Annotated in this window: 47 protein-coding genes and 4 pseudogenes (1 of these 51 only partly in view); 42 read left to right on the forward strand and 9 right to left on the reverse strand. The window is 49.6% G+C overall.

Features of this window, described 5'->3' with window-relative positions:
• The first annotated feature begins 288 nt into the window (after window positions 1-288).
• Window positions 289-642, forward strand: a complete 354-nt coding sequence (locus tag K8B83_RS07855) for an ArsR/SmtB family transcription factor (protein ID WP_011788489.1) — start codon at window positions 289-291, stop codon at window positions 640-642.
• 40 nt (window positions 643-682) lie between these two features.
• Here the strand turns inward: K8B83_RS07855 and K8B83_RS07860 are convergent, their stop codons facing one another.
• Window positions 683-1,051, reverse strand: coding sequence for an NAD(P)/FAD-dependent oxidoreductase (locus K8B83_RS07860; protein ID WP_223420022.1), 369 nt, complete (start codon window positions 1,049-1,051; stop codon window positions 683-685).
• A complete protein-coding gene (locus tag K8B83_RS07865) occupies window positions 963-1,661 on the reverse strand; it encodes an FAD-dependent oxidoreductase (protein ID WP_223419517.1) in 699 nt (232 codons plus the stop codon). The genes K8B83_RS07860 and K8B83_RS07865 overlap by 89 nt, the downstream gene beginning before the upstream one ends.
• A 345-nt stretch (window positions 1,662-2,006) precedes the next feature.
• Between K8B83_RS07865 and K8B83_RS07870 the strand changes: the two genes are divergently transcribed.
• From K8B83_RS07870 to K8B83_RS07910, 10 genes and pseudogenes are all read left to right on the forward strand, one after another.
• On the forward strand, window positions 2,007-3,035 hold the full coding sequence (locus K8B83_RS07870; RefSeq protein ID WP_011788490.1) for a cation diffusion facilitator family transporter: 1,029 nt from the start codon (window positions 2,007-2,009) through the stop codon (window positions 3,033-3,035).
• Between the two features lie 44 nt (window positions 3,036-3,079).
• Window positions 3,080-3,358 (forward strand): ArsR/SmtB family transcription factor, encoded by a 279-nt coding sequence (locus tag K8B83_RS07875; RefSeq protein WP_011788491.1) that lies wholly within the window; start codon window positions 3,080-3,082, stop codon window positions 3,356-3,358.
• A 596-nt stretch (window positions 3,359-3,954) separates the two neighbouring features.
• Window positions 3,955-6,609 carry a heavy metal translocating P-type ATPase gene (locus K8B83_RS07880; RefSeq protein WP_011788492.1) on the forward strand — a complete coding sequence of 885 codons (2,655 nt, stop codon included), beginning with the start codon at window positions 3,955-3,957 and terminating at the stop codon, window positions 6,607-6,609.
• 361 nt (window positions 6,610-6,970) lie between these two features.
• Window positions 6,971-8,281, forward strand: a complete 1,311-nt coding sequence (locus K8B83_RS07885) for an efflux RND transporter periplasmic adaptor subunit (protein WP_011788493.1) — start codon at window positions 6,971-6,973, stop codon at window positions 8,279-8,281.
• The gene (locus K8B83_RS07890; RefSeq protein ID WP_011788494.1) at window positions 8,278-11,469 is read left to right on the forward strand and encodes an efflux RND transporter permease subunit; all 3,192 of its coding nucleotides are present in this window, start codon (window positions 8,278-8,280) and stop codon (window positions 11,467-11,469) included. Before K8B83_RS07885 ends, K8B83_RS07890 begins: the two co-directional genes overlap by 4 nt.
• A 1-nt stretch (window position 11,470) precedes the next feature.
• A complete protein-coding gene (locus tag K8B83_RS07895; protein WP_011788495.1) occupies window positions 11,471-12,964 on the forward strand; it encodes an efflux transporter outer membrane subunit in 1,494 nt (497 codons plus the stop codon).
• Between the two features lie 213 nt (window positions 12,965-13,177).
• Window positions 13,178-13,270, forward strand: a pseudogene (locus K8B83_RS21715) (hypothetical protein); the annotation flags it as partial.
• A 16-nt stretch (window positions 13,271-13,286) separates the two neighbouring features.
• Window positions 13,287-13,787, forward strand: a pseudogene (locus K8B83_RS21720) (efflux RND transporter permease subunit).
• Window positions 13,778-14,161: pseudogene (locus tag K8B83_RS21725) on the forward strand (efflux RND transporter permease subunit). The pseudogenes K8B83_RS21720 and K8B83_RS21725 overlap by 10 nt, the downstream one beginning before the upstream one ends.
• Before the next feature lie 97 nt (window positions 14,162-14,258).
• The gene (locus K8B83_RS07910; RefSeq protein ID WP_015066565.1) at window positions 14,259-14,450 is read left to right on the forward strand and encodes a heavy-metal-associated domain-containing protein; all 192 of its coding nucleotides are present in this window, start codon (window positions 14,259-14,261) and stop codon (window positions 14,448-14,450) included.
• 78 nt (window positions 14,451-14,528) lie between these two features.
• Here K8B83_RS07910 and K8B83_RS07915 read toward each other — a convergent pair.
• Window positions 14,529-15,031: pseudogene (locus tag K8B83_RS07915) on the reverse strand (IS4 family transposase); the annotation flags it as partial.
• A 119-nt stretch (window positions 15,032-15,150) separates the two neighbouring features.
• On the opposite strand from K8B83_RS07915, the gene K8B83_RS21730 reads away from it, so the two are divergent.
• The 10 genes from K8B83_RS21730 (at window position 15,151) to K8B83_RS07960 (ending at window position 31,753) form a co-directional block, all read left to right on the forward strand.
• Window positions 15,151-15,423: a hypothetical protein gene (locus K8B83_RS21730; RefSeq protein ID WP_071979591.1), complete on the forward strand. Its 273-nt coding sequence runs from the start codon at window positions 15,151-15,153 to the stop codon at window positions 15,421-15,423.
• Window positions 15,420-15,674, forward strand: a complete 255-nt coding sequence (tnpB, locus tag K8B83_RS07920) for an IS66 family insertion sequence element accessory protein TnpB (protein WP_011788498.1) — start codon at window positions 15,420-15,422, stop codon at window positions 15,672-15,674. The genes K8B83_RS21730 and tnpB overlap by 4 nt, the downstream gene beginning before the upstream one ends.
• Before the next feature lie 210 nt (window positions 15,675-15,884).
• Window positions 15,885-16,577: a DsbC family protein gene (locus tag K8B83_RS07925; RefSeq protein WP_223419519.1), complete on the forward strand. Its 693-nt coding sequence runs from the start codon at window positions 15,885-15,887 to the stop codon at window positions 16,575-16,577.
• Complete coding sequence (gene traC, locus K8B83_RS07930; protein WP_223419521.1) at window positions 16,577-18,976, forward strand: type IV secretion system protein TraC; 2,400 nt, start codon at window positions 16,577-16,579, stop codon at window positions 18,974-18,976. The genes K8B83_RS07925 and traC overlap by 1 nt, the downstream gene beginning before the upstream one ends.
• The gene (locus K8B83_RS07935) at window positions 18,969-19,316 is read left to right on the forward strand and encodes a plasmid-related protein (protein ID WP_223419522.1); all 348 of its coding nucleotides are present in this window, start codon (window positions 18,969-18,971) and stop codon (window positions 19,314-19,316) included. The genes traC and K8B83_RS07935 overlap by 8 nt, the downstream gene beginning before the upstream one ends.
• Entirely contained in the window at window positions 19,300-19,812 is a 513-nt protein-coding gene (locus K8B83_RS07940) for a S26 family signal peptidase (protein WP_223419524.1), read from the forward strand. Before K8B83_RS07935 ends, K8B83_RS07940 begins: the two co-directional genes overlap by 17 nt.
• A gap of 7 nt (window positions 19,813-19,819) precedes the next feature.
• Window positions 19,820-20,947, forward strand: coding sequence for a TrbC family F-type conjugative pilus assembly protein (locus tag K8B83_RS07945; protein ID WP_449618986.1), 1,128 nt, complete (start codon window positions 19,820-19,822; stop codon window positions 20,945-20,947).
• A 31-nt stretch (window positions 20,948-20,978) separates the two neighbouring features.
• Window positions 20,979-21,959: a TraU family protein gene (locus K8B83_RS07950; RefSeq protein ID WP_449618987.1), complete on the forward strand. Its 981-nt coding sequence runs from the start codon at window positions 20,979-20,981 to the stop codon at window positions 21,957-21,959.
• A 2-nt stretch (window positions 21,960-21,961) separates the two neighbouring features.
• Entirely contained in the window at window positions 21,962-25,654 is a 3,693-nt protein-coding gene (gene traN, locus K8B83_RS07955) for a conjugal transfer protein TraN (RefSeq protein WP_223419527.1), read from the forward strand.
• Between the two features lie 324 nt (window positions 25,655-25,978).
• A complete protein-coding gene (locus K8B83_RS07960; RefSeq protein WP_223419529.1) occupies window positions 25,979-31,753 on the forward strand; it encodes an ATP-binding protein in 5,775 nt (1,924 codons plus the stop codon).
• A 115-nt stretch (window positions 31,754-31,868) separates the two neighbouring features.
• On the opposite strand, the gene K8B83_RS07965 is transcribed toward K8B83_RS07960, so the two are convergent.
• A complete protein-coding gene (locus K8B83_RS07965; protein WP_000035786.1) occupies window positions 31,869-32,471 on the reverse strand; it encodes a hypothetical protein in 603 nt (200 codons plus the stop codon).
• Between the two features lie 369 nt (window positions 32,472-32,840).
• Here K8B83_RS07965 and K8B83_RS07970 point away from each other — a divergent pair, with 369 nt between their 5' ends.
• From K8B83_RS07970 to K8B83_RS08040, 15 genes are all read left to right on the forward strand, one after another.
• Entirely contained in the window at window positions 32,841-33,167 is a 327-nt protein-coding gene (locus tag K8B83_RS07970) for a hypothetical protein (protein WP_000455722.1), read from the forward strand.
• Between the two features lie 15 nt (window positions 33,168-33,182).
• Window positions 33,183-33,620 carry a single-stranded DNA-binding protein gene (locus K8B83_RS07975; protein WP_125891660.1) on the forward strand — a complete coding sequence of 146 codons (438 nt, stop codon included), beginning with the start codon at window positions 33,183-33,185 and terminating at the stop codon, window positions 33,618-33,620.
• Between the two features lie 60 nt (window positions 33,621-33,680).
• Complete coding sequence (gene bet / locus K8B83_RS07980; RefSeq protein WP_000414661.1) at window positions 33,681-34,499, forward strand: phage recombination protein Bet; 819 nt, start codon at window positions 33,681-33,683, stop codon at window positions 34,497-34,499.
• Between the two features lie 82 nt (window positions 34,500-34,581).
• Window positions 34,582-34,725, forward strand: coding sequence for a hypothetical protein (locus tag K8B83_RS07985; RefSeq protein WP_168476625.1), 144 nt, complete (start codon window positions 34,582-34,584; stop codon window positions 34,723-34,725).
• Window positions 34,726-34,785: 60 nt separating this feature from the next.
• Window positions 34,786-35,802 carry a YqaJ viral recombinase family nuclease gene (locus K8B83_RS07990; RefSeq protein ID WP_146508471.1) on the forward strand — a complete coding sequence of 339 codons (1,017 nt, stop codon included), beginning with the start codon at window positions 34,786-34,788 and terminating at the stop codon, window positions 35,800-35,802.
• A 209-nt stretch (window positions 35,803-36,011) separates the two neighbouring features.
• Window positions 36,012-36,971 (forward strand): AAA family ATPase, encoded by a 960-nt coding sequence (locus K8B83_RS07995; RefSeq protein WP_000139693.1) that lies wholly within the window; start codon window positions 36,012-36,014, stop codon window positions 36,969-36,971.
• 2 nt (window positions 36,972-36,973) lie between these two features.
• Window positions 36,974-37,738, forward strand: a complete 765-nt coding sequence (locus K8B83_RS08000) for a hypothetical protein (protein ID WP_449618988.1) — start codon at window positions 36,974-36,976, stop codon at window positions 37,736-37,738.
• Window positions 37,739-37,836: 98 nt separating this feature from the next.
• On the forward strand, window positions 37,837-38,790 hold the full coding sequence (locus K8B83_RS08005) for a DUF3150 domain-containing protein (protein WP_000027442.1): 954 nt from the start codon (window positions 37,837-37,839) through the stop codon (window positions 38,788-38,790).
• 61 nt (window positions 38,791-38,851) lie between these two features.
• The gene (locus K8B83_RS08010; protein ID WP_001192020.1) at window positions 38,852-39,292 is read left to right on the forward strand and encodes a hypothetical protein; all 441 of its coding nucleotides are present in this window, start codon (window positions 38,852-38,854) and stop codon (window positions 39,290-39,292) included.
• Between the two features lie 69 nt (window positions 39,293-39,361).
• A complete protein-coding gene (locus tag K8B83_RS08015) occupies window positions 39,362-41,017 on the forward strand; it encodes a VWA domain-containing protein (RefSeq protein ID WP_032482361.1) in 1,656 nt (551 codons plus the stop codon).
• 81 nt (window positions 41,018-41,098) lie between these two features.
• On the forward strand, window positions 41,099-41,596 hold the full coding sequence (radC, locus tag K8B83_RS08020) for a RadC family protein (protein WP_000791199.1): 498 nt from the start codon (window positions 41,099-41,101) through the stop codon (window positions 41,594-41,596).
• On the forward strand, window positions 41,596-41,937 hold the full coding sequence (locus K8B83_RS08025) for a hypothetical protein (protein ID WP_001014427.1): 342 nt from the start codon (window positions 41,596-41,598) through the stop codon (window positions 41,935-41,937). The genes radC and K8B83_RS08025 overlap by 1 nt, the downstream gene beginning before the upstream one ends.
• A gap of 91 nt (window positions 41,938-42,028) precedes the next feature.
• Window positions 42,029-43,102 (forward strand): DUF7146 domain-containing protein, encoded by a 1,074-nt coding sequence (locus tag K8B83_RS08030; RefSeq protein WP_223419533.1) that lies wholly within the window; start codon window positions 42,029-42,031, stop codon window positions 43,100-43,102.
• An 89-nt stretch (window positions 43,103-43,191) separates the two neighbouring features.
• A complete protein-coding gene (locus K8B83_RS08035; protein WP_223419534.1) occupies window positions 43,192-43,899 on the forward strand; it encodes a hypothetical protein in 708 nt (235 codons plus the stop codon).
• Between the two features lie 373 nt (window positions 43,900-44,272).
• Window positions 44,273-44,683: a DUF3703 domain-containing protein gene (locus K8B83_RS08040; RefSeq protein WP_008985542.1), complete on the forward strand. Its 411-nt coding sequence runs from the start codon at window positions 44,273-44,275 to the stop codon at window positions 44,681-44,683.
• A 65-nt stretch (window positions 44,684-44,748) separates the two neighbouring features.
• On the opposite strand, the gene K8B83_RS08045 is transcribed toward K8B83_RS08040, so the two are convergent.
• The 5 genes from K8B83_RS08045 to K8B83_RS08065 form a co-directional block, all read right to left on the reverse strand.
• Entirely contained in the window at window positions 44,749-47,871 is a 3,123-nt protein-coding gene (locus K8B83_RS08045) for an efflux RND transporter permease subunit (protein ID WP_008985543.1), read from the reverse strand.
• Between the two features lie 9 nt (window positions 47,872-47,880).
• Entirely contained in the window at window positions 47,881-48,900 is a 1,020-nt protein-coding gene (locus tag K8B83_RS08050; RefSeq protein ID WP_223419536.1) for an efflux RND transporter periplasmic adaptor subunit, read from the reverse strand.
• A 78-nt stretch (window positions 48,901-48,978) separates the two neighbouring features.
• A complete protein-coding gene (locus K8B83_RS08055; RefSeq protein WP_223419538.1) occupies window positions 48,979-50,223 on the reverse strand; it encodes a TolC family protein in 1,245 nt (414 codons plus the stop codon).
• 51 nt (window positions 50,224-50,274) lie between these two features.
• A complete protein-coding gene (locus K8B83_RS08060; RefSeq protein ID WP_223419540.1) occupies window positions 50,275-50,640 on the reverse strand; it encodes a cobalt transporter in 366 nt (121 codons plus the stop codon).
• A 53-nt stretch (window positions 50,641-50,693) separates the two neighbouring features.
• Window positions 50,694-51,599 (reverse strand): cation transporter, encoded by a 906-nt coding sequence (locus K8B83_RS08065; RefSeq protein WP_011918388.1) that lies wholly within the window; start codon window positions 51,597-51,599, stop codon window positions 50,694-50,696.
• 73 nt (window positions 51,600-51,672) lie between these two features.
• Here K8B83_RS08065 and cadR point away from each other — a divergent pair, with 73 nt between their 5' ends.
• The 6 genes from cadR to K8B83_RS08095 form a co-directional block, all read left to right on the forward strand.
• Complete coding sequence (gene cadR, locus K8B83_RS08070) at window positions 51,673-52,086, forward strand: Cd(II)/Pb(II)-responsive transcriptional regulator (RefSeq protein ID WP_008224336.1); 414 nt, start codon at window positions 51,673-51,675, stop codon at window positions 52,084-52,086.
• A 31-nt stretch (window positions 52,087-52,117) separates the two neighbouring features.
• The gene (locus K8B83_RS08075) at window positions 52,118-53,026 is read left to right on the forward strand and encodes a cation diffusion facilitator family transporter (RefSeq protein WP_126824463.1); all 909 of its coding nucleotides are present in this window, start codon (window positions 52,118-52,120) and stop codon (window positions 53,024-53,026) included.
• The gene (locus K8B83_RS08080) at window positions 53,001-53,354 is read left to right on the forward strand and encodes a YnfA family protein (protein ID WP_211172941.1); all 354 of its coding nucleotides are present in this window, start codon (window positions 53,001-53,003) and stop codon (window positions 53,352-53,354) included. The genes K8B83_RS08075 and K8B83_RS08080 overlap by 26 nt, the downstream gene beginning before the upstream one ends.
• A gap of 437 nt (window positions 53,355-53,791) precedes the next feature.
• Window positions 53,792-54,736: a thioredoxin family protein gene (locus K8B83_RS08085; protein ID WP_001260106.1), complete on the forward strand. Its 945-nt coding sequence runs from the start codon at window positions 53,792-53,794 to the stop codon at window positions 54,734-54,736.
• A gap of 2 nt (window positions 54,737-54,738) precedes the next feature.
• Window positions 54,739-56,127 (forward strand): conjugal transfer protein TraH, encoded by a 1,389-nt coding sequence (locus K8B83_RS08090; protein ID WP_029628494.1) that lies wholly within the window; start codon window positions 54,739-54,741, stop codon window positions 56,125-56,127.
• 3 nt (window positions 56,128-56,130) lie between these two features.
• Window positions 56,131-57,671, forward strand: partial view of a conjugal transfer protein TraG N-terminal domain-containing protein gene (locus tag K8B83_RS08095; protein ID WP_223419541.1) — the 5' portion only. It continues 2,029 nt past the right edge of the window; only the first 1,541 of its 3,570 coding nucleotides appear in the window; its start codon is at window positions 56,131-56,133; the stop codon falls past the right edge of the window.

Below are 57,671 nucleotides of genomic sequence, written 5' to 3' on the forward strand. Positions count from 1 at the left end.
CAGGCTGATCGCTGCTACGGTGGCACGACCAGCACTTGTTAATGGCATGCTCAAGGTGTCTTCTCAAAATTGAAATTAGACATACAGGGTACTTGAGGGTTACTATGTTGTAAGGTTAAGCCCTATTTTGAGCGCTGCTGGTTTGGACGATTTCGCTGCGCATAGACGCGGCGCGCCTTGGCTCGCAGGCTGTCTCCTGATCTTTGTCGGCGAGTGCGATCAAATTATCGCAGCCTCGTTAATTCTGAACGGCATGAGTAGCTGTTCGAGAGTTGGAATTTTTGAGAAATGACTTTACGCAAACAAGTTAACGCGCCCCGCGGTGCAAGCGACGATCTGGCTTCTTTGTCACAGAATGACGTTACGATCCTGGCCGAGACCTTCCGCCTACTGGGCGACCCGTCTCGGTTGAGAATAATGCTGTGCTGCATGAAGGGTTCCTCCTCGGTTGGGGACATCGCGGAATCCCTCGAGCTTTCGCAGTCGCTGGTCAGTCACCACCTGCGGCTGCTGCGTGGAGCCCGCCTTGTGAAGGGGGTGCGCCAGGCCAAGCAAATTTTCTATGAGGTGGACGACAAGCATGTGAACCAAGTGCTGCTGGACATGTCCACTCACATCGTCGAAGAGCACAACGACGATTAGCCGCGGGCGAAGCGCTCGTTGCGATGCGGATTGCGATCTATTACAAGCTGGGGCCGTATGACCGCCCGCGGCTACACTCAATGAGATGAATGCGGGTCCAATTCTGATCAATCAGAAGTTCAGCGCGCTTATCGACCGCAAGTGAGGCCTTATTGAATGCCATCGCGATGACCGCCTCAGCCACAAGTTCGCTGATCTGCGGGCCGACTACATGTACGCCGAGGATTTCGTCTGTCGTAGGATTTGCGATCACCTTGACGAGACCCGCTGTCTCGCTCAATGCACGCGCGCGACCGTTAGCCATGAACGGAAATGTACAGCTACGATATGCTGCGCCCGCGTATTTGAGCTGCTGCTCGGTGCGGCCTACCCAGGCGATTTCCGGGCTGGTGTAGATGACGTTGGGGATCGTGTTGAAATCGACATGACCGCGATGGCCTGCAATGCGCTCGACCACAGCGACACCTTCTGCGCTCGACCACAGCGACACCTTCTTCCTCTGCCATGTGCGCTAGCATCAGGCCGCGCACCACATCGGCGATGGCCCAGATACTGGGCACGCTGGTGCGCCATTCGCCGTTCACCACGACGGCTCCGCGCCCATCCAGTTCAAGGCCGACGGCGGCCCGAGTCATAAACGCCAGACCGTTTAAGAACTGCACCTTGTTTTTTCGGAACAGATAGAGTTTGCCTTCGTTGCTCGACTTCACGACCTGATTCTTGCGCTCCAGCATCACAGCCACGTCCATGCGTAGCTCGCCCGTGGACATGATGCCGAGCGCGCCGAAGTGGTGCTTGGCTTGGTCTAAGTTTTTGGACGACTGCAGCAGCGCCTTTGACGGGATGCACCCGATGTTGTTGCATGTACCGTCTTGGGTAGGCTTGCCTTCCTTGGTTTTCCAGGCATCGACGCAGGCGACATTCATGCCTAACTGCTCGGCGCGAATCGCTGCGATGTCGCCACCAGGCCCGGCGCCAATGACGATGACGATGACGATGACGTCGAAGTTCGTGTCCATGATTGAAATCTCCTAGATGTTTTCAGGCGCTTTCCTGCGTGGTGCTCGCGCTGCGGTTTTGGCCAGCCAGCGCCCCGTCCGATCTGGCTCACGACCATCCGAACCTTCCGGCGGGTCATCCTCTATCTGCGTCAGCACTTGGATCTGGGCCAACATCATCACGACCTGATTGTGGACGACCTGCACAGGGTGTGGCCAAGAGGATAGGCGTACTAAATAGCCGCATCGCCGCCACTCATCTTTCGCAGTCCTTAGTATGGTTTGCTAAAAATACATTGCATAAACATATGTTCATGTATTATATTTTACGTACAGTCAACCACCTAATTTCTGCGCGAGGCCCTGATGTCCCAATCGCACGATGAACATGGTCACGACCATGACCACACTCCAAAAGTGACCGGCGCTAACGAACGCAAGGTCTTGCTGTCCTTCTTCCTGATCTTCGGCTTCATGATCGTGGAGGCTGTCGGCGGCGTGCTGTCGGGCTCGCTGGCCCTTCTGGCCGATGCGGGCCACATGCTGACCGATGCAGCAGCGCTGGCTCTGGCATACGCGGCATTCCGGTTCGGGCGCCGACCAGCTGACAGCAAGCGCACCTTTGGCTACCTTCGGTTCGAGGTCATCGCCGGCTTCCTGAACGCTGTGACGCTCTTTGTGATCGTGGCATGGATCGCCTATGAAGCATGGGAGCGACTGCAAGCTCCGCCCGCCATCCTTGCCGGCCCGATGATGATCGTCGCCGTGCTTGGATTGTTGGTAAACGTTCTGGTGTTGTGGATCATGACCCGCGGAGAGACCGATCACGTCAACGTGAAGGGGGCCATCCTGCACGTGATGGGCGACCTGCTGGGCTCGGTCGGTGCCATCGTCGCTGCAGTGGTCATCTATCTCATTGGTTGGACGCCAATTGACCCCATCCTGTCGGTGCTGGTGGCAGCCCTGATCCTGCGCAGCGCCTGGAAGCTCCTGGCGAAATCGATCCACATTTTGCTCGAAGGTGCGCCCGAGGACGCTTCTCCGGAGCAGGTGGAACAAGGCCTGATGGGCGCGGTGCCTGGCTTGGCGGCCGTCAGTCATGTGCATGTATGGCAGCTTACCTCTGGTCGCACGATGGCCACGCTGCACGTTCGCCCTAGTGTGGCTGAGGAAGCGCGCACCGTGGTCAAGTGCGTAGAGGTGGTGCTTCGAGAGCAATTTGGCATCGAGCACGTGACGGTCGGGATCGAATGGAACTCTCCTGGTGAAAAGAACCTTTGCAGCTTGCAGCCGACAGGTGGGCCGCAAGGGCACACCCCACATGAGCATGACACTAGCCACAGCCATGAAAAGGGTCATAAGCACGACCATTCCGTCCCGGGTCATCAACACTGATGCTGCAGCCAGCGTAGTGCTGGCAGCTCAGGGACAAGAAATCCATGACTTCTCGAAAACACGCCAATGGCGACAATGCTCAGAATTGCGCCACCAATGCTCAGCGTTCGGCCCCAGAGCTCTTGGCGCTCTCTCATAGTGACGTCGCTGTTCTCGCTGAGACTTTTCTCCTGTTAGGAGATCAATCGCGCCTGAAGATCCTGCTACAGTGCATGCGCGGATCAGTCGCGGTGGGCGACATCGCAGAAACGCTCGATCTATCCCAATTCTTGGTCAGTCATCATCTGCGGCTCCTGCGTGGAGCTCGACTTGTGCGTGGATAACGTCAGGCGAAACATATCTTCTACGGCATCGCGGATGAGCACATCAGTCAAGTGTTTCAGGACATGGTCTGTCACTTCTCTGAGGAATGATTGCGAATTGCGTCGAACGCAAAGATGCCTACTTTTTGCTGGGCATTTTCGCGATTGCGCAAGAGAGGTGCCAGCCCGTCAGCAACTGTAATGCGCCATCCCAGTCCTGAGTAAGCGCGACTTCGCCCATGCGTGATGTTTGGGTGACGGTTGTATGAATCTGACCGCACTCAATCCCCTGGGCCTCATCAGCCGACGCCAGCTTTCACTCCCCCCCATCGTGAGCGTAGAAATTAACCATGCTAACTTCATGAATTAAATAATTGAACATATCTTCATATGTGTGCTAAAATTCAATCTGCATTTTGAAAATGTGTCGAAACTGTAAGCACGTGCGCCGCACGCCGCACGCCACAACCACAGACGATCGTAAACAGAAGGACAACAGCCTTCTTTTTTAATGATTAACACATGGATGTATGTTCATGTGTTTGTTATATTTAAGCAGTATGTGCGGCGTGCGGCGAACCTAACTTGCAAAGTGTTCAGAGAACTTGGAGGTAGATATGACAAGGGAAATAACGGAGTACCAGGACAAGGCTAGGGAGCAGCTGAGCTTCCGTGTGGAGGGCATGGATTGCGCGAGCTGCGTCGGCAAAATCGAGAAGGCCCTTTCCCGAATGGATGGGCTGACGGACGTGCAAGTCAATTTTTCTAGTGAAACGCTGACGTTGACTCGCAATCTGAAAAGCCGCTTCACTGCTCGCGATGTAGCTAAGAAAATCAAAACTTTGGGGTTCGGTGTGGAAGAACTGCCAGTGTCGTCGCTCTCGATTGCGGCCGTATCGCGCCAATCGGTCCATGCACATGACCACAGCGAAGATCACAAGGATGGTCACGCTTGCGGCGGTGATCATGGGCACGGCCACACGCAAAAGACAAACGGCGGGCATGAACACGGCTCCTGCAGTGGACATGATCACACCTCACACGCTCGCCGCGAGCCCCCTGGTAACCCACCCAACGTTTCGATGCACGTGGAAGGCATGGACTGCGCGAGCTGCGTTGGCAAGATTGAAACGGCTCTTGCTCGCATGGCGGGCGTATCAGATGCCCGCATCAACTTCACGGCAGAAACGCTTGAGCTGACGCTCGCGTCTGGAAGTCCTACACATATTGGCGACATCGAGAAGACCATCAAAAGCCTGGGTTTCGGCGTCTCCGACGTGCGCCGCCTTGATGGATCCTCGCCTGCCGCGCCTGCCCGCGTGCCCTCAGCTATCACTCAACGCTGGTGGCAGACGAAGAAGGGTAAGCATGTGCAGGGCCTAGCAGCTCTCATGGGCTCGGCCTATGCAGTTGCTCAATTTATCCCCGGCTATGCCGAATGGATCTTCGCCGCTGCCGTGATCGCTGGCGTACTCCCGTTCGCGCGCAAAGCCTTCGCGCTGGCCATATCTGGCTCCCCGTTCTCCATCGAAACACTGATGGTTGTCGCCTCGCTGGGCGCGCTCGTGATTGGCGAGGCCGAGGAGGCCGCTGCTGTGGTGTTCCTGTTCGCGGTCGGCGAGCTGCTTGAAAGTGTGGCCGCTGGCCGCGCCCGCGCCGGCATTAAAGCGCTGGCTTCTCTGGTGCCTAAAACTGCTGTCTTGCTCGACGCCAATGGTGGGCAGCGCGAAGTGCCCGCTGCCTCCCTGAGCGTGAACGACCGGGTTTTGGTGCGCCCGGGTGATCGAGTGCCCGCTGACGGCAAGATCTTCCGCGGCGAAAGCAGTCTCGATGAATCTCCGATCACAGGGGAGTCCGTGCCGCGTCAAAAGGCCGGTGGCGATGACGTATTTGCCGGCTCGATCAACGTCGACGGTGTGCTTGAAGTTCTGGTTGAGAAGGCTGCATCGGACAACACCATCTCGCGCATCATCCAGCTCGTCGAGCAAGCTCAATCCTCCAAGGCGCCGACGGCACGCTTCATCGAAAAGTTCAGCCGTTACTACACCCCGGCCGTGATGGCCATCGCGGCGCTGATCGTCGTGGTTCCCCCGCTTACCATGGGTGGTGATTGGGGCACTTGGCTGTACCGTGGTCTTGCTTTGCTGCTAATCGCGTGCCCGTGCGCCTTGGTTTTGTCAACGCCGGCGGCCATTGCCTCGGGACTGGCTGTTGCTACTCGCCGAGGTTTGCTGATTAAAGGTGGCAACGCCTTGGAAACCATTGGTCGCGTTCGCACAGTCGCCTTCGATAAGACTGGCACGCTGACAGAGGGCAAGCCGCGCATCACTGAAGTCGTGCCTTTCGGGCAATCCAAGCAGCAACAGGTACTGGCGCTCGCCGCCGCCGTCGAGTCTGGATCGAATCACCCGTTGGCGAAGGCAATCGTTGCCCACGCCAAGAGCCTCGATGTGGAGGTTCCACAAGCCACCGAAGCATTCGCTATCCCGGGCAAGGCAGTTCGCGCTACCGTGAACGGCAGCAAGCTAGCCGTGGGATCGCCCGTCCATGCAGGGCAGATGGCCACGCTGACCCTCGCGCACCAGCAGGAAATCGCCAAGCTGGAAGATGGTGGCAAGACGGTGGTGGTTCTGTTCGACGAAGCAAGCAAGAATGTCATGGGCCTGTTGGCCTTGCGTGACGAACCTCGCCGTGACGCCCGCGAAGGCGTGGCCCAGCTCAAGGCGATGGGTGTGCGCTCGGTCATGCTCACCGGTGACAATCGGAGAACTGCGCAGGCCATCGCCGGCAAGCTGGATATCGAGTGGGAGAGTGAGTTGCTTCCGCAAGACAAGTTGCGCCTGGTCAACGACTTGAAGCGCGACGCGAAGGTGGCGATGGTCGGCGACGGCATCAACGACGCGCCGGCCTTGGCGACCGCCGATGTAGGGATCGCCATGGGCGGCGGCACCGACGTGGCCCTAGAGACCGCAGACGCTGCTCTGCTCAAGAGCCGCGTCACGGACGTTGCGCACCTGGTGGCGCTGTCCCGCGCGACGATGGCCAACATCCACCAGAACGTAGTGTTCGCCATTGGCCTCAAGGGCCTGTTCCTAGTCACCAGTGTGCTGGGTATCACTGGCCTTTGGGTTGCTGTGCTGGCCGACACCGGTGCCACCGCTTTGGTCACGCTCAATGCGCTGCGCCTACTCCGCTTTAAGGGTGCCCAAGAGCCAGCCGATGGCCAGAACGGAGGTCATCAAAGCTCTGTGTCCGTACAGGATGCCCATTGAGGTATTGCAGAGGGCTTGAACTGCCGTTGTTGCGGCGCCAAGCCCTTCCATATCTTCATCTGTAAATCGATCTCCGAAAACATCGATGTTAGGCGATAAACGAATGCCTTTAGAACAACGAGTTTAAATAGATGGGATGATCGGACGTGGATAATGGGCTCAGATGCGTCCCTTTCGGCCGTAACTGCATCTCATGCGTTCACCGGGAGGCCGGAAGGTTCCAGAGCTTGTAGTCCAGTCCCATGCTCGTCATGGTCATCGAAAAAGGCTTGACCTTGACGTGGTTGTAAGGGCTAGCCTTTAGAAACATATGCGAACCGCTTCGGATGGACCGAAGCCCCGTAATAAAAAAGTAACTTCCATGCATAAAAAAATCAGGATCATTTTGGTAGCTAGCGTCATCGCGGCCGTCGGGGGGATAGCGGTGGCTGCCCGAGATGGCAAGGATGAAAGTAAACCAGCAGCACCACCAGCTGGCGCACCGATGGCACCGCAGGTGCCTGTGGCTGAGGCCATCACGCGCACAATCACGCCGTCAACTGAGTTCACCGGCTTTTTGGCCGCACCGAAGGTGGTCGAGTTGCGCTCGCGTGTGGGGGGGGCCGTCGACGCGGTGAGCGTGCCCGAGGGAAGTCTGGTACGCAAGGGGCAATTGTTGTTCCAGATTGACCCACGGCCTTTCCAAGTCGCGCTCGACACCGCCACGGCGCAGTTGCGGCAGGCTGAGGTGCTGTCCAGTCAGGCTCAGGCCGACTTTGATCGTGCCGAGCGGCTTGTTGCCACTGGCGCCCTGTCTCGGAAGACCTATGACGATGCAGTCTCCGCACGCAATGCGCGTCAGGCGCAGGTACAGGCGGCAAAGGCCACAGTCGCAGCGGCGCAGCTCGACCTGTCCTACGCGCGGGTATCGGCACCAATTGCCGGGCGCGTGGACCGAGTGCTGGTGACCGAGGGCAACCTGGTCAGCGGCGGCGGTGCAGGAGCAGCCACGCTACTTACCACGATCGTGTCCATCGATCCTGTGCACGTCTATTTCGACATCGATGAGGCAACCTACGTCAATGTGGTGAGCCGCTCGAGACCTGGTTCAGGGACTCATGCTTCGTTGCCCGTTCAAGTAGGCTTGAGCACTGACAGAAACTTTCCGTACAAGGGCGTGCTCGACTTCGTCGGCAATGCGATTGATAGAAGTACCGGCACGATCCGCGCTCGCGCGGTCGTCCCCAACCCTGATGGACGGCTGACGCCTGGGCTGTTTGCGAGGGCCAAGCTCTCCACCGCAAGCTCTCGGCAGGCCGTCCTCATCGACGACCAAGCGGTTGGCACCGATCAAGGCCGAAACTATGTTCTGGTCGTGGGTGAAAACAACCAAGCTCAGTATCGTCCGATTGAGCTGGGTCCCGTAGTCGACGGTCTGCGCGTTATAAACGGTGGCCTGCAGGGTGGCGAAAAAATCATAATCAAAGGCCTCGTACGACCTGGTATGACTGTCACGCCGCGCATGGTGCCCATGCAGGGGCCGGCAGCACCGGCCGCCGGCGCTCCCGACGCGACTAAGACTGCGGCTAGTGCCCCGGCAGTCCCTGCGGAGTCTGCCAAGGCCGCTGGGGCGGCTGGGGCCGATCAGGTCAAGGCTGACAGCGCAGCTGGCTCAGCGGAGGCTCGCAAATGAATTTCCCCCGTTTCTTCATCAACCGCCCTATCTTCGCAATCGTCCTTTCGGTGCTGATGCTGATCGCGGGCGCGATCAGCTACTTCCAGTTGCCACTGAGCGAGTACCCTCAGGTTACCCCCCCAACGGTACAGGTCACGGCGAGCTATCCCGGCGCCAATCCGCAAGTGATTGCCGACACCGTGGCATCGCCGCTAGAGCAAGCCATCAACGGCGTGGAAGGCATGATGTACATGCAGTCCCAGATGTCCACGGACGGAAAGATGGTGCTCACCATCTCTTTCGAGCAACACATCAACGCCGATATCGCGCAAATCCAGGTGCAGAACCGGGTGTCGCGTGCGCTACCCCGGTTGCCACCCGAGGTCCAACGCATCGGCGTTGTGACTGAGAAGACCGCGCCCGACATCCTGATGGTTGTGAACATGCTATCGCCAGGGGATCGTTACGACCCGCTGTATGTGTCCAACTACGCGATGCTCAACGTCCGTGACGAACTGGCACGCCTGCCGGGCATCGCCAACGTGTTGCTTGGTGGTGAGGGTGAGTACGCGATGCGGGTCTGGCTCGACCCCGAAAAGGTTGCGTCTCGTGGCATGACCGCTAGCGATGTGGTCGCCGCCATTCGGGAGCAGAACGTGCAGGTTGCGGCCGGCTCTATCGGTCAGCAGCCTAACGCCTCGTCTGCCTTTCAGGTCACCGTCAACGCACTCGGGCGTCTCACCACCGAAGAGCAATTCGGCGATATCGTCATCAAGGCTGGCACCCACGGCCAGGTTACACGCTTGCGCGACGTGGCACGTGTGGAGTTAGGTGCGGAGAACTACACCATGCGCGCCCAACTTGATGGCGGCAACACGGTTGGCATTCAGATCCTGATGACGCCTGGCTCCAATGCACTAGATGTGTCTAGCGCGGTACGCGCGACGATGGATCGTCTACAAGCAAGCTTTCCAGAGGGCATCGAGTACAAGATCGCCTACGATCCTACGGTCTTCGTGCGGGCCTCGCTTCAGTCTGTAGCGGTCACGCTGCTAGAGGCGATTCTGCTGGTGGTGATCGTGGTGGTGCTGTTCCTGCAATCCTGGAGAGCGTCGATCATCCCGCTGATCGCCGTGCCGGTCTCGCTGGTCGGCACCTTCGCCGTAATGCACATGTTCGGCTTCTCGTTGAACACACTGTCATTGTTCGGCCTCGTACTCTCAATCGGCATTGTTGTGGACGACGCCATCGTCGTGGTAGAAAACGTGGAGCGCCACATGGCACTTGGCGAGTCGCCCAAGGACGCAGCGCTCAAAGCCATGGACGAGGTTACTGGCCCGATCCTGGCCATCACCTCGGTGCTGGCGGCGGTCTTCATTCCCTCGGCGTTCCTGTCTGGGCTGCAAGGCGAGTTCTATCGCCAGTTCGCGCTGACCATCGCGTTCTCGACCATCCTATCGGCGATCAATTCGCTCACACTGTCGCCCGCGCTGGCCGCCATCCTGCTCAAGCCGCATCATGGCGCGGCCCAGCCCGATCGAGTCACGCGCCTCATCGACGGCCTGTTTGGTGGCTTCTTCCGCCGCTTCAACCGCTTCTTTGACAGCGCCTCGAATGCTTATGTCGGAGGCGTGCGCCGCGCAGTTCGCGGAAGTGCTGTGGTGCTGCTGCTCTATGTCGGTTTCCTGGGGTTGACGTGGCTGGGCTTTCATAAGGTACCTGCCGGCTTTGTGCCCGCACAGGACAAGTATTACCTCGTGGGCATCGCCCAGCTTCCGACTGGTGCCTCGCTGGACCGCACCGACGCGGTTGTCAAGGAAATGAGCAAGATCGCGCTTGCCGAGCCTGGCGTCGAAAGCGTGATGGCATTCCCCGGCTTCTCCTTCAACGGCCCAGTGAATCAGCCCAACACCGCGCTGGTGTTCGCCATGCTCAAGCCCTTCAACGAACGAAAGGACCCGTCGTTGTCGGCGTTCGCCATTCAAGGCAGGCTCATGGGCAAATTCAGTCAAATACCGGACGGCTTCGTCGGGATTTTTCCTCCGCCACCGGTGCCTGGCCTGGGTTCAATGGGCGGCTTCAAGTTGCAGATCGAAGACCGTGCGGGCCTGGGGCCAGACGCACTTGCACAGGCCCAAGGTCAGATCATGGGCAAAGCCATGCAAGCGCCTGAGCTGGCCAACATGTTGGCCAGCTTCCAGGCCAATGCTCCACAGTTGCAGGTGGACATCGACCGCGTAAAGGCCAAGTCGCAAGGTGTGTCGCTGACCGAAGTTTTTGACACGCTGCAGATCAATCTGGGCTCGCTTTATGTCAATGACTTCAATCGATTTGGCCGAACTTACCGAGTGATGACGCAGGCCGATGCGAAGTTCCGTATGCAGGCTGAAGACATTGGCATGCTGAAGGTGCGGAACGCTTCGGGGGACATGATCCCGTTGAGCGCGATCGCGACGATCTCACGTAGCTCCGGTCCCGATCGAGTGATGCACTACAACGGGTTCCCATCAGCTGACATCAGCGGCGGACCAGCACCGGGCTATTCGTCTGGCCAGGCTACTGCCGCGATCGAGAAGATCGTGAGCGAATCGCTGCCGGACGGCATGACCTACGAATGGACTGACTTGACGTTCCAAGAAAAGCGGGTTGGCAACACCTCCATCTACATTTTTGCGTTGGCAGTGCTGTTGGCATTCTTGTTCCTGGCAGCTCAGTACAACAGTTGGTCGCTTCCATTCGCTGTTCTGTTGATCGCGCCCATGGCGTTGCTTTCGGCGATCGCCGGTGTTTGGCTTACGGGCGGCGACAACAATATCTTCACGCAAATTGGCTTCGTGGTGCTCGTAGGCCTGGCAGCCAAGAATGCAATTCTGATCGTGGAGTTTGCCCGTGCCAAGGAGAGTGAAGGTGTCGATCCGTTGGCGGCCGTGCTTGAAGCGGCGCGGCTGCGGCTGCGCCCGATTCTGATGACGTCACTGGCTTTTATCGCTGGCGTGATACCGCTGGTGCTCGCGAGTGGAGCGGGTGCCGAGATGCGTCACGCAATGGGTATCGCTGTGTTCGCCGGCATGTTGGGCGTGACGGCATTCGGTCTGGTGCTCACGCCGGTGTTCTACGTCGTAGTGCGCAAGCTGGCGTTGCGTCGTGAAGCCAGTCAAGCCCGCGTCGGTATGAGCGACAAGCATAACGGCCAGGAGGAATTTTGAGATGAAGAAACCTTTCGCACTCACACAACCTGCCAAGAGCTTGGCACCGGTAGCTTTCGCGATAGCGTTAGCCGGTTGTTCCATGGCACCCAAGTACGATCGGCCGCCAGCGCCGATTGATATAGTATATCCTTCGGGCGCGGCCTATGCAGAACCGGCGAAAGCGACGCCAGAGGCCCCAGTCACGGACGCGGCCGATATCGGCTGGCGAGATTTCTTCCGCGACCCGCTGTTGCAACAATTGATCGGTATCGCGCTGGAGAGCAACCGCGACATGCGCAAAGCTGCGCTCAACGTTGAGGCGGCGCAGGCACTGTACCGCATTCAGCGCGCTGAGGTGCTCCCGAACTTGGGGGTATCCGGCAGAGGGGCCGCAGAACGACTGCCAGCCGATCTCAGCAACACCGGCGCTGCCGACGTCGTGCGTCGTTACGAGGTTGCTGGGGTGACCGCTGCCTGGGAACTGGACGTCTGGGGCCGTATCCGCAGCCTCAGCAACCAAGCGCTGGCTTCCTACTTGGCTATGGACGAGACTCGCATAGCGACGCAGATGAGTTTGATCTCTGAGGTTGCTAACGCCTATCTCACGTTGCGGGCTGACCAGGAGTTACTGCAGTTAACAGGCGAGACGCTCGGCACGCAAAAGCGTTCGCATGAACTTACTGCCCAACTGTTCGAGGCTGGCAATGCCACGCAACTTGACGTGCGCCGCTCGGAAATTGTACTGCGTACAGCCGAGGCCAACTTCGCGGACTACACACGTCAAACGGCCAAAGACCGAAACGCGCTAGTGCTACTGCTCGGCCAGCCGCTGACGCTTGAGCTGTCGCAGCAACTTGACAAAGCCATAGTGCTGCCGGATGGCATCGTGCCGACCGAACTGCCCAGTGGCCTACCTTCTGAGTTGCTCGTGCGCCGACCGGATGTGCGCGCGGCCGAGCAGGTACTTCTGGGTGCCAACGCCAGTATCGGAGCAGCGCGAGCCGCTTTCTTCCCCACCATCAGCTTGACGGGTTCGGCGGGGACGGCAAGCGCATCGCTTGATGGGCTCTTCGAATCGGGTTCGCGCGCCTGGAGCTTCTTGCCGCAGATTACGGTGCCTATTTTCCGGGGTGGCGCGTTGCGCGCCAATCTGGATGTGGCGCACGTAAAAAAGCGCATCGAGATCGCCAACTACGAGAAGTCCATTCAAGTTGCTTTTAGTGAAGTGGCTGATGGCCTTGCCGGCAAGCGAACACTTGATGAGCAGATTCGTTCAGAGCAATTCCTGGTTGCTGCTAGTCAGGGCATGTATGACCTGGCCGAGCAACGTTTCAGGGAAGGTGTGGACGATAACCTCACCTTGCTTGACGCGCAGCGTACGCTGTACAGCGCGCAGCAGACGTTGGTGCGTACGCGTCTGGCTCGGTTGAGCAACCTTATCGCGCTCTACAAGGCTCTGGGAGGCGGGTGGACAGAGAGCACACCAAGTGGTGTGGCGCAAGCGAGTCGATAGTTAGTTTTTCCCTACTGGCACTGGTATTGGATATTCGTACCAAGAAATGACGCATGGTGGCAGTCGCCTCCATGCGTGTGTAGATGAGTATGAAAACCGGCGAGCTTGCAAAGCTAACGAGGACTCCCTGGGTTCTACGAGGCTCAGGGTCTTTTACCTGCTCCTGATCGTTATAGCAACAACTAAAGGCAATAAAGGCAGGAGCAAGTTGAGCGGTTGCAGCTTATACTAAGTTGCAAAGTATTAGGTATCAGTCTGGAGCAGATCCGGACTATCTCAGGGGGTAGCTTTGACCGACATTTTTGATGTATTACAGGTAAATTTGGGATCGCTTTACGTCAATGATTTTAATGGATTTGGCCGTACCTACCGTGTAATAACTCAAGCTGATGCCCCATTCCGTATGCAGGCAGACGATATTGGATTATTGAAAGTCAGGAATTCTGCTGGTGATATGATCCCTTTATAAGTATTGATCAATATCAAACTAACTTCAGATCCTGATCGCGTTATGAGATACAACGGCTATCCATCCGCTGATATTACGGGAGGTACTGCATCAGGATATTCTTTTGGTCAGGCTACAGATGCTATTGAGAAAATAGTTAAGGAAAATCTACCTGAAGGTATGGCGTACGAATGGACTGATCTGACCTATCAGGAAAAATTAGCGGGCAATTCCGCACTGTATATTTTCCCATTGGCGGTATTCTTTGCATTCTTGATTCTTGCCGCTCAGTACAACAGTTGGTCGCTTCCATTTGCTGTGCTGCTTATTGCACCAATGGCACTCCTTTCTGCAATTGGCGGTATATGGATCTAAACGGTGATAATAACATCTATACTCAAATTGGCTTCGTTGTTTTAGTCGGGCTGGCCGCAAAAAATGCCATTTTAATCGTTGATTTTGCAAGGACTCAGGAGAATTAGTGACGATCACCGCTTGGGGCCGTACTCGAGGCAGCGTACTTACGTTTGCGTCCTATTTTGATGACTTCTCTTGTATTTATTGCTGGTGTGATATCTCTTGTACTAGCTAGTGGTGCTGGAGCAGAAATGCGTCACGCCATGGGTATTGCAGTGTTTGCCGGTATGCTTGGTGTAACCTTCTTTGGATTACTACTTACGCCGGTGTTTTACGTTATAGTAAGAAATCTGTCATTAAGAAAAAACGCAGAAAGTATAGTCAATCTTTAGTGAAAAGATATCAGAGTGAAATGAGTTTAGACCTTGACCTTACAACAGTGGAAAGCCCTACAATCAGAAGTACTCAAACCAAACTGGAGGTATATAAATGCAATTTCATTTAGAAAATATGACATGTGGGGGCTGCGCCCGGACGGTAACTAAAGCAATTAAGGATATAGACCCAGAGGCTACAGTTTTAACTGATCCTCCGACTCGTAAGGTGACGGTAAAAACTTCATTATCAGTTGAAAAGGTCTCCTATGCTCTAATTGAAGCAGGCTTCCCTCCTCGGGATTAGTATTTTCCTTTTACGGTTGCCTCCTGAATGAGGCAACTTTAAATTTCGCATTCAGGGCATTCATTCATAGACTGGACCTTAAGAATTAAGCCCATGCAGTATCCCATCTAACGTGATGTTTTGTTTGTCTTTTGACTGTTGGGCTTTTTGGGCGTTCTTCGTTATATAACGGGTCGCCCAATCTATCCTCTCCGCTATTTCTGACCATGCGTGCTGGCTGATGCTTTCAAGATCGGCAACAGCCAAATTTCCACATTTTTGGCGGCCTTGAATAGCTAGACTGATGGCATGATTTGAAGAAAGACGCTTCGCCGAATGATCAGAGCGAGCAGGCTTGACCATACCAAACCATCTACAATCGCTTTCTGTGCCGCCATAAATTTCTGCAAGTTTGTATGGGATTTCAACTCTTTGAATCGCAACTTCACCTGCCAGCGACAACGATAGATTGCCATAACATCATCCGCTTAGTAGGTTTCCCGCGGGAGGTTGATAAGCCAGATGCAAAATCGTATTTCTCCGGCAAAACAGAGCCTTATTACTCTGAATATCTGCTTTCCTCGACGAACTTGCAAATCGAGCGTAAGCGCCTCATAAACCGCGCATTCTAATCACCTAACACGCAGAATAAGATCAAGTCTCCAACCATAAGGAGATTTAAAATGGCAAACGATGCACCAACCAATAATGGCAAACGCTAATCAAGCAATCTGAATCGAGTTCATTATCAACACTCACATTTTGTAAGCTCAATCAACTCAATCCCTCAACGTTCTCTGCCAAGCGCCAGCAACTCAACAACACTGGCGCATCTCAAGGTTTTGTTAGAGCAGAAGTCGTTGAAAAGATAACTCAGTATCAGGCCCAAGTGGCAACCGCCAACATGACACTCTTCGTCAATGATATCGAACTGCGCAATCCCCAATGCACGCCAGTAAGTAACCTGGCTGAACTCATCGGTGCGCTATCATGAAAGGCATGCTGAGCTCACTAGAGATTTATCTGTATCGTGAAAGTGTCGATTTTAGAAAGTCCATCAACGGCCTTGCCGCGATTATCGAAAGTGACACCGATTTACCGTTAGTAAGTGGCGCATTATTCCTGTTCACCAAAAACAGCGCGATAAAATCAAAGTGTTGTGCTGGCGTGTGCCACGAACAAAAGGTTAATACCTTTTGGATCTGTATTTCTGATGAGAGAAGGCCTCTCGAAATCTACCTGTAGGGGGCGGTTTCAAAACCACCAAGTGCTTCTGTAAAGTGCGGTTTGGAGACTTATCTGATCGCTCATTCAACACTGAGTTCACCTTCGCAGGTGATCTACACTTCGGAGCAGCTATTTAGTAAGGTATTCAATTCTTCAATCTATCTAACCGAGTCCACATAGGACAACTGCATAGACTGGAGCCTCGATTTACATTAACGAGGACTCCTCATGCGAAAACTATCTCCATTTATTCTGGCGCTTGCGCTGTCTCCTTTTGTTCAAGCTGAACCTGTGTCTGAAGTGTCGCCCGTTGGCAAAATTGACGGCATGGTTTCTTTACCTGTCACGGGTATGAAAGCGGTCGAAAGCAATGGCCGTATTGTTTTCATGTCAGACAGTGGCCGGTTCGTCATTGATGGCACGCTCTATGATGCCTGGTCGAAAAAGCCGCTTACCAGCCTTGAAGAGATTCGTGAAGCGGGAAACACGCTGGACTTAAGTCGTCTTGGCTTAAAAATGGATGATTTGAACCCACTGACGCTGGGCGAAGGCAAAAAGAAAGTGGTGGTCTTTGTTGATCCACGATGCCCGCACTGCCATGAGCTTTTGAAGCAAGCCTTACCGTTAACCAAAGAATACACCTTCCAAATTCTCCCTGTGCCAGTGCTTGGTCCTGATTCAGAGCGTCAGGTTCGCCAGCTTGGCTGTGCGCGTGACAAGAAAGCGGCCACCGATGCATTGCTCAATGGCCGGATTGGTAACCTAGAACAGGATGATGCCTGCAACTTAGAGCCAATGCAGCGTACCCTGGTGACGGCTCAAATCCTGGGCATTCAAGGTGTGCCTTTCATCGTCGCCAATGATGGTCGCATCAGCCGAGGCCGTCCTTATGATCTTTCTGCTTGGTTGGAGGGGCGTTAATGAAAGCCTCTCTTTATTCAGGGCAACGCGCTTCTGAGCTATTGCCAGTATTGGCCTATTCAGACGATGAGCAACTGTTTTTCATGGAAGACCAGAGTGTTGGCTTTGGTTTTCTATGTGACCCATTGCCGGGTGGTGATGAGTCTGTTGCAGACAGGGTTAATGTTCTACTCAACAACGACTGGCCAAAAGACACTTTGCTGCAATTTGGTCTGTACGCATCCCCTGATATTCAAACCGACCTTCAGCGCATGATGGGCTTACGGCATCGTCAATCCGATCCATTGCTTAGGGCGTCGATACGCAAACGTGCGGATTTTCTCGATGGGGGCACGGTTCAACCGATAGAAGAATCGACCCAGACTCAGGTACGCAACTTTCAACTGATCGTCACCTGCAAATTGCCTTTGGAAAATCCTATACCGACGGAGCGTGAGTTGAGTAGAGCATCCGCGCTTCGGGCTTCTTTCTCGCAAGCGCTGGCAACGGTTGGTTTTCGCGTCACGGAGATGACTGACCGAAACTGGCTCGCGGCATTAAGTGCGCAGCTTAACTGGGGAAAAGATGCTTCTTGGCGCAATCCATCACCAATCCGTAGTGAGGCAGATAAACCACTTCGAGAGCAAGTGTTGGATTATGACCGAGCTATCAAAGTGGATAGCCAAGGTCTGATGTTGGGTGATTACCGAGTTAAAACCTTATCGTTTAAGCGCTTGCCTGAGCGGATCTGGTTTGGTCATGCCGCAAGTTTTGCGGGCGATATGATGACGGGCAGTCGCGGTTTACGCGGAAGCTTTTTGCTGAATGTCACCATTCACTTTCCTTCAGCTGAGGCGATGCGATCTCGTCTAGAGACGAAGCGTCAATGGGCGGTCAATCAGGCCTATGGCCCGATGCTCAAGTTTGTGCCGGTGCTGGCAGCCAAGAAAAAGGGGTTCGATGTTCTTTTTGAAGCCTTGCAAGAAGGTGATCGTCCTATTCGGGCAAATATGACCTTAACGCTGTTTTCCCCGACGGAAGAGGCGTCCATCAGCTCTGTTTCAAATGCTCGAACCTATTTCAAAGAACTCGGATTTGAGCTGATGGAAGACAAGTACTTCTGTTTGCCCATTTTTCTGAATGCCCTGCCATTTGGTGCTGACCGCCAGGCGATGAACGACTTGTTTCGATTCAAGACCATGGCGACACGGCATGTGATCCCTCTGTTGCCTTTGTTTGCGGATTGGAAAGGCACGGGCACGCCAGTGATTAACTTTGTTTCCCGTAATGGCCAAATCATGAGTGTGTCCCTTTATGACTCTGGCAGTAATTACAACTGTTGCATCGCGGCGCAATCAGGGTCGGGTAAGTCTTTCCTGGTGAACGAAATCATCTCTTCCTACTTATCTGAAGGCGGGCAATGCTGGGTGATTGATGTTGGCCGCTCTTATGAAAAACTGTGTGAAGTCTATGACGGTGAGTTCTTACAGTTCGGGCGGGACAGTGGTATTTGCTTGAATCCGTTTGAAATCGTTGAGGACTATGACGAAGAAGCGGATGTACTGGTTGGGTTATTGGCCGCAATGGCCGCACCAACGCAGTCATTAACCGATTTTCAGATGGCCAACCTAAAGCGTCAGACCCGTGAACTGTGGGAGAAAAAAGGTCGTGCCATGTTGGTTGATGATGTGGCAGAGGCTTTAAAAAATCATGAAGACCGACGTGTGCAGGACGTGGGTGAGCAGCTCTATCCGTTTACGACACAGGGCGAATATGGCCGCTTCTTTAATGGTCATAACAATATTCGCTTCAAAAACCGTTTCACTGTTTTGGAGTTAGAAGAGCTCAAGGGGCGCAAGCACCTACAACAAGTGGTGTTGCTTCAGCTTATCTACCAAATCCAACAAGAGATGTATTTAGGTGAGCGTGATCGTCGCAAGATTGTGTTCATCGACGAAGCCTGGGATCTGCTGACTCAAGGTGATGTCGGTAAGTTCATCGAAACCGGTTACCGTCGATTTCGAAAATATGGTGGCAGTGCTGTAACAGTAACGCAGTCGGTCAACGATTTGTATGACAGCCCAACAGGTAAAGCCATCGCTGAAAACTCGGCCAATATGTACCTGCTTGGCCAAAAAGCTGAAACCATCAACGCACTCAAAAAAGAAGGTCGCTTGCCACTAGGTGAAGGCGGTTATGAATACCTGAAAACGGTTCATACCGTCACGGGTGTCTATTCCGAAATTTTCTTTATTACCGAGATGGGCACCGGGATTGGCCGCCTCATCGTCGATCCGTTTCACAAGCTGTTGTACTCGTCCCGTGCAGAAGATGTAAACGCGATTAAGCAGTTAACGCGCAAAGGCCTTTCTGTTGCTGATGCCATTTCCCAGCTGTTAAAGGAACGAGGCTATGAATAAGTTCACGCTTTGGCCATTTATGGCCTCTATTACTTTGTCTGTTGCTGGTAGCGGTTTAATGACCAGCTGGCTCTTAATGAAAACACTCGACCCCATCCACAGCCAGTTGGCGTTAAGTACGCCCATTGCAGTCGTGGATTTTGGGGAGGCGGTGTTGTCACTGGGCCCCAATGCCAGCGAACAAGACATCGAATCCAGGTTGCTTCAGACCAATCAGCAAATTGAAAAGCTAAAAGCAGCCGGTTTTATCGTGCTGGATGCCCAAGCGGTGGTGGGTGCTGATGATTCCGTATTTGTGCCAGTAGGCTCAAAGGAGGTGTCTCATGCAGATACTCCGTAAAAGAATGCCTTGGCGGCCTTATCTCATCCGGTTGACTGTTCTTGCGTTAATCATGGCCTTGGTAGGCACCTACGCCATCATGCGCTACCGAATAGGTATTGATACCCAGCAAGAGCGCTGCCTGCCTGATACCACGGTATATCTGATTGACCTATGGAATAAAGAGCCCGTTAAGGATGGTTTGTATGCCTTCCACTCAAAAGGACTCGCTCCGTTATATAACGACGGTACTCGGATGCTTAAACGCCTAACAGGGATGCCTGGGGATGAAGTTAATGTGACGCCTGAGTATGTGCTGGTGAACGGTGCTGAAGTCTCTACCGGCATGGCATTAGCCCAGCGTCTTGGTATGGCGGAATCACAGTTTAGCCGCTCATTGACGCTGCAAGAAAACGAATATTGGTTTTCCGGCGAGGCTGCAACGAGTTTCGACTCCCGCTATTGGAATGCCGTTAAGCGCGAGCAGATTGTCGGTCGCGCTTGGCCGCTTTGGTAGGAGGTGGATGATGAGAAGACTATGCCTCTTATTTTTGTTGGTTGCTCCATTGGCTTGGGTTCAAGTGTCCTGGGCACAAGAGCCTTTTCCGTTGTCTGACGAGGACAAAAAGATCGTCGAAATGAGCCGCAGCATTTTACAAAGTGCTGTGGATGGTTCATCTGAATTTATCGAGCCTTTTTCACCGATTGAACAACCTGCGTCGCTCAAACACAACGATGAATGGTTGATATTTGCGTCGTCCTCACTGGGGGATTCCTCACTGAAGCAGCTATTTAAAGAGGCCAGTGCTACCGGCGCTATTGTGTTGTTTCGGGGAATTCCTGAAGGAAAGACCTTGGGGGCGGCTATCCGTGATTGGCATATGCTGATGACGGGGCTTGATCCTGTTCCTCAGGTTCGAATCGATCCGAAAGCCTTTGTGCACTGGCGGGTGACTAGCGTGCCTGCCATTTTCCGCATAGAAGATGACAAGGTGACTGCAAGTGCACTAGGGGTTTACAGCAAGGACTGGTTGCAGCGTCAAATTGAAACAGGCAATACCGGTTCATTGGGTCAACGCGGTCCTATTCATTCCATTTTAGAACCGGATTTGATGCAAGTGGCGATGCAGCGTTTACAGTCGCTTGACCTGGGCGCGTTAAAGAAAAAAGCCATTGAGCGCTTCTGGTCTCGCCAAACATTTACTGACTTAGCCAAAGCCACGCAGTATCGGATAAGAATGGTTGATCCAACCATCGTCATGCAGCGGCCACTATTGGATGCCAATGGCCGAACATTGATCCCAGCAGGAACGCGTATTAACCCGCTCAAAGCCTTGCCGTTTACTCAGCAGCTTGTGGTGTTTAATGCGTCGAACGCTGAAGAAGTGGACGCAGTAGCGCATTGGCTTGAGACGCAAGATAGGACACTGCGCCGCATTACGCTTATCACCACGCAGCTCGACCGTGCACAAGGTTGGAATAGCCTCAATGCGCTCGAAAAGACATTGGACAGTCCGGTTTACCTTCTCAATGCCTCGCTAAAGCAGCGCTTTGATCTGCAAGTCACCCCTTCGTTTGTTCAAGCAAAGGGACTCGCGTTTGAAATAGAAGAAATTCCAGCAAAGGAGCTTGTTCATGAAAAAACTCAATAATACGTATCGTCTGATGCGGACTCTCGTTGTCATGCTTGTCCTGGGCGCATCTATTCCTGCAAAAGCCGAATTGACTTGCCCAGACGCGGGGTTATTGTCCGGCAAGTTGCTGACGGATGTTTGCTGGTCATGCATTTTTCCTATCCGGGTTGCCGGTCTTCCTCTTGGCTCTGGCAATGTCCCAAGCGGCGCATCAAACAAGTCATTTTGCTTATGTGAAGACAACTTAGGTGTGCCAAGGCCAGGTATTGTTACCAGCATGTGGGAGCCAGCGCGTCTGATTGAACTGGTCAGAACGCCAGGTTGTTCGCCTTCCCTGGGAGGGATTCGTTTACCGTTAGGTGATAGACGACTGCAAGGTGGTCATGGCGAAGGTGAATACGATACCGGTGATCTCGCTTTCTACCATTACCATTATTACGCCTTTCCGCTTTTGGTCATGCTCGATTTGTTCATGGATGGCAATTGCAATGCTGATGGTTACATGGACTTTGACTTGATGTATTTGTCGGAATTGGACCCAACATGGCTGAACGATGAACTGGCCTTTTTTACTCAGCCTGAAGCGGCTGCCGTTGCCAATCCATTGGCTATATCTGCTTGTACCGCTGACGCTGCTTCATCAACGCTTGGTAAACCCATCGACCAGTTGTTTTGGTGTGCTGGCAGTTGGGGCCATCTCTACCCGTTATCTGGCCACACCTTAGCCTTTGGCTCATTAGCAGAAAACACCAGCCATTTAGCAGCGCGAGCAATCGCGGCTCAACACAGGCGTGGTCTTGCAAGGCGAACAATGGGGAACAGTGCGCTATGCCGACCTGTTATCGAACCCATGCTGCCGAAATCCCAATACAAGATGAGTATGTTCTTCCCTGTACCGGAAACTGAAAGTGCGCATGCCATCGGTGAAAGCACCATGAAATGGGGAGAGTGGCGCACGATCCCCGGTGCCGGTGAAGATGCGCTCTACATTTTGTGGCGCTGGCAAGACTGCTGTAACTCGGGAGGTTAACTATGAAACCAACATTTTTTACCCGAGTGTTAGCGGGTATTTTATCTATCACTATGGCGTGCTTGCCCTTACATGGTGTGGCCGCTGATGTGCAGCGCCAATCCGGCCTAAGCGGACAACAGGAAGGTAAGCAATTGCTGCAAAACTGGACGATGCCCGCACTCAATGGCAATACATTGTCGGTGCCGAATGGCAGTGGTAATGAGACGATTAACTTACAAGAGCTTTTCCCTGGTATGGATCAGGGCTCATTGGATGTCTTAACGGGCGTTTATGGCTCTGATGCCAGTATGAATCAATTGGGGACGCAGCGCCAAGAGAGCATGGCATCCGAAAGTGGCGCTACGGGTGAAGCGTTTCGTTTGCTACAGCAAATCAAAGACAGGTCGCGGCCAGATATGGTCAATGATCCGCTTTGGGCATTAACCGATGCGGTTCAAACTGCCCCCAATCTATTAACCCAAAGCTTCCCCGGCTGTGAGTCTCAAGGTGAAGGCAGCCCAAATTACCAGCAATGTGACAGGCTCAATACAGCGGTTAACAGCTGCACTATTACTCACGATTACACAGCAGGCATCATTGAGCATGTTTCAGGGCCGATGAACCTTCGCTCTTGTGGTGAGGGTTGTCTTGAGGTTTGGATAGGGCGAATTGGCGACAACTACTGGAGTGGCCGTTGTAAAGTGTTCGAACAGGCCATCACACTCAAAGTCGTGAACCCCGATGCGATTACCTCAGCCGTACTTGAGTACGCCAAATGGGATGACTACATGCAAGTGTGGCTTGGTGATCAGAAAGTCTGGTCTGGGCCGAACAATAATTTTCCACCAGAAACGGCAGGTCGCTGCGAGCTCAGTACCAGTTGGGAGCGCAATCCTAATACCGATCTAACGGCCAAGCTAAAAGCGGTAGAGTCCGGTTTAGAAGTGCCGGTAAAAATTCGCGTATCGGTTACGGGTAGTGGTGAGGGGTATGCACGCATCAAGGTGCGCTTTGATCCAACCAAGGTGGTGATGAATGATAGTTGGTCGCCACAATCCTGTATCGAACAAGCAGCGGATATCCCGACGAAGTTTTCAGACTACAGCATTCAATGCACGGATCAGCCGTCTTCAACCAACGGATGTACGGTGGTCAATGGTGTTTCAGTTTGTGAATCCTACTTTGCCCCAAGCCCTGTGGCTGGCATATCGCCTTTGTGTCGGCGTGTACAAGTGAGTGTGGATGACGAAAGCTATAAGGGGATTGAAAATCAGGCCTGCCATGTGCTTGAAGCGAACCCTTCCTGTGGCTTCATGTCGTCAGAATGTGCCGAGACCAATGATAAAGGTGAATGCATTCGTTTTACCGATACCTATGACTGTGGATTGCAAACCAGCGATCCAAAGTGCGTGGTATCCAATCTTATGCCGAGTAGTTTTGAAGCCTGTGAGCCTACTCAGACGATTACGCCATTTACTGAAACCAAGCATGTACCGGATTACCAGGTGTGCGAGAAGATCAGCACGCTTACTCAGTGTCAGTTAGAGCGACGTGTATCCGCTGAAACCCATCAACAAAGCTGGTCCATTGAGCGTGGTTGCTTTAGCTCCGAAACGCTCAGTTTTGTTCCACAGCACAGCAGTACTATGCAAACTGGAAACGCTACGCTGAGGATTTTTGATAATCAAAATACTGAGATAAAAATCACCGAGTCGCCGTCAAAGGCAAATGGTTGGAAAACGACACTCTCACTGACGGGCAATAAAGAAGCGGTCACAGAGACGAAACCGTCCATTAAGTACCCTGAAATGACCTGTCCAAAAGGAACCTTGGTTGGCTCATTGTGCAAGGTCGTTAATGGGTCGATTATTTCGTGGCATGAACCTCAGGAAGCCACTCGTTCCAGATGTGAATCCGGCTGGAACAAAGTCGATTTCGACACTTGCAGCCGAGAAGTTCAGAAGTGTTTGGCTCCTGCGAAACTGAGCGCTTCATTGACCTTCTCTGGCAAATACTTAGAGCAAGACGTTGTTCATCAATCAAGTGATCCGGGCATAGACCAATGCTTGATGCAAACGGATCAGTTCACTGCGGTGCAGTGGCAGTGTTTGGATACGGGCATAAAACGAATCGACGGGTTAACAGTTGGTAGTGGCGAGTTGGCCAATCTTGGAAGCCTTTATCCGACGGTTGTTTCGTCTCCTGCTCATTTAACCAGTCGTGGCAGCTCTGATGGACTGGGGCTCTCATGCTGGAGGGCAAAAGCGACCTACAATGCTTCGACTGCTCATCCAGAATTCAACATGGGCAGCTCAGATAGCTGGGTAGATGCCAATGGTAATACACAAACCATCGTCAATAACGGACAAAACACAACCACCAATACGTGTGCCGCGCTAGAGCAAAACCCGGCCTGCCAGTACGTCAGAACCGAATGCACTGAAGGCGGGGCTGGTCATGAAGGCTTCTGCTATATCCAAAGTTTGGTGTATGACTGCGGACAAAGCGTTGAAGTGCAAAATGCACGAATGGAAACTCAATACAACTGTGAGGGGCCAGTTCGCTGTATGGGCACAGATTGTTTAGAGCCAGAGTCAATCAAGCAGGCTAACTTTGCAGAGGCCGCTGCGATGCTCAATGCTGCGCAGTTTATGACCAATGATATGTCATGTACGGGAGCTGATGGCCAAGATAACGTCGAGTGTACGGTCTTTAAAGGTAATGCTGGCCAGTGCAAAAAAGCCGTTGGCGGCATAGTGGATTGCTGTGAAAAGCCAAGTGGCGTGTCGTTATCGGACTACATCACGATGATAGTGGCGGTTAACAAGCTTGATACGGCAGTCATGGCCATGAATCCGTCTTCTGCAATCTATGGTTCGTGGAATACGCTTAGGGAACCGATCACGAGTACCTGGAGTGCGGTTAAAGAGCCTTTTGTGTCTGCATGGGACTCTCTCATGGGGGCTGGGCCATCAACGGCTGCTGGCGCGGGAGCGGAGCAAGCTGCGACTGGCTTTATGCAGGTGTTGACCAACAAAACGGCTGAGTGGGTAGGCTCTACCTTTGGTTCGGGGGCGCAATCGGCACTGTTTAGTAACGTTGGTGGCGCGGTTGGAGCCGATGGTGTTGTATCGGGTGGTAACTTTGCGCTGGGTGGCGCTGCGGGCGCGGTTCTGAGTACGGTTATGACGGCCTACATGATTTATTCAGTCACCATGATCCTCATTCAGCTTATCTGGAAATGTGAGCAGAGTGAGTTTGAGATGAACGCTAAGCGGGTATTGAAGAGTTGCCACTATGTGGGCTCTTACTGCAAGTCTAAGTTCTTAGGTGCATGTGTTGAGAAACGGCAATCATATTGCTGCTTTACTTCGCCGCTTTCACGGATCATTCAAGAGCAAGTGCGTCCGCAGTTGGGCCTTGGCTGGGGCAGTGCAAAGTCACCAAACTGCGAAGGTTTGACCGCTAGTCAGTTAAACCAGGTAGATTGGAGCCAAGTCAATCTCGATGAATGGATAGGTATCTTGTCGATAACAGGCAACCTACCCGAAGTACCGTCACTGGATCTGGAAAGACTCACTGGCTCAGGAAGTACGCTAAACGTGGATGGAAACCGTCAAAGTGCCGCAGATAGAGCTATTGAAAGGATAAACGGAATGGATGCCCAGAAACTGCGTCAGGAGGCGACGGAAGAAATCTCAGGAAATAATTAAAAGAAATGCCTCTATTAGCTCCGTTTTAACTGGGCTAATAGAGCATATAAGAATAATAAATATGTATTGATATGTGTTGCGATTAGTTTGCAACAGATGTGAAGTAGCTCATATCTGTCTTACAGTTTCGAATAGGATTGGACTTCTTCGGACTGAAAACTATGAGCAAGGAACTGACAGCCGGACAAACTCATTTTTGGACAAAAGTGTGTTAGCTCTATGGCTAAAAACACTCGATTTCGGATAAGTTTATATTGGGCAAGCTGATATTAGATGGCAAACTACTGATCTTATGGAAAAGTGACAAAGTTGTGCCCGCATACCATGAAAGTCAAAAAATCAGCAATTATCTATACAGGCTATGATTATCAGACGCTGCAGGGCGTAAAACTGCTTGCGGAATGGCTTCATAGCCCTTCTCAGTATGTCAGGGTGGCCTTTGAAGCCGATACGGATGGCAATGAAACACCTGAAGGCATAGATGATGTTGTTTGTGAACGACCAAATGGCGTTCAAGATTTTTGGCAAGTTAAATTTACCCCCTCCCCTGAGAAGGGCGAAAACTGCCTTACGTGGGATTGGTTGTTAAAAATCTCAGGTAAAACAGCTAGATCTCGTTCCATTCTTAAAAAGCTTTACGATGCTATTAATGCTGTGCCTGCTGAAAAGCTTGGGGATGTAGTTCTATTGACCAACAAGCGGCCGGATAGATCTATGGAGTCCTGCCTGCGTGGTTCCAAAATAGACTTTAATCAGGTTGATGGTGACTCACAACAAGAGGTTATCCGACAATTAGGAAGCCACGAAGCCGCTATGTTTCTTTTTTCGAAGTTGACCGTCCAACATAGTGATGGAGACTACATTACGATAAAGCGTAGTGTTCGAGCCGAGCTTTTGAAGTTTTCCGACGATACAGGCGTTGAGCGGCTTGTCGCAAGAGCACGTGAATGGGCAATGTTTCAGAATAATCCCCCAGAAAATGGTTGGATTTATCTTCATCATGTTAGAGAAGTTTTATCACCAAAAAGACCGGAGCCCATACCTGAAATATTCTCTGTGCCTGAGGATTATTGCCTCCCAAATTCAGATTTTCACGAAAATTTACTTGCTCGTATTAGTAGCTCGGACGGCGAAGTCATTACGTTAACGGGCAAGCCTGGTGTTGGAAAAAGTACGTATCTATCGTTTTTGTGTCAAGAATTGGAAGATCAGGAAATTCCGCTATTACGTCATCACTATTTCTTATCGTTGGGGGATACAACTGAAGACAGACTAAGCCCAAGAATCGTCGCTGAATCGCTGCTACATCAAATCAATAGTTTTCACAAAGAAGCAAATGCAAGTACATCCCATCCTGAAAACCTGCGTGACGCACTGGTAACCTGCGCAAATTATTACAAAGACAAGGGGAAACCATTTTTAGTATTAATTGATGGGCTGGATCATGTTTGGCGAGACAATGCCAAAAATAAAAAGCCATTGGACGAAACCTTCAGGCAATTGCTACCTACAACAGATAACTTAGTGATACTTGTTGGAACGCAACCAGTTGACGATGAATTACTCCCTCACACACTACTTACTTATTCACCTAAGAATGATTGGCATTGGTTGCCTGAAATGTCTGGAAATTCGATATACGAGTATTTAAAACTTCATATTGAATCTGGTCGATTATTCTTAAACTGTCATGAGGATCATGTGGATGAAGAAATTCAGACAAGTGCTGGCGCGTTATTAAAAGCTACAAATGGCTATCCTCTGCATGTAATCTACTCATCTGAGTATCTGTCTCATCATGGATTAGCACTTTCTTCTTGGCAAATTGAGAAGCTTCCTCCATGCTCCGATGGCAATATTACTACTTACTATTCCGAGCTTTGGCGTAACCTCAATTATAGACAAAAGGATGTTCTTCACCTTTGTAGTGGGTTTCAATTTGCATGGCCGAGACAGGCGATTGGTTCCGTTGTCAAAGATATTCATGAATATGCTCCGAGCGTTGATGCCGTTGCACACATGCTGTCTGAAGGGCTTTGTGGAGTAAGGCCTTTTCATGAAAGCTTGGTTGTGTTTGTTAGAAGTCAGGAAGAACACGAAGAACGAATAAGTGCCTTGCTGCCATCTGTGTGTGAATGGCTAAAATTAAGCGCACCTATTCATCTCAAGGATAATTGGCTTTGGTCCTGTTTAGCTCGAATGGGCAGCACATCCGAATTACGAGAAGGCGTTGTAAGGGACTGGATACTTGATAAACTTATTACTGGCATGCCCGTCAAATCATGCATAAGGCTATTATCTGAAGCTGAAACATATGCATTTGAAGAACTTGAGTATGCTGAAGCATATAGCCATAGAGCATTAAAAACCCGGCTTATAAATGGACCTGAATTCCAGACTTGGGACCCCAATAATTTAAGTACGCTTTCCCTTATATTAGCTGATGAAGCATCTATAAATGAATTAATATCAGGACAAAACGAGTATTCACCAACCAAATTATCCATATTGGCAATTGCATTATGGTATAGAGGGGCAGTTGAACAAGCAGAGTTATTATCGCAGAAGGCTATTGATCGATATCGGGCTAAAACCAAACTTTTGTCTTCACGACACTCTCAAGATAACGAAGCTGAAGCTGCTGTATTGATAAAAGCAGGAGTATTAACTGACAGCCTTAACTACGATGTGATTTTTGAAGGAGGAAACTTCTCTAATTGGCCCGATGGATATGTGGCTAGTTTTAGACGTGCATGCCGTACAAAAAAAGAGCTGGGTCTGCTCTTCAGGGCTTGGCAGTGTTTACCCAGTAATTCAAATCATATCGGTCAAATTGAACTCGATGCAATTAGATTAAGCATTATAGAGGGTGCAGATATTGCCTGTAGGCCAGAATATAGCGCTTTTTCCTCACAGACGTTATCTCAATTTCTAGATATATTCTCTAAGAAAAAATTTGCCAGTATTAAGACTCACCTTTTTGATGGCCTGTCGGCAACAGTCTTCAAAGTTGAAAAGACTGTCGGTTATCATAGCTGGTTTTTTTCTTCACTTTGTATCAGGTTAAGTGCGGGAGGCGACTTCTCTTGGTTACCAGTTAGTGCAACATCAGATCGAGCGGATGTGTCAGCTCATTATGCATTGCTTAATCAGCTTTCAGATTGGATTGCAAATGAACTTTTAGCAGGGAATACATTAAACTTTGACGTAGTTTGTGCGATGTTTCCTTCGGAACCAATATTGGATGGGGACCAATGGGACACACGACGAGCTGACATAAATTTTAAGCGCGATTGGATTGAAATTGCTGCCGATTGTCACCTGATAACAACCAAGTCAGAAATCACGCGTGATGAACTTGAGAACACTGTTGACTCAGGTGTAGTCAGAGTTGACTGGCTTCGGTTATGGTATAAGGAGCTAGGTCTCAGACTGTTAGACGATGATGCAGTTGTACTACTCATTGAACTCGAAGAGGATCGACAGTTAAATGAGCTAGAAGAAACAATTGAGAATTCTAATGCTTACCTTGAACTCGCTCAAATAGCATTCCAACACGATAAACTAGCCCTTTTTGAAAGGTGTATGAAAAAAACATGGGATTTTGTGCTCGGTTACGGGCATCACAAAGATCCCACCATATTTGATGTTTTGACAGCTGTGGAATACCTTTCCGAAGCTGATCCAGATTCTGCTCTGGAAATATTAGAGCGGATATCTCCGATTGTTTTCAATATATCCAAGTTTACAGACGGGGATGAAACTAGGCACTCCAAGCACTCTATATCTTCATTATTGGCAAGATTAAACCCACAAACAGCGGCTTCAGTTTATGAGCAAGAGCTCAGTGATGGCGAATGGTATTATGCTGAAGAGACAATTCTAAGATTGCTTGAAAGGTGTGACTTTTCTTCACCTATAACTAAACATTTATATCTGACAGGTTTGCACTCAAACTGTTACCAAATTCTCAGAGAAAAGGTTGAACAAGAAAACTCACAGGCCATTCATATCAGTGATGAAATAGAGAACTTGCTTGGTATTGCAGTTCAAAACATGGCTGAAGATAAGCGTTCATCAACTGATAAGCTAGATGAAAAGATTACGTTGCAACCATCGGATTATCCGCCTGACAAGTTTGAAGAGTTGACTGTGGCGCTCAAAGGTAAATACAGTACTGGTGAATTTTGGAAGACTTGGTACAAATATTGGTGTGTTCAGGGTAAAGAGAGTGAGCTATTACAGCACTTAATGCCACAAGTATCGACATTTGTTGATCGTTTTGGTGACAAACGATACCTGTTAGATCTCCTTTTTTTCAGTGTCAAAAAGTTAGAGGGCAAAGCAAAAGCCTTTTGGTTTTTGGTTGCAGCTCATAAAGCAATGGGCGGTTGGTCTGATTGGTACGAGCGGGCTGAGAATAGTATTGTCCGGCTTAAAGTCGTTGCAGAGCAATATCCTAAAAGGATTGATGAGTTTATAAAGCTAACAACATCACAGCTAGATAACTGGAAGGATAAGCTTGGCAGCTTAATTATTCCCAACGACAAGTTAGTCTTTTTACTTTCTCATAGTGGTAGGAAAGATGAAGCGCTTGCACTTACTTTAGCGATGGTTGAAAAGCTGGAAGATGACGTTCGTAACCTTAAACTTACTGCGCCGGCCTGGGATTGGCGTCAGGATGATTCCCTCGAAGAAGCATTGGTTAAAATTTTAGTTTCAAGGCTGAAGCTCCCGGTACCTTCTATTAAGCTTTGGGCACTAGACCAGCTTTCACTGCTTTTAATAGCTCAGCACCCAAGAGTTGAGGAGTTGTTGAAGGAAGACTTAGCAAATAGAAAGCTGGAATCTGAGTGCGTAGAAGTGTTATGCGTATTTTTCATTGCAAAGTCTAAGGGGTATGTTTGCCCAAATGATCTGGGCCAATATATCAAAGCAAGGTCCACACTGTCTGATCTAATGCTCTCGGAATTAATATCAACTCCAGAGGATTTCGGGGAGTATTCTTATCCATTTTATCCTTTTGTTAGTCTAGATAATGGAAATAATCGATTTGAATATTACCAGGGAAGCCATGTACCTCTACTGTACAATTCATGGTTGAAAAAAGAAGAGCGAAGAACCGGTTTACCCTTTACTAGTCATTACCGATCAGAATGGAACACTACATTCGAATATCAGCCTTCTTCGGGAACTGCTATTGATTACTTTCTAGGTAGTGATAGACAAAGAGCTACCGGGCAATTTTATACGCAAGCAAGCCATCGTGGTCGTTCTGCATATCTGAGAACAATAGAAGTCGCAAAGCAATTTTTCGGTATGCCCGATTCTTATGCAGAGCATTTATCGATACCGGCACTACCTATCGAGCCTGCGTATATGGGATTACTACCTCAAAAGCCAAAATGGCTGCCTGAATGGGAGGAAGATAGTTCTCTCGATAGGGATAATTTGATTAATTATGTTGAAGATGCGTTGGCGAATTTTGAAAGAGAAGATAACACTCTTGACCTGTTAGCAATTTCATTGCCTATTAAGCTTGATGATGAGCGTTGGGTTGATTTAACTGTTGTAAAAGTCATCACGGAATTAGAGCAAGAAGCGAACATTCAAATAGAGGAACGTTCTGGGTGCCTAACAGTAGGTAACCTCTTAGATAAGCCGTTGTCATATGAGTTTGCTGAAAGTGAAAAGTCTGAAGTCACTGTATTAGCGAGTACTGCATACCCATTTATGAGATATGGTCATTGGCACTCTGATCTTGAATCGAGGGGACTCTACACCCCTAAATGTAATATTGCAGGCAAAAAAATTATTGGATCTTCTTCCGGCAGTCGATTTGGTTACTTCGTCGGTGATGACAATATTGGCTTCTCATCATTCTGGTACAATGATTGGCAACCTATTCACCCGAAAGGAGTCCGCTCTCTATGTGGTTCTTTTACCGCTGTTAACAGGGATAAAATTGGAAAATGGCTAAACTTAAGCGTAGGAAGGCAGAAAAGCTATTATGTTTGCACTGCCGTAGTGCTTACATCTGAAGATAGCTTTAGAGACTACGATCAGCATGTGTTTAGCTTTTCAGTTGGAAAATTGTAGCGATATGAATTTCGTGCAGCAATGATTCCTTAGGTCTAATACAATGATTTTGATAGAAAATACAGCAAGATGAAGAGCCCCTTCGAGAGGGGCTGGTTGATGGGAGCCTAGTTGGCTAGTTGGCGGGGTTATCTGTTTCCTCTTCAGTGATATCGTCATCGGTTGACGGCACCGCTTGCTCAACTTCTGCTTCTTTACCCTTAGCTTGGGCTGATTTTCGTGCTCGAATTTCGATATCAATAATGCGTCGAGCCAGTTTGATAATGCGCTGTTGCCATGCGTAGTTGCCATCAACACGTTGCTTGTTGCTAAGCACGCTAGACAACCAGAGTGTGTCCATTGAGATCATCAACGCATCGAGTTTGCGAACTAAGCCGACAAACTGGCCAACCTGAGGCGAGCTGATTTTGGCGTTGAAGGTAATCGGGTCGGTGTAGTCAGGTACTTCATCGATACCGTTGGACTCCATCAGTTTGTCCAAACGAGCTTGTTCGTTGTCTACCGCCTTAGCGCAATCCTCGATCAACTGGCTAATGATCTGTTCCACTTCATCAATTTCGTTCTCATCGCCAATGATGCGCAAGATGACATCGATTCCGTAAAGCGCACTGACCGTCCGTCTAAAAACACGGTCAACGACACGTTGCGCCTGTAAGCTATTAATTGTGAATGATTGTTCAAAGATGGGTTTTGAGTAATTGGGTTTTGCTTGGGCCATAAGATTTTGCTCCTGATATGACAATAATCAGTCCCTAGCCTAATCCTCTGTGCGGTAATGGCCTTTCAGCTAGGTGGAAGAATTGAGCATCTTTCTAACTATCCTGTCTGGATAAGACGGTTACACTGACTATCAAATATTGCTGATCTGTTTCAGTGATATCTGCGCCGAAGAGCATGAGCTCAACGGAAGCCCGCCGCTGATTTTTCTCAGTGGTACTAAGAGGTAGCTAGCCTCCTTAAACAAATAGCCTGCATGTTTTTACATGCTCAACCATGCGTTCCTTGCGGTTCGCCTTTTCACCACCCAACTGGGGGAGTCCTCCCCAGTTGGGGGTGACTCCTTCACAACCAAATTAAGGAGTCACCAATGGAATATATCTTCGGATTTATTATCCAAATCGCAGGCATTATGTTGCTTGCAAAACTGAGCTGGTCGCTTTTGCGATTGCTTGCTCGTCAAAGCGTGCGCCCGTTTCGATTTGTACTTACTCAAATCAAGCGATTGCTCACACCAACACCAAAACGTCGTCCAATGGCAGTGCCTAAAGCTCCTGGTATGCCCCGTTTGACATCTGCGTTTTACAAAGAGCCACATCAGTACGACATGGCTTTACTCGAAATACCAACCTATCTGCGTCGTCAGTCTTCTTTGCCCAGCCGGGTAGAAGCAACTGTGTGCACAGAGTTCAACTAAGACGAGGAGAACATCATGAAAAACCAAGTAACACTCATAGGCTACGTTGGCTCTGAGCCAGAGACGCGAGCCTATCCATCAGGTGATTTGGTGACCAGCATTTCGCTGGCCACTTCTGAGAAATGGCGCGACCGTCAATCCAATGAGCTCAAAGAGCATACGGAATGGCATCGGGTCGTTTTTCGAGATCGTGGTGGATTTAAGTTAGGGCTAAGAGCAAAAGATTTAATCCAAAAAGGAGCGAAGCTATTTGTTCAAGGGCCTCAGCGCACGCGCTCATGGGAGAAAGATGGCATTAAGCATCGATTGACCGAAGTGGATGCGGACGAGTTTCTGCTTCTTGATAGTGTGAACAAAGCATCTGAGCCATCAGCGGCGGATGATGCGGGCTCCCAAACTAATTGGGCACAAACATATCCTGAACCAGATTTTAACCGAGCGATAACGCTTTAACCCAGCCGGGAGTACTTTCCCGTCAGGGGCAGACTCCCACTTTGATTGTCGGAGTCCAAAATGGAAAAACCAAAGCTAATCCAACGCTTTGCTGAGCGCTTTAGTGTCGATCCAAACAAACTGTTCGATACCCTAAAAGCAACAGCATTTAAGCAACGTGACGGTAGTGCACCGACCAATGAGCAGATGATGGCGCTCTTGGTGGTTGCAGATCAGTACGGCTTGAACCCTTTCACCAAAGAGATTTTTGCGTTCCCTGATAAGCAAGCTGGAATTATTCCAGTGGTAGGTGTCGATGGATGGTCTCGCATCATCAATCAACACGACCAGTTTGATGGCATGGAGTTTAAGACTTCAGAAAACAAAGTCTCACTGGATGGTGCGAAAGAATGCCCAGAATGGATGGAATGCATCATCTACCGGCGCGACCGTTCGCACCCAGTCAAAATCACTGAATACCTGGATGAAGTCTATCGACCGCCTTTTGAGGGTAACGGAAAAAATGGCCCTTACCGTGTAGATGGTCCATGGCAGACGCACACTAAGCGAATGCTAAGACATAAATCCATGATCCAGTGTTCCCGCATTGCGTTTGGCTTTGTGGGAATTTTCGATCAAGACGAAGCGGAGCGAATTATCGAAGGCCAAGCAACACACATTGTTGAGCCATCGGTGATTCCACCCGAGCAAGTTGATGATCGAACCCGAGGGCTTGTTTACAAGCTTATCGAGCGGGCGGAAGCTTCAAACGCATGGAATAGTGCATTGGAATATGCCAATGAACATTTTCAGGGTGTTGAACTGACGTTTGCGAAACAAGAAATATTTAATGCACAGCAACAGGCAGCCAAAGCGCTCACACAGCCTTTAGCTTCTTAGCGCCACGCATTCATTTTACTAACCCTGGCGGGATTATTCTCCCGTCAGGGGGAAGGTCTCGTCTTTTTATTGGAGATCTTCCATGACTAAATCAGCCTCACTTTTTCGCTTGGTATTGGTTGTTGCCCTTGTCTTAGGTTCGATTCAAGCCGGTAAAGCGGCAATTGATTCGCTTCAAGCAAGTGTTGTTCAGCACCAAACAGCGTTAGCACAAGCTGCAAAGTAACTACTTAACCCTGAAGGGGAGTACTCTCCTTCGGGGGAGTCTCCCCTCAAAGGAGGCAATATGAAGGTTATCGACCTATCACAACGTACTCCTGCATGGCACCAGTGGCGCATTGCAGGGGTTACGGCATCTGAAGCCCCAATTATTATGGGGCGTTCACCCTACAAAACACCTTGGCGATTATGGGCAGAAAAAACCGGATTCGTATTACCAGAAGACCTGTCGAATAATCCTAATGTGCTTCGCGGTATTCGGTTGGAGCCTCAAGCAAGGCGAGCATTTGAGAATGCGCATAATGACTTTCTTCTGCCGTTATGTGCAGAAGCCGATCATAACGCAATCTTTCGAGCCAGTTTTGATGGCATCAACGATGCGGGCGAACCTGTTGAACTGAAATGTCCTTGCCAGTCAGTTTTTGAGGATGTGCAAGCTCACAGAGAACAAAGCGAGGCGTACCAGTTGTATTGGGTGCAGGTACAGCATCAAATACTGGTCGCCAATAGCACGCGTGGTTGGTTAGTTTTCTATTTTGAGGATCAACTGATTGAGTTTGAAATACAACGAGACTCGGCGTTCTTAATTGAGTTGCAAGAAACAGCGCTTCAGTTTTGGGAGTTAGTACAGACCAAAAAAGAACCGTCAAAATGCCCTGAACAAGATTGTTTTGTTCCCAAGGGTGAAGCCCAATACCGCTGGACATCGCTGTCTCGGCAGTATTGCTCAGCACATGCCGAAGTGGTCCGACTGGAAAATCACATTAAATCTTTGAAAGAGGAAATGCGAGACGCTCAGTCAAAATTGGTCGCCATGATGGGTAACTACGCTCATGCCGACTATGCTGGGGTCAAACTCAGCCGCTACATGATGGCGGGCACGGTGGACTATAAGCAATTGGCCACCGATAAATTAGGCGAGCTGGATGAACAGGTTTTAGCCGCTTACCGAAAAGCGCCACAAGAGCGGTTGCGTATCAGCACCAATAAGCCAGAGCAGCCCGTTGAAACACCAATCAAAATCAGCCTTGAGCAAGAGAACTTGGTTCTGCCAGGTGACTCGCCGAGCTCATTTTATTTTTAACGTTCACTTGGAGCCGATTTCGGCTCCTTTCTCATGCGCTTACATCGAGTGCATCAGAAAGCAGTTTCACTCGTAGCCAATGGTGGGTACGAATGATAGAGCGAGCTGAACTCTTACATACACAGCCATACCACAATCAACACACCACCCGACGGGGACTTCATCCCCTGTTGGGGCATGGGGCCTCGTCAAAACTGATGAGGTTTACCATGACTGAACAATCCCCATTTTTGGTTCAAGTGAATCAAGCGTTTAATGTCCCGGCTCCTGATGCTTTCGTTCTGGAAGGATTTAGTGCCGACACTACCCATCCAAACATTCCTGTTCGCAAGGACGAGTATGTTTTTAGAAAAGAAGACTTACGTGACGTTTTGGCGTTCTTGTCTCACCCAGACGGTGACGGTTTGTATATTACAGGCCCCACGGGATGCGGTAAGACTTCGCTAGTTTGCCAAGTTGCTTCTCGATTGAATTGGCCTGTTCAGCAAATTACTGCACATGGTCGATTGGAGTTGTCCGATCTTATCGGTCACCACACGCTGGTTAATGGCAACATGACCTTTGTGTATGGACCACTAGCACTGGCTGTAAAGCATGGCCATTTGCTTATCATTAATGAAATGGATCTTGCTGAGCCTGCTGAACTGGCTGGACTCAATGACATTTTGGAAGGTGCCCCGTTGGTCATCGCACAAAATGGCGGTGAGATCATCATGCCACATAACAAGTTTCGTTTTATCGCAACCGGCAACAGTGCGGGCAGCGGTGACCAGACGGGCTTGTATCAAGGTGTGCTTCAACAGAATTTGGCTTTTCTTGATCGCTTTAGAATCATCGAAGCGACCTATGCAGAGCCTTCTGTAGAGGAAGCCATTCTGGAGAACGTTGCGCCAGGCTTGCCAGAAGTCTTTCGCCAAAAAATGGTGAAAGTGGCTGGTGACATTCGTCGTCTTTTTATTGGGGGCGCGGATGGCGGTGCTGAGCTTAGTATCACCATGTCCACTCGGACCTTGGTGCGCTGGGCAAAGTTAACACTTGCTTTTAAAGGCGCTCCTAACGCAGTGGAATATGCACTGGTTCGGTCTTTGACGGCTCGTGCTGAGTTGGAGCAACGAGAAGCCATTCACCGTATTGCAGCTGATGTCTTCGGTGACCACTGGGAGGATTGATGATGGAAAAGTGCTTTGCTCTTTACCGTTACAGTCATTCTGATGGGACAGCCAAAGAATGGGCCATTTACGTTGGATCAGATACCCAGGAGATTGAAGTTCGGTTTGGAAAAGCAGGTCAATTGTCGCAGCAGCGATTGATTGACTCGACTGATCCTAACGCAGAAGCAGACCGAAGAATCAATGAGAAAATCAACAAGGGTTATCGATTTGTTGGACAAGTCGGCATTGATCATCAAGGGCGGTCATTTGAACTCTCAAATGCGCTAGATAGTGTCGCGTGCGCCAATAACGTCAGTTGGGAGTTTCGTACTCGCAAGGACGTCAATGGCCAAATCTCGCTGGCGCAAAAAGCGTTGTTCGATATGGCAAAGCTGCTTGAAGTCTATGGCTTGGCTGTTATTGATGATAACCAGGTCAGGATTGGAGAATGGTCATTAGGGTTTTGCAAAAGCGGATTACCTAGTACCAATCAAATCAGCATGGTGTCAGGTGAAGGCGCTGGCATTGTTAACACGGATGATGGCCCGTGGCCATTGTTGCTGTTACTGGCCTTTAAGCGTCAATTACCACCACTGTGTTCGCTCACAGTAGCGAGTCCTGAAGGGATAGAAGTATCCGACCAACTGAAGTTGGAAAAAGATGTATTGCGGTTGCTAGGCAGTGATTTAGAGCGGGTTCGCCCGATTGCTGAAGCACTGGACTTAATGCCTGCGAAAATCGATCTCAACCAATCGTCGCCTGATTCGCAAAATTACTATTTCTGATAGTGATGTTGCCATTAGCGCGTCAACTACTACCACCCAAACGGGGGCCATTGCTCCTGCTGGGAGTGGTGCGTCCCCATCTCGCATGAGGATGCACTATGAGTATTCAAACCCTCGACAAACTTTTGATTTGTCACATCGACTGTTCCATCTGGAGCGGTAGAAAAAAACTAAGGCCTGAAGATTTCCGATTAGCCAATGGTAGTCAACTTCCACCGAAGGATGTTGCCAGCTTAGGGAGTAAAAAAATTTGCGACCCAGAGGCATTGGCGAACTTTGAAAGGCTTAAGAAAGAAGCGCAGCGCTTGTGTGAGCAAGTCGGTGTGCGGTTTTTAGGTGGCTATGCCGTCCCTGAAGACCGAATTGATCAGATTGTTCCAGAGCTTGACCGGATCGGTCAGGAGTTTGCGCAGTGCAAGCAGTTGTTCTTGGACAACTATGATCAGGTGACTTTTGACTGGGTTGCAAAACACCCGGAATTTGCAGATGCAATCCGGCGTGCGCTGTCACCGATCGAAGACGTGGAACAACGGCTTCAGTTCGATTATGCCATCTATCGAATGCAACCGGCTGAACAAGCTGGCGGCTTAGATGACAAGGTCAATGGCATGGGGCACACCCTCTTTAGGGAGGTAGCTCGTGATGCCAACGAACTGTTTGAGCGCTCCGTTGCAGGTAAGAATCAAATCAGTCAGCGAGCCCTTAACCCTCTCAAACGGTTAAGAGACAAGTTGGATGGTTTGTCATTCCTGGATCATCGAGTTCAGCCGATGGTTGAAGCGATGGACAATTTATTTGTTCGTCTGCCGAAGACCGGCCCTGTGACAGACAATCTCTATCACGAACTGATGGCGACCATTTTAATTTTGTCTGATCCAGACAAGATGAGAATGCACGGTGAAGGTCAATTGGATATCAGACAACTGATGCCCAAACCTGAACCTAAACCCGCACAGCCAGTATCTGCTCAGGTAGATAACTTACGTGCAATACCACAACCAACCGTCAGACCAAACCTTGGTTCGACTGTACCAAACTCATTTTATTTCTAACGTCCTTGAGGGCATGTTGCCCTGAAGGGCGCATGTCCTCTGAACTATGTAAGAGGAAATTATGCAATCAACCATCCATAACCCCAGCCAACTGAACCAGTTTGAAGCACATTTTCGTGGTGTGACTGATGCGGTTGAAAGTGAATCGATACCAGAAGTGGCGTGTTGTCGAACGTTAGTACAACGGTCGTACTCAACACATAGTGTCGTGATCCCCAAGAATCCTGTTTTGATCGCAGATGCGGACGAACAAGGAGCTTGGGTAACGGCCATGGTATTTGTTCCAAACATGGCATTGCAGCAAACCGCTTTTGAGCGGGCCTGGCTGCAATATCAACACGAGGTGTCTACTCAGTTACAAGATCAGTACGGTCTGACATTGGATGACATCCTGAGTTTAGACCAGCTTAAAACGTCATTTGAGCAGCACGAGAGTCCAGCTCAATTGGTGGCTTGGTTAGGTCAAAAATACGACCTGGATAAGCTAAAAGCACAGGTTTAAACATCCATATTCCCAGCGGGGAAACGCTCCCGCTGAGGGAGTATTCCCCCTAATGATTAGGAGACTCCCATGAATCATCCATTAAAAAATGCACTGCCAATCGTTGCCGCCGCTTATGGCGAAAAGTTTGGTGTGAAGGTGCTTATTCAAGGACAAGATGCGTTTACCGATGGTGAGCGGATTGTGATCCCAACAGCAAACCCAGACGACCCACACTATCAACAGATAGCTTGGGGTTATCTGGCTCATGAAGCGGCGCATATTCGGCATACCAATTTTGACATGGTGCAGAAGGCGTCGTCCAAACCGATCCGTAAGGCACTTCTCAATATCATTGAGGACGTTCGCATTGAAAACGAATTGGCAAAGGATTACCCCGGAACCCGGCGCAGTATTTCGCAAGTGATTGAGTACATGGTAGACACTCAGCAAATGTGTGTACCTGAACAGCTTGAGCCTGCATCTAACTTGCAAGCCTGGTTGTTGTTCCGCTTGAGATGCCATTTTCTGGGCCAGAAAGCGCTGACGCCTTTGTATCAAGCAGTTGATGAAAGAGTGAGACAACTCTTTCCTGCCGCAGCGATGAGCCGGTTAAGCGCCATGCTGACAGCAGTGCCTAGCTTAGGGTCTACAGGTGAAGTGCTGAAACTTGTCGATGCCATCGTTGCCATGTTGGAAGAAGAATCTCGTCCACCACAGGATGAGTCGGATGCTGATAGCGGTAATGACATTGGACAAGATTCGAGTAATGACAGCAATAGCAGTAGTGACAGTCAAACCCCGGAAACAGGTTCGTCTGCAACAGGGGATGCTGCTGAAACGGGTGATTCTGATAACTCTGATCAAGCTGACAACTTGCGACAAGCCTTAGAGGCCAGTGCCGCTCAGTTTGAACCCGATACCTTTGCACAAGTGGCAGAAGTGTTGTCGGAACAAGCTGAAGGACATCAGGGCGTCACTCCACTCAGTTTGCCCCAAGCAGAGCAGGCAATGTTGGGTGATGAGGCTATTTTGACCTTATCGGCGTCGGAGTCTGCTCAAATTCGAGCCCGACTTAGGGGCATGGTTCAGTCCAGTCAGGACAATCGGAATCATGTCAAAAGGCACGGTCTTCGAGTTGCAACCCATCGTCTTGCCGCTTCACAAGCAGGTGAGTCGAGATTGTTTATTCAAAGGCAACCTCGCATTGCGCCTAATGCTGCTGTGCACTTGCTGGTCGATATATCGGGTTCAATGGGTAAACCCATTGGCGAAGGTAATCGAAAGTACTTTCATGTTGCCAATGAAGCTGCTTTGGCTTTGGCCATGGCACTGGAAGGCATACCGGGTGTTGTACCTGCGGTCAGTTATTTTCCTGGTATTCATCAGGAAGTTTCTATCGCGTTATTGCCCAAGCAATCGGTTCGACATCGGGCCGCCTGTTTTGACCAAAAACCACGAGGTTGTACGCCTATGGCACAAGCGATGTGGTTTGCTGCAAACAGTTTGTTAGCACAAAAACAGAAGCGAAAGCTAATGATAGTGCTAACGGATGGTGACCCAGATGATTGGGCTGCTACGCATGACATTGTTGACCGGTGCAGACGAAGTGGCTTTGAGCTGCTGGGAATAGGGATTCAAACACGCAGTGTTGAGAGATTCTTTCCACAAAGCATCGTGATTAACGACGTCAAAGATCTAAAGCGTGAGTTATTCGAAGTAACACAACAACTGTTAATTCAGTAACCACATCCATTTTACCACCCTGCGGGGACGATTCCGTCCCCGTCTGGGCATGGGTTCGTCTCCGTTTTTTTGGAGACTCCTATGAAAAACAAAAAATTCTTAGCTGGCGAAGAAGCCGGTACTTACATCGTTCCTGAGCAGGTGACCGAAGCCGATATATTAGATATGGCGCTCAAGCTTGCTCGTGGTCGATTGAGTAAAGGTCGCAAAATTGAACAGCCATCGTCGGCGTTCTCATACCTGCAAACACTGATGCACGAGTATGAGCACGAAGTCTTTGGAGTGCTGTTTCTTGATACAAAGCATCGCGTTATTCGATTTGAAGAGCTGTTCAAAGGCACTTTAGATGCGGCGAGCGTGTATCCAAGGGAAGTAACAAAGCGTGCGCTAGAGCTTAATGCGGCAGCAGTGATACTGGTTCATAACCATCCATCGGGTGATCCTGAACCTAGTGAAGCTGATAAACGCATCACTCATCGACTCCGTGACGCCTTGTCACTTGTTGATATTCGAACGCTTGACCATGTTGTGGTCGCATCCGAGGGCTGCGTTTCGCTTGCCGAACGCGGTTATCTTTAATGAATGGGCGCATTGCCCATTCTCCTACATCACAAAAGCAGTCCCATCAACACACATCATCACAGCTCGAATTTCTATTTGAGTTTGATGATGCCCCAGTCACTTGGTCTGACACGGAAATCTGGCAGTTACGCGAAGGCATTCTATTGGATGCGATCCGAGTATTGCTGGATGGCCGTGTCAGTACTCGGTTGCGAAAGGATGTGTTGTCGTGGATTAAAAATGACGAATTAGCGCCATTTTGCTTTCGTGTTTGCGCGATGGCTGCGGTTGTCGATCCTGATGTGCTTCGTGATTCCATCATGTGGCTATTAAGACGACATGGTATCCAGCTTGACTAACGTTCCTGCATTAACCAAACGGCTTAATGCAGGACCCAAGCTGACTTTTACCACCAGTGGTAGGAGTCGGCTTTTTACTTAAGGAGGTTATATGGCGTTACCTTTACAAATTGAAACAGTAAGGCCATATCTTAACGATCAATGGCTTCAAGTATTAGCGGCATTGGTGCCAGAACTTGATGCCGCTATTGCTCGAAAAGGCCGTCATGTGGCTTGTCCTGTTCATGGCGGTCGTGATGGCTTTAGGCTTTTCAAAGATGCTGAATATACCGGTGGTGGCGTTTGTAATACCTGTGGTATCTTTCATGATGGCTTTGAACTGTTGTCTTGGATTAATGGGTGGAACTTTGCTCAGTCTATTGAAGCAATTGGCCAAGTTCTTGGTATTCAACCCGGACAAATACAAGCACCTTCTCGGGTAGTAACGCGTAACGCTGTTGATTGGAAGGCTAGAAAGCAGGACGAGGACAAAGCGATTATCCATCGCTTGAATCAAACCTGGGGAGAAACGCTATCTCTTGCAGATACTCGTGCGCAACCAGTTTGGAACTACTTGCATCGTCGTGGCATTGTGACGCGGCTTCGTCCTGAATGGGATTCGGTGCTGAGGTTTCATCCAAGCTTGCCTTACCATGATGAAGATGGTCTGTTTATCGATAGCTACCCAGCGCTGCTAGGTAAAATCGTTACGCAGCAAGGGCGTTCGGCCACGTTTCATCGGATCTACCTAAGTGAAGATGGATTCAAAGCGCCGGTTGAAAAGCCTAAAAAGATGATGCCGATACCAAGTGACAGAGCAATCACTGGAGGTGCCATTCCGATAGGTGAACCTGGTGGAGTATTAGGTGTTTCTGAAGGCATCGAAACAGCTCTAGCGGTTACCAGAGCTACGGGACAAACATGTTGGTCGGTTGTGAATGCAACGCTACTGGCTAGGTTTGAACCACCAAGTAATGTGAAAATGCTGTACATCTGGGCAGATCACGATCTCTCTGAGACCGGCCTGAATGCAGCGAATGAACTCAAGAAAAAAGCCTGGCAGAAAGGCATTCTGACACAAGTCCTGATCCCTCCGATACCAACGTCACTTGGCGTGAAAAGTTGGGATTGGAATGATGTGCTGAATGTTTACGGTGCCATGGGCTTTCCGAAAGTTCATATCTGATCCAAGGGGCTTCGGCCCCTTTTTTTGCGCCTTGCATATTTGAAAAAACATGGAGAATGAAAAAAAGATAACCAATAGGAGAAATAAACATGATGGTATTAACCCTGTTAACAAAGCAGATTGATGGTGAGTTTACGGTTTACTGGAAGACCGGAATTCGAAGAGGTGGCGAGCTAAAGGTCAATTTAGGTGAGCAATACGACAAGCTACCTGAGCAGCAAAAGCCAATTGCAGCTGAGCTCTATGCTATTCATCACCTCTTGTCAGTGAAAGAAGTGATGGGCAGTAACCGAAGCGGCAATGGGCTTCAAATCCGAGTCAGTAAAGGAGCCATCAAAAAGTTACAGAAACAACGCTCAACTCAGCATTCACTGTACATCCTGACTAGGTTTTTGCTTACTCGATACCAGGAAGCACAGATCTCGGTAGAGAAACGGGACGATTGGCTCTCACATTCCTTCGAAGAATACAGCGTCGATAATGCTACAGTGAGAGAAATCGATGAGGTCATCAACGTTCCGAACATTGGACCTGTCGTGGTGACTCGTCATGCACTGGAACGGTTTGTGGAAAGGCTTTCAGACGGTGTACCTAAGCATCCTTGGAAGGCTTTGTGCACAAAGCTGTTATGTTCTGCGCTAACTAAAGCCGAGTTACCAGAAAGCGTCGTTACTAAAAAAGCAAAAAAATATGCACAAGAGGCCGAATTCTGGCAGCACGTGGAGAGCAAGATGTACTTTGTTATGATTACGGGTGACTCAATGAAGACATTGGTTACGGTTTTTGCAGTAAAGTAAGCTAATGTAGTATTCGCACTTTATGAATATTACTTATGTGCCAAAAGCGGACATTACTAGTTTAATCAATCACAACTCAAGGTTGTTTTACATATTGTTAATATTCACTAAAATAGTGACAGCAATATCGAAATTAACTATGTTAGTGGCAAGGTATGCAGTTTGTCGCTGTTCCAGTTAAAGATCTGCACTTTAATGCACATTAAAGTGCAGAATAGAATCTATGTCTTATCATTATCTAATGTATGTAGTCTCTAAAGAGTACACTTAAGTTAAGCTTTAATTTAATAATCAGTGATATGCTTCGCGTCTCTTATTTAGCGATCGAGGATTGCTCTTTTCTTTCGCAGACTCATTATCTTAGTGATAGTAAATGAATAAAAAAATTAAACATGAGTACCAAATCAGTATGCGCTCAGCCATGGAGGCTGAACAAGTCAATGATTTAGACAATGCGTTTAAGTCTCTTGAAAGAGCGCATATTTTAGGGCAGAGATATTTTATACCGCACATAGCGACGCACTGGCAGATGTTACGAATTGGGCTTAAACGCAATGATAATCGCGAGGTTATTGGTCAGATCGTCCGTTTGATAGCAACGGTTCCGGGTTTTATATTTGGTTGGGTTCCAAGGGGAAATCCTGGAGGCGCGAATATCTCTGCTTTAAAGCCAGTGCCCTTGCCAGCTGACTTGCAACCCTTGCTAGCTGACAGCCCCATTTGGCGGGATGTCTTAATACGCCTGACTATTTACGCGGTTATCGTTTTAATCGTATTAGCATAAACACCCATACTATTGCCAAAACGTTCTTCGCTGCAGCCCAATGCTGCAGCGAAGCAGGTTAATGATTATTCCGTTTGCTGTTTGCGGTTATCGTTTTTGTGCACCCAATGATATAACACGGGCAATACCAACAATGTCAGCAAGGTTGACGAAATAATACCGCCAATCACCACTGTCGCCAGCGGGCGCTGCACTTCAGCACCGGTGCCAATATTAATCGCCATCGGCACAAAACCGAGGCTCGCGACCAAAGCGGTCATTAGCACAGGGCGCAACCGGGTAAGCGCGCCTTCCGTTATCGCTAACAGCAAGTCACCTTTCTCACGCCAGAGATCGCGAATAAAGCTCAGCATCACCAGACCGTTCAACACCGCTACGCCTGATAAGGCGATAAAGCCAATGCCAGCAGAGATTGATAAAGGCATACCCCTCAAATACAAGGCCAACACACCACCGGTGAGCGCCAACGGCACACCGCTGAAGATAATCAACGCATCTTTAAATGACGCAAAAGCCATCACCAGAATACCTAAAATCAGCAGCAACGTAACAGGCACCACAATGCTAAGGCGCTGACTGGCGGACTCCAGCTGCTCAAAAGTACCACCATAGTCCAGCCAGTAACCGGCTGGTAATGTAACGTCACGGTTGATTTGGGCCTTTACCTCTTCTACAAAACTACCAAGGTCTCGCCCGCGCACATTCGCGGTTACCACTACCCGGCGTTTGCCATTTTCACGACTAATTTGCGCCGGCGCAGGCGACACATCTAAGGTAGCCACTTCCTGTAACGGTACAAAGTCCCCATTTGGTAATGGCACCGGCAACACCGCCAGTTTGTCCAGATCGCGACGCAGGGTTTCCGGCAAGCGCACAATCAGCTCAAAGCGTCTGTCACCTTCATACAGAATACCGGCCGACGTACCTCCAATTGCCGCTGATACCCAGTCCTGTAGTTCAACCACATTTAAGCCGTAACGGGCAAGCGCAGTTCGGTTGGGGATCACCGACAAGGTTGGCAAACCAGTGACTTGTTCCACTTTAGTATCCGCAGCACCTTGCACCTTGTTGACGGCTTGCAGAATTTGATTAGCGCTTGTAACCAGCTGATCTAAATCATCACCAAATACCTTAATACCCAGATCTGCTCGTACACCGGAAATCAGTTCATTAAAACGCATCTGAATAGGTTGGGTAAATTCATAGTTATTGCCCGGCAATGTCGCCAAAGCAGCTTCCATTTCAGTGACCAATTGGGCTTTGGTTTTATCCGGATTGGGCCATTCACTGCGCGGTTTTAATATCACAAAGTTGTCAGCCACATTGGGTGGCATCGGATCGGTCGCCACTTCTGCGGTACCAATTCTGGCAAACACTTTATCAACCTCAGCAAAGGTTTTGATCTTCTGCTCCAGAATTTCCTGCATTGCAACGGCTTGTTCTAAGCCGGTGCCCGGAATACGCATGGCATGTAAAGCGATATCGCCCTCATCAAGCTGAGGCACAAACTCTGCCCCCAACGTGGTCGCCAACCACAGACACACACCAACCAGAGCACTGGCCAAACCAATCACCAGCCAGCGAAATTTGAGTGCCAGCGCTAATAGCGGTGCGTACAGGGTTTTAGCGCCTCTTATGACCGCACTTTCTTTTTCACTGATTTTACCATTTAAGAACACCGCCACAGCGGCAGGCACAATGGTCAGCGACAACACCATAGCGGATAACAGGGCCATCACCACAGTCGCTGCCATAGGATGAAACATTTTACCTTCGACACCGGTCAGCGAAAAAATAGGAATATACACGATAGTAATAATGGCCACACCGAACAAACTGGGCCGGATAACCTCTGCAGTTGCCAGATACACCGTATTTAAGCGCTCTTTTAGCGGTTGGATACGGCCGTTGTGCTGTGCCTGCGCCAGGCGGCGAACCGCATTCTCGACAATAATCACCGTACCATCAACAATTAAGCCAAAATCCAGCGCACCCAGGCTCATCAGGTTGGCAGAAACGCCGGCTTGTACCATGCCGGTAATGGTCATCAGCATTGATAGCGGGATCACCGCCGCAGTGATTAACGCCGCCCGCAGGTTGCCCAGCAGGATAAACAACACTACGATCACCAGTAATGCGCCTTCCAGCAGGTTTTTACTGACGGTTGCAATGGCTTTATCCACTAAGGTGGTGCGATCATATACGGCTTCAGCAATAATACCCTCTGGCAGAGAGCTTTTGATCTGCTCCAGCTTTTGCGCGACATCGCGTGCCACTGTGCGTGAGTTTTCACCAATTAACATCATGGCTGTACCCAGCACAGCTTCTTTACCATCCTGGGTTGCCGCACCGGTTCGCAGCTCTTTGCCAATGGCAACATCGGCAACGTCACTCAGCTTTACCGGTATGGTGTCGTATTGCGTAATAATGACATTAGCAATGTCATCCAGAGAGGTTAACTGACCGGGCGAGCGTACCAGCAGTTGCATGCCCTCACGTTCAATATAACCGGCACCCCGGTTGTCATTGTTGGCTTGCAGGGCCAGTTCAACATCCTTAATACTCAGGCCATAATTAAGCAGTTTCAGTGGGTCGGGTAACACATGGTATTGCTTGTTGTAGCCACCAATGCTGTTTACTTCCACCACACCTTTAACCTGTGCCAGCTGAGGTTTTATTATCCAGTCCTGGATTTCCCGCAGTGCCATGGCATCGTAAGGTGAACCATTTTGTTGCAGCGCGCCCGGCTTGGCCTGCACCGTATACATAAAGATTTCACCAAGACCGGTTGAAATAGGGCCCATTTCAGGCTCTATGCCCTCGGGCAACATATCCTTGATAGCGCTTAACCGGGTGTTGATTAAATTGCGGGCAAAGTAGATGTCCGTGCCTTCTTCAAACACCACCGTTACCTGTGACAAGCCATAGCGTGACAATGAGCGGGTATAACTTAAATTGGGTAAGCCATACAGGGCAGTTTCTACCGGATAGGTAATACGCTGCTCTGCTTCAAGTGGCGAATAACCTGGCGCCGCCGTGTTTATTTGCACCTGAACGTTAGTAATATCCGGCACTGCATCAATCGGTAACTGTTGGTAGCTCCAGCTACCAATGGCAATAATCAACAGTGTCAGCGTTAAAAATAGATACCGCCTCGCAATAGCCAGGCGCAACATGGATTCAATCATAGTGCCCCCTTAATGATCATGCTCGGCTTCAGATTTTTCAATATCCGCTTTTAACAGATAGCTATTTGTCGTGACATACCACTGGCCGGGCTTTAAACCGGCAATCACTTCGACATAATCCATGTCGCTACGGCCAAGCTGCAATGGGGTAAAGACATATTCGCTATTGTTTTTTACGAAGACTCCGCTTTTATTGTCCAGTATTTGAATGGCCGATTTTTTAACGGCAAGCTCAACGTTGAATTCACCGCTTATCACAGCACCTTCGATCAATTGCCCGGACGACAGTTTACCGTCACGGTTATCCAGCTTAACTCTGGCCAGTTGATAGGGCTGGGTTAATGATGGGATGATATGCGCAATTACGCCGTTAATCTCAGTGTCAGCGGCCATAATGACCACTTTTTGTCCTGTCGCGACAGCATCTTGTTGTGACGGGTACAGGCGAAAATCTGCCCACAGGCCGCCAAAATCAGCAATGCTAAACAGCGTCTGCTGCTGTGCGACTTCACCAACATTGGCGCTGCGCTGAATAATAACGCCGTCAATTGGCGCTTTAATGGTATAGGTATTTAAGCTCTCATTTGACTCGACAACGGCCAGTACATCGCCTGCTTTTACGCTGTCACCCAGCGAGAATTTCACCGAGGTAAGAATACCGGGAAAACGGGCATTAACATGGCTGATGCGGTTTGGATCAGCGCTAAGCTTGCCATAAACAACCTGATGTTGGCGTAATCGCTGGCTGTCAGCACGGTCTGTGACAATATTAACTGCCGTAGCCATATCATCACTAATGCGGCTGCTTAGGGTTTCGTTGTGTTCATGCTCGTCGTTTTCGTCGTGCCCTTCATGCTCATTGTGTTCTTCATGTTTTTTGTGCTCTTCATTTTTCTTAGTGTCAGATTGCGGCTTTACCGCTTGTTCTTTGGCATGGACGTGAGCTTGTTCTTGCTCATTGGCGGCTATTACATGCATCGGCATCAGCCAGGCTGCAATAAACATTGCCAGTGTTACATGTGGTTTCATAATGCTATCTTCCTGTATGTTCTGTTTGCCACGTCGCACAGTTAATGAAGTGCGGCAGCGGGGCAATAATCTTGTCAGTTACTGCGTTACCGGCTCGGCGGTAAGCTGTTCAATCGTCGCCTGGCTCAATAGCACCGCAGTGGCGGTTTCCAGTAAGTGTCTTTTTGCCTGCAACAATTCTTGCTGGGCATTAAGCCAATCCTGATAATTTGAGCGCCCGCGCTGGTATGCATCACGGGTAAGATCCAGCGCTTGTTCCAGGTTGGGGATCACGTACTGCGCCAACTGTTGGTGACTGGTAATAAATTGCTGTCGTTGCGAGTACGCATCAAACAAGCGTTCATGCAGGATCAGTAAGCTATCCTGCTGTCGATACTCGACATTGTTTCGCTCTGCCAGCGCAGCTTCGATGGCTGCACTATTGCGACGTTCAGCAAATAACGGCACTGAGATACCAAAGGTAAGGCCTGTATCATCACTGGCCTGATAGCGTCTTACCCCTACCTGCCAACTCAGATCGGCGCGATTCTGGCTTTGTGCCAGTCGCACTTCAGCGTCTTTTAACCGACGTTCAGAGGCAAAAATGGTTAACGCCGGCGATTGTTGCAGCCGCTGATACAGCTCAGCAAAAGGGCGGCTTTGGCCAAAAGCAAACAAGTTACCTGCCACAACGTTAAAGTTGGCGCTGGTATCACCCCAAAAACGTGCTATGGCTATTTTTTGCCGCTCAATGCGCTGCAACAGGGCGTCCCGCCCGATCTGAACCTGCGCCAGTTGCGCCTTTGCCCGCATGATTTCAGCATCTGACAAGGCACCGCTGGCAGCACGTTTTTCAGCGCTTTGCAGCAGGGCTTCTGAGAGCGCTACGGCCTCTTCTGTCAGTGTCAATTCCTGCTGGCTGGCCAATAGATTAATATAATTGCGGGTAAGCTCTGCCAGCACATCCAGGGTTTGCGCCTGTTGCTGCCATTCAAGAGTATTGAGCCTGGCGTCTACTACCGCAGCGCGCCATTGAGCTTTATTATCCAGCTCTATCACGGAAGATAAGGCGATTGTCAGCTCAGCACCGGCCAGCCCTCTGGCCTCTCCGGTGCCCGCAACATTCTCAAGCTCTACACCGAGTTGATAACCGGGTTTAAGGCTTTGCAAATCACGCTCTGCAAACAGACGCTGTTGCGTAAATTTAAACTGATGCAGCTGAGGGTTGTGTTGCAGCGTTTTATCTATTGCCTGTTGTAATGTCAGTGTTTGCGGCTCGGCACGTAGCGGAAGCGCGCAAAATACCGCCGCCAGTATTGCTGGCAGCATTAGTGTCATACGCATGGGTATGCTCCTGAAAGTTAATCGTTAATAAAAAAAGATAAACAAGCAGGATCAGATTTTTGGCGGCGGCACCGGTGGGCGATAGCTAATGAGGTTTAACCCTGGTTGGGTAGCGGCTATAACGCTGTCACGGAAGTTAAGCACCTCCATGCCCTGAAAAAAAGCGATATAGCAGGTGACATGAGCATGATTACTGTGTTCGTCGGTATCATGCTCAGAGTTATGTTCAACGTTATGTGCAGTGACTTGCTCACTGCTTACGTCGAAAAGGGTATCTGAGTGGCAGTGTTCATGTTGCAGGTCAGTGTAGGTATGGGCATGATCGGGCAAATGCATAACTAACGCATCACAGGCCATCACGGCATGATTCAGCATAGTCAGCAACAGTAATAATAAGCCTGATGTACGACCTAACATAAATCCCTCAGTAAGTTAGCGCTATGGTAGCGCTATTGCGACTTAACAACAAGCTACGCTTTTAGCTGTAAAATCCTGCGCGCACCATTGAGTACAACTAATCCAATGATGAACCCTATTACCAGATCCGGATAGCGTGACCCGGTCCAGGTGACTAATAATCCGGCCAAAATCACCCCTGCATTTGCGATAACGTCATTTGCAGAAAAAATCCAACTGGCTTTCATATGCGCGCCGCTTTCTTTTTGTTGATGAATTAACGAAAGACAGATCACATTAGCAACCAAAGCAATAGCGCCCATAATTAACATCAACGTCGACACAGGCTCGCTACCAAACAGGTAGCGCCGTATCACCTCACTGATCACCCCTAAGGCTAAAGCCAATTGCAGCCAGCCGGCAAGCTGTGCGGCGTTTAATTGAACCTTGCTACTACGCCCGACTGCGTATAGCGCAACCCCGTATACCGCTGCATCGGCAAACATATCCAGAGAGTCAGCTATTAACCCGGTTGATTGGGCCAGCCAACCGGTCACAAACTCTACTGCAAACATCACCGCGTTAATGCCCAGCAACCACTTTAAAATTAACCCCTCACGCTGCGAACCTGATGCTGTGGATTGTCTGGCCTGCGTTACCTCTTCGTGTTTCACCGGCCCGGTCTTTGTCAGCGATGCGCCCAGCCCTAAGCTGTGCATTTTTGGTGTAATTTCATTGGCATTAACTGTGTGAAAAACGCGAACCTGCCGTTGTGGGATATCAAACTGTAACAGAACACCAGGCTCAACTGTTTCCAGTGCCATACGGATCAAACGCTCTTCGGCAGGGCAGTCCATTTTAGGCACCCTAAATTCACTAAGGTAGGCATATTTTGCATGCTTATCAGGTGCATCAACGGCGCTATTTTCACTGTTGCCCGTTTCGCTACACTTATCATTGGAACAGCATTTTGGATTCATAACCGATAAACCTTGGGTTGTTATGGAACATAGTTTAAAGTCTATAGTAACTATAGAGTCAATAGGCCGCAGCATGATAATAAAAATTGGTGAGCTGGCAAAAATCTCCGGCTGTTCTGTTCAAACTATCCGTCACTATGACAAGGAGCAGCTTCTTTCGGCGAAAATACGTAGTGATGGCAATTTTCGTCTCTATGATCAGGCCGACATCGAGCGACTGCTATTTATTAAACACTGCCGGAGTTTAGATCTGAGTTTGGCAGAAATTCGTCAGTTACTGAGTTTGAATGACTCGCCAATGTCGCAGTGTGATGATGTCAATCAGATGATTGAACAGCATATCGAACAGGTAGAACGTCGCATAGCGGATTTAACGCAGCTTAATAAACAACTAAAGGCTTTACGTCTTAGCTGCAACTCGAAGCGCACGGTAGAGCACTGTGGTATTTTAAAACAACTGAATGAAGCCGTTAGTCAAACCAACTAAGTTGTTATCAGCAATAAATAGGAGAGTCTTAATGCACCAGCACAACCATTCACATATCAAAGACGACAGCGACAACCGGATCGCTATGGCTTTTTTTCTTAATGTGGGTTTTACCCTAATTGAGTTTATCGGCGGTTGGTTAACCAACAGCACAGCAATTATGGCAGATGCAGTGCATGACCTGGGTGATAGCTTATCTATTGGCAGTGCATGGCTGTTGAACCGGCTTGGCCGAAAGTCTGCAAACCGACAATTTACTTACGGCTACCGCAGATTGTCATTGTTTGGCGCCTTAATTAACGGCTTGGTATTGATTGCCGGATCGGTTTGGGTACTGACTGAGGCAATACCGCGGCTGGCTAACCCGGTAATGCCAGTGACAGAGGGAATGCTGGCTTTAGCTGTGCTGGGTGTTGCAGTCAATGGCTTTGCCGCTTACCGCTTGAGCAAAGGAAATACACTGAATGAAAAAGTGCTGAATTGGCATTTGCTTGAAGACGTTCTTGGGTGGGTTGCAGTTTTGGTTGTGGCTATTGTGCTGCAATTTGTGGATTGGCCTATCCTTGACCCTTTGCTTTCTATTGGTTTCACCTTATTTATTTTGGTTAATGTTTTACGAAACCTCAGCACAACTGCGCGTTTATTTCTGCAAGCCGCGCCAGATAGCAAATTGCAAAATGAAATCCAAGATACTTTGCTGAAAATTGATGAGTTAGACAGCATTCATCACCTGCATCTCTGGTCGCTTGATGGTGAACATCATGTACTCACCGCACATGTGGTAACCAATGCCAGCAAGGCATTTACTGCAAACCATTATGCCGATATTAAGCTGCGTATTGCTAACGCATTGGAGCAGTTTGATTTAGCACATACCACGATAGAACTGGAGTTAACACAAGAACATTGTCGGGATGAATTCCCGGATAAGGTGCAGTGAAGTGACCGTCATTACAACGTTAGGTTTATTTATCATTACTGCAATAGCAGAAATTGTCGGTTGCTATTTGCCTTACTTGTGGCTGAAAAAAGGAGCTTCAGCCTGGGTGCTGTTACCTGCTGCAATCAGTCTGGCATTATTTGCCTGGTTGTTAACGCTTCACCCAACGGCTGCTGGACGTGTTTACGCGGCTTATGGCGGAGTATACGTAACAATAGCAATAGTCTGGTTGTGGGGAGTAGATGGCATTCAACCACACCGCTGGGATCTGGCTGGCGTGGTGCTAATGCTCGCAGGCATGGCAGTGATCATGTTTGCGCCGAGATAAACAATTTGTTTTGAGCACGGTATTACGAAAAGAAAGACTTAGGTACTTTTATCATTTATAGCAATGGTTTTTCTGTTCTTGATTAAGAATTTTTCAGAATACATTGTGTATCAAATGTTAGTCGCCCACAAAAATGGTTACAGCAGTGCCTGATTTACCTATTTTTTTACAAGGTGTACGCTTTGTTACTATTTCAGTTAAAAAGCTGCACTTTAATCACTATTAAAGTGCAAAATGAAACCATGCTCATTTTATTGACGCTAATGTCAGCTTTTCGCTCAAAGCGGTCCAATCATAAATTTGGCTCGTTAAAATTAGCTGTTGTTACTGGTCACAACAGCTAGTCAGAAAAACACACGATTCATTCATCTATCTGGCCAATCGCTCTTACCGGGATCATTAGCATGTTAGCTCTATGAAATTTTCTGGAGCTGACAATGAGAACCCCCTTGTTCCCTTGGTTCATCCTATGGGTGACCATCCCAATCATTATTTTCTTTCTATTCATCCTGCCCGCCCATGCTAGTGATGGGCAATTCTATCAGCGTGGTCAGGAAGGCTGGTTTTGGTATCAGGTCATTCCTGAGCCAGCGGAGGATGAAGAGCCTATAAAGCCGGAATCAGGTGCAGCAGAGTCGAGTCAGAGCGGGCTAAAGCCTTTCAGTGCTGCCTGGTTCCGAGAGCACATGCAGTCGTTCATGGACAAGGCAATTGATGAGCCGACGAATGAGAATGTCAGAGCCTATCTGTATCTCCAGCGAGTCATGATGGATAAGGGCTCACAGTTTGCTGATGTTAGTCAGCAGGTTGTCATGGGCGATCCTGTTTTGGATGAAATCAGTCGTAGACCCTTGGCGACCTATGCTGCCAATCGGATGGATCGAGAAGCTGGCGCTCAACGGGATGTTGCTTTAGGTGAAGTAGCAAAACGGGCTGGCTTGTTCTTCTTCTATCGTTCGGATTGCCCTTATTGCCATGCTCAAGCGCCTATCATCGAATCCATGGCTTTGAACTACGGTTTCGAGGTGTTTGCTATTGCTGTCGATGGCTTGCCTTTACCAAGTGGAGAATTTCCAAATTACAAAGTCGATTCAGGACAAGCTCAATCCTTGTCCGTTACGACTGTTCCTGCGGTTTTCTTAGTTGACCCGCCTAATGTCATCACTCCGATTGGCCAGGGCGCAATGAGCCTTGATGAGCTCAATAATCGAATCATTCTTGCAGCCCATCAAGCCGGTTGGATTGACGATCAAACTTACTATGCCACCAGACCTGTTCAGCCCGGCGTTTCACTCGCGATGTCAGCCCAAGAGCTTAACGAAAAAATATTACAGGACCCTGAGTTCCTTGTTCGCTATCTGCGTGCACAAGGAGGGTTATAACGATGAAAAAAGTATTCCAAGTATCGCTAATCGCCTGTGCGATTGGTTTTTCATCTATGAGCCAAGCAAGCTTGCAACAGGAGATGAATCAGTTGTTTGGTTCAATGACCAACACCACTGCGCCTGGTGTATTCGAGAGTCAGCGGCGTGGCGTTATATCTGGTGGAAGTGTTGTTGTTCGTAACAGGATCATGAACGAAAACCTCGTCTCTATGGTGCCTCCGTCATTCCAAGCTGGTTGTGGCGGCATTGATATGTTCGCTGGAAGTTTGTCATTTGTTAACGCGGATCAGTTTGTTCAATTACTTCGCTCTGTAGCGGCAAATGCCAAGGGGTACGCATTCCAATTGGCGCTCAGTGCTATGTGTGAGAAATGCTCCCAGCACATGGAGACACTGCAAAAGAAAATCCAGCAGTTGAACGAATATTTTGGCAATTCCTGTCAAATGGCTCAGGGAGTCGTGAACGATACTCTGGCTGCTTTTGGTAAGAAGGGGCAAACAGAAGCCAGCATGTTGAGCTCTCTCAAAGGGGCTGGAGACGTTTTTACCAGTTGGAGTGAGTCCAACGGTAAGAACCCTTATGAGAATGCTTCAAGTGTCGCGGCATCTGATGTGAACAAAACGATTAAAGGTAACTTGGTCTGGCGAGCACTGAAACGTCACTCGGCATCAAGCTGGTTTGCATCGGGGGATGATCGTTTTCTTGAAGCGGTTATGTCGGTGACTGGCTCGATCATCGTTGGTGATTTAGCGAATGCGGCTGATGGTCAAGGTAAAGCCCCAAAACTGACCAGACTGAATGGCAATAAAGTGACTATTGAGCATCTAATTCATGGCGGTAACGTCGCTATGTACCGATGTGACACAGTGACACAAGACGGCTGTCTAAATCCGACAATCGCTAACGTGACCCTAACCGGGTTATCAACTCAGGTCGAAAATTTACTTCTTGGTACAGGTTCTAGTAACGGCATTATATTTAAGTTTGCTCGGAATACTGGGGCAGCTAGCACCACCGAAAAGGCTTTTATGACCTCGGCTCCTGCAAGCATTGGCGGCATGATTCGAACACTTTCAGCATTAAATGAAGGGGCTGCTAGGTCGTTTGCTTCAAGAGCTGCGCCATTTATTGCTGTTGAGATGGCCCGGGCATTGGTTGAAGACATGCTCAACGCAGCTAGAAGCACATCTGGTGTGGAAGATCATGCCTATGCGAAGTTGTTAACCGAAGACCTTGAACGTGCACGTCGCCAAATCAATGAGGAGTACGCTGCGTTGCAGCGAAGATACGGCTCAGAGCAAGAATTGCTGGCGCATTTTAACCAGGTGATTCAGACCATTCGCAAACAGCGTTATTACACCGTTAAATCTACGGCGCTGGGGGAATAGGTCATGTGGGAAATCTATTCCATCGGGGATTCGGCTTTTTTAGAGCAGGTCCTGAACGCTGTCGCGATGATCACTGGTACAGGCGATTTTACTTCAATGGTTCGCATTGGCTTGCTCATTGGGGTATTGATGGTCTCTGTTCAGGCCTTAATGCAAGGTGGTCGTGGGATTAACTTTCAACACGTCTTAGTCTCATGGCTAGTCTTTGCAACCATGTTTGGACCCAGTACCCGAGTGAGCATTGAGGATGCGTACACGGGACAAGTTCGAGTGGTTGATAATGTGCCCATCGGTGTTGCTGCCGCAGGCAGTACGATTTCGACTGTTGGCTTTCAAATCACGCGATTGTTTGAAACGGCGTTCTCAACTCCCGCCATGACGGAATACGGCTTTGCATCCAGTTTACAGTCACTGATTAAAGTGAGAAAACAGGTGATGGATCGCTCTGGGTTGGGTGATGCAAATCGTGTCGGTGGCTCAGATATCGAACAATCGTGGTTTAACTACATCAAAGAATGCACCTTGATTGGCATCGACATAGGCCAAAAGAACCTAGATCAGGTGCTAAGTGATCCTAACCCGATGACTGCGATTAGGTTTGATTCGCGCATTTATGGCACGCGCATCATGCTAAGTGGTAGCAGTAGCGATTTGGACTGCACCGATGCCTATAGCCAGCTGAAACTCATGACAGAATCAACCTTCATTCCAAGGCTTAAACAGGTTTTGTCAGCCTCATTGGGGACTTCGTCAGCAACGGATACTGATGACGTGATCCGAAATGCACTGAATAACCTTGGTTTGGCTTCGGTTAACACCCAAGAGTACATGACCGCGTCGGTGCTTTTGCCTATTTATGAGCAAAGCGTGACGGGCAAGTATATGGATGATCAAGCTTTCACCGCAGCCGTGATGGTTAACCAAGCGATTGAGCAGCGCAATACGCAATGGGCGGCGGAGCAGACCCTGTTCCAAAGTATCGTTCGTCCGATGATGACGTTTTTTGAGGGTTTCATTTACGCCATCACCCCATTGATGGCCTTTGTGATTGCCCTTGGCCAAATCGGGATGCGAATGGCCGGGAAGTACTTGTTAATCCTGCTTTGGATTCAACTTTGGATGCCTGTCATGGCCATCATTAACCTATATATCCATTTAACCGTTGCTGGGAAAATGTCGGCTCTTGATGCCTTTGCAGGTACAGAAGTGCCATCTTTTGCTGGGATGATGCAGATGGATTCAGTGCTGCAAACCTGGATAGCTACTGGCGGCATGTTGGCGTCGAGTGTTCCGGCGATTTCGCTCATGCTCGTGTATGGCTCAGCAATAACCGCTACCCACTTGGCTGGACGTCTTCAAAACGGTGATGCCATTGATGAAAAGATGGCAAGTCCAGATGTCGCGAAAAATGCCCCGGTGATGCAATCACAGTCAATGTTCCAAAATTCAGCCCTCACAGGTTCTGCAATGACCGGTGCGTCAAACTTACTAAGCAGTTTCTCTGTCGGAAATGCGGTGGGTTCAATGGTCGGTTCTGCAAAAGA

The sequence above is a fragment of the Shewanella inventionis genome (assembly GCF_019931735.1).
In the GTDB taxonomy this organism is placed as follows: domain Bacteria; phylum Pseudomonadota; class Gammaproteobacteria; order Enterobacterales; family Shewanellaceae; genus Shewanella; species Shewanella inventionis.

Bases quoted from the DNA above. Each gene is read 5' to 3' on its own strand.
- K8B83_RS08085 (WP_001260106.1), top strand. From the start codon at position 53,792: ATGAGAACCCCCTTGTTCCCTTGGTTCATCCTATGGGTGACCATCCCA.
- K8B83_RS07950 (WP_449618987.1), top strand. From the start codon at position 20,979: ATGCTTGTCCTGGGCGCATCTATTCCTGCAAAAGCCGAATTGACTTGC.
- K8B83_RS08075 (WP_126824463.1), top strand. From the start codon at position 52,118: ATGCACCAGCACAACCATTCACATATCAAAGACGACAGCGACAACCGG.
- K8B83_RS08045 (WP_008985543.1), bottom strand. From the start codon at position 47,871: ATGATTGAATCCATGTTGCGCCTGGCTATTGCGAGGCGGTATCTATTT.
- tnpB (WP_011788498.1), top strand. From the start codon at position 15,420: ATGAAAGGCATGCTGAGCTCACTAGAGATTTATCTGTATCGTGAAAGT.
- K8B83_RS08035 (WP_223419534.1), top strand. From the start codon at position 43,192: ATGATGGTATTAACCCTGTTAACAAAGCAGATTGATGGTGAGTTTACG.
- K8B83_RS07885 (WP_011788493.1), top strand. From the start codon at position 6,971: ATGCATAAAAAAATCAGGATCATTTTGGTAGCTAGCGTCATCGCGGCC.
- K8B83_RS07970 (WP_000455722.1), top strand. From the start codon at position 32,841: ATGGAATATATCTTCGGATTTATTATCCAAATCGCAGGCATTATGTTG.
- K8B83_RS07985 (WP_168476625.1), top strand. From the start codon at position 34,582: ATGACTAAATCAGCCTCACTTTTTCGCTTGGTATTGGTTGTTGCCCTT.
- K8B83_RS07965 (WP_000035786.1), bottom strand. From the start codon at position 32,471: ATGGCCCAAGCAAAACCCAATTACTCAAAACCCATCTTTGAACAATCA.
- bet (WP_000414661.1), top strand. From the start codon at position 33,681: ATGGAAAAACCAAAGCTAATCCAACGCTTTGCTGAGCGCTTTAGTGTC.
- K8B83_RS07865 (WP_223419517.1), bottom strand. From the start codon at position 1,661: ATGGACACGAACTTCGACGTCATCGTCATCGTCATCGTCATTGGCGCC.
- K8B83_RS07855 (WP_011788489.1), top strand. From the start codon at position 289: ATGACTTTACGCAAACAAGTTAACGCGCCCCGCGGTGCAAGCGACGAT.
- K8B83_RS08080 (WP_211172941.1), top strand. From the start codon at position 53,001: ATGAATTCCCGGATAAGGTGCAGTGAAGTGACCGTCATTACAACGTTA.
- K8B83_RS08010 (WP_001192020.1), top strand. From the start codon at position 38,852: ATGCAATCAACCATCCATAACCCCAGCCAACTGAACCAGTTTGAAGCA.
- K8B83_RS07875 (WP_011788491.1), top strand. From the start codon at position 3,080: ATGACTTCTCGAAAACACGCCAATGGCGACAATGCTCAGAATTGCGCC.
- K8B83_RS08030 (WP_223419533.1), top strand. From the start codon at position 42,029: ATGGCGTTACCTTTACAAATTGAAACAGTAAGGCCATATCTTAACGAT.
- K8B83_RS08025 (WP_001014427.1), top strand. From the start codon at position 41,596: ATGAATGGGCGCATTGCCCATTCTCCTACATCACAAAAGCAGTCCCAT.
- K8B83_RS08050 (WP_223419536.1), bottom strand. From the start codon at position 48,900: ATGAAACCACATGTAACACTGGCAATGTTTATTGCAGCCTGGCTGATG.
- K8B83_RS07995 (WP_000139693.1), top strand. From the start codon at position 36,012: ATGACTGAACAATCCCCATTTTTGGTTCAAGTGAATCAAGCGTTTAAT.
- radC (WP_000791199.1), top strand. From the start codon at position 41,099: ATGAAAAACAAAAAATTCTTAGCTGGCGAAGAAGCCGGTACTTACATC.
- traC (WP_223419521.1), top strand. From the start codon at position 16,577: ATGAAAGCCTCTCTTTATTCAGGGCAACGCGCTTCTGAGCTATTGCCA.
- K8B83_RS07935 (WP_223419522.1), top strand. From the start codon at position 18,969: ATGAATAAGTTCACGCTTTGGCCATTTATGGCCTCTATTACTTTGTCT.
- K8B83_RS08055 (WP_223419538.1), bottom strand. From the start codon at position 50,223: ATGCGTATGACACTAATGCTGCCAGCAATACTGGCGGCGGTATTTTGC.
- K8B83_RS08005 (WP_000027442.1), top strand. From the start codon at position 37,837: ATGAGTATTCAAACCCTCGACAAACTTTTGATTTGTCACATCGACTGT.
- K8B83_RS07925 (WP_223419519.1), top strand. From the start codon at position 15,885: ATGCGAAAACTATCTCCATTTATTCTGGCGCTTGCGCTGTCTCCTTTT.
- K8B83_RS07895 (WP_011788495.1), top strand. From the start codon at position 11,471: ATGAAGAAACCTTTCGCACTCACACAACCTGCCAAGAGCTTGGCACCG.
- K8B83_RS07880 (WP_011788492.1), top strand. From the start codon at position 3,955: ATGACAAGGGAAATAACGGAGTACCAGGACAAGGCTAGGGAGCAGCTG.
- K8B83_RS07870 (WP_011788490.1), top strand. From the start codon at position 2,007: ATGTCCCAATCGCACGATGAACATGGTCACGACCATGACCACACTCCA.
- K8B83_RS07910 (WP_015066565.1), top strand. From the start codon at position 14,259: ATGCAATTTCATTTAGAAAATATGACATGTGGGGGCTGCGCCCGGACG.
- K8B83_RS08040 (WP_008985542.1), top strand. From the start codon at position 44,273: ATGAATAAAAAAATTAAACATGAGTACCAAATCAGTATGCGCTCAGCC.
- K8B83_RS07945 (WP_449618986.1), top strand. From the start codon at position 19,820: ATGATGAGAAGACTATGCCTCTTATTTTTGTTGGTTGCTCCATTGGCT.
- K8B83_RS07975 (WP_125891660.1), top strand. From the start codon at position 33,183: ATGAAAAACCAAGTAACACTCATAGGCTACGTTGGCTCTGAGCCAGAG.
- K8B83_RS07940 (WP_223419524.1), top strand. From the start codon at position 19,300: ATGCAGATACTCCGTAAAAGAATGCCTTGGCGGCCTTATCTCATCCGG.
- traN (WP_223419527.1), top strand. From the start codon at position 21,962: ATGAAACCAACATTTTTTACCCGAGTGTTAGCGGGTATTTTATCTATC.
- K8B83_RS08065 (WP_011918388.1), bottom strand. From the start codon at position 51,599: ATGAATCCAAAATGCTGTTCCAATGATAAGTGTAGCGAAACGGGCAAC.
- K8B83_RS07990 (WP_146508471.1), top strand. From the start codon at position 34,786: ATGAAGGTTATCGACCTATCACAACGTACTCCTGCATGGCACCAGTGG.
- cadR (WP_008224336.1), top strand. From the start codon at position 51,673: ATGATAATAAAAATTGGTGAGCTGGCAAAAATCTCCGGCTGTTCTGTT.
- K8B83_RS08060 (WP_223419540.1), bottom strand. From the start codon at position 50,640: ATGTTAGGTCGTACATCAGGCTTATTATTACTGTTGCTGACTATGCTG.
- K8B83_RS08000 (WP_449618988.1), top strand. From the start codon at position 36,974: ATGGAAAAGTGCTTTGCTCTTTACCGTTACAGTCATTCTGATGGGACA.
- K8B83_RS07960 (WP_223419529.1), top strand. From the start codon at position 25,979: ATGAAAGTCAAAAAATCAGCAATTATCTATACAGGCTATGATTATCAG.
- K8B83_RS07890 (WP_011788494.1), top strand. From the start codon at position 8,278: ATGAATTTCCCCCGTTTCTTCATCAACCGCCCTATCTTCGCAATCGTC.
- K8B83_RS08090 (WP_029628494.1), top strand. From the start codon at position 54,739: ATGAAAAAAGTATTCCAAGTATCGCTAATCGCCTGTGCGATTGGTTTT.
- K8B83_RS08015 (WP_032482361.1), top strand. From the start codon at position 39,362: ATGAATCATCCATTAAAAAATGCACTGCCAATCGTTGCCGCCGCTTAT.